The organism is Marinicauda salina (genome assembly GCF_003122085.1).
Taxonomy (GTDB): Bacteria; Pseudomonadota; Alphaproteobacteria; order Caulobacterales; family Maricaulaceae; genus Maricicauda_A; species Maricicauda_A salina.
The window spans coordinates 787,207-844,877 of sequence record NZ_QEXV01000001.1 but is presented as its reverse complement, the minus strand read 5'-3'; the positions used below and the strand labels follow the sequence as shown (position 1 = coordinate 844,877).

Annotated in this window: 46 protein-coding genes and 1 other RNA gene (2 of these 47 only partly in view); 14 read left to right on the top strand and 33 right to left on the bottom strand. The window is 65.7% G+C overall.

Annotated features, from left to right (window positions below; translation table 11 throughout):
* The 14 genes from DDZ18_RS03805 to DDZ18_RS03740 all read right to left on the bottom strand — a co-directional run.
* Positions 1 to 3,087, bottom strand: partial view of an FG-GAP-like repeat-containing protein gene (locus DDZ18_RS03805; RefSeq protein ID WP_109252001.1) — the 5' portion only. 21 nt of this gene lie to the left of the window's left edge; the window shows 3,087 of its 3,108 coding nt (coding positions 1-3,087); it begins with the start codon at positions 3,085 to 3,087; the stop codon falls past the left edge of the window.
* 71 nt (positions 3,088 to 3,158) lie between these two features.
* Entirely contained in the window at positions 3,159 to 3,974 is an 816-nt protein-coding gene (locus DDZ18_RS03800) for a type II secretion system minor pseudopilin (protein ID WP_109252000.1), read from the bottom strand.
* Positions 3,974 to 6,028: a type II secretion system secretin GspD gene (gene gspD / locus DDZ18_RS03795; RefSeq protein ID WP_109251999.1), complete on the bottom strand. Its 2,055-nt coding sequence runs from the start codon at positions 6,026 to 6,028 to the stop codon at positions 3,974 to 3,976. Before gspD ends, DDZ18_RS03800 begins: the two co-directional genes overlap by 1 nt.
* Before the next feature lie 68 nt (positions 6,029 to 6,096).
* A complete protein-coding gene (locus DDZ18_RS03790) occupies positions 6,097 to 6,519 on the bottom strand; it encodes a type II secretion system protein N (RefSeq protein ID WP_109251998.1) in 423 nt (140 codons plus the stop codon).
* Positions 6,509 to 7,072, bottom strand: coding sequence for a hypothetical protein (locus DDZ18_RS03785; RefSeq protein ID WP_109251997.1), 564 nt, complete (start codon positions 7,070 to 7,072; stop codon positions 6,509 to 6,511). The genes DDZ18_RS03790 and DDZ18_RS03785 overlap by 11 nt, the downstream gene beginning before the upstream one ends.
* Positions 7,069 to 7,989 carry a hypothetical protein gene (locus DDZ18_RS03780; protein ID WP_109251996.1) on the bottom strand — a complete coding sequence of 307 codons (921 nt, stop codon included), beginning with the start codon at positions 7,987 to 7,989 and terminating at the stop codon, positions 7,069 to 7,071. The genes DDZ18_RS03785 and DDZ18_RS03780 overlap by 4 nt, the downstream gene beginning before the upstream one ends.
* The gene (locus tag DDZ18_RS03775; protein ID WP_109251995.1) at positions 7,989 to 8,615 is read right to left on the bottom strand and encodes a prepilin-type N-terminal cleavage/methylation domain-containing protein; all 627 of its coding nucleotides are present in this window, start codon (positions 8,613 to 8,615) and stop codon (positions 7,989 to 7,991) included. Before DDZ18_RS03775 ends, DDZ18_RS03780 begins: the two co-directional genes overlap by 1 nt.
* The gene (locus tag DDZ18_RS03770) at positions 8,612 to 8,977 is read right to left on the bottom strand and encodes a pilus assembly FimT family protein (protein ID WP_146190597.1); all 366 of its coding nucleotides are present in this window, start codon (positions 8,975 to 8,977) and stop codon (positions 8,612 to 8,614) included. Before DDZ18_RS03770 ends, DDZ18_RS03775 begins: the two co-directional genes overlap by 4 nt.
* Positions 8,961 to 9,407 (bottom strand): prepilin-type N-terminal cleavage/methylation domain-containing protein, encoded by a 447-nt coding sequence (locus DDZ18_RS03765; RefSeq protein WP_158272055.1) that lies wholly within the window; start codon positions 9,405 to 9,407, stop codon positions 8,961 to 8,963. Before DDZ18_RS03765 ends, DDZ18_RS03770 begins: the two co-directional genes overlap by 17 nt.
* Positions 9,385 to 9,822 carry a type II secretion system major pseudopilin GspG gene (gene gspG, locus DDZ18_RS03760; RefSeq protein ID WP_109251992.1) on the bottom strand — a complete coding sequence of 146 codons (438 nt, stop codon included), beginning with the start codon at positions 9,820 to 9,822 and terminating at the stop codon, positions 9,385 to 9,387. The genes DDZ18_RS03765 and gspG overlap by 23 nt, the downstream gene beginning before the upstream one ends.
* The gene (locus tag DDZ18_RS03755) at positions 9,822 to 11,024 is read right to left on the bottom strand and encodes a type II secretion system F family protein (protein WP_109251991.1); all 1,203 of its coding nucleotides are present in this window, start codon (positions 11,022 to 11,024) and stop codon (positions 9,822 to 9,824) included. Before DDZ18_RS03755 ends, gspG begins: the two co-directional genes overlap by 1 nt.
* Positions 11,017 to 12,606 carry a GspE/PulE family protein gene (locus DDZ18_RS03750; protein ID WP_233245691.1) on the bottom strand — a complete coding sequence of 530 codons (1,590 nt, stop codon included), beginning with the start codon at positions 12,604 to 12,606 and terminating at the stop codon, positions 11,017 to 11,019. The genes DDZ18_RS03755 and DDZ18_RS03750 overlap by 8 nt, the downstream gene beginning before the upstream one ends.
* 79 nt (positions 12,607 to 12,685) lie before the next feature.
* Positions 12,686 to 13,501, bottom strand: coding sequence for a TIGR00282 family metallophosphoesterase (locus DDZ18_RS03745; RefSeq protein WP_109251989.1), 816 nt, complete (start codon positions 13,499 to 13,501; stop codon positions 12,686 to 12,688).
* A 44-nt stretch (positions 13,502 to 13,545) separates the two neighbouring features.
* Entirely contained in the window at positions 13,546 to 14,316 is a 771-nt protein-coding gene (locus tag DDZ18_RS03740; RefSeq protein ID WP_109251988.1) for a ferredoxin--NADP reductase, read from the bottom strand.
* Between the two features lie 274 nt (positions 14,317 to 14,590).
* Between DDZ18_RS03740 and DDZ18_RS03735 the strand changes: the two genes are divergently transcribed.
* Positions 14,591 to 16,066 (top strand): vanadium-dependent haloperoxidase, encoded by a 1,476-nt coding sequence (locus DDZ18_RS03735; protein WP_109251987.1) that lies wholly within the window; start codon positions 14,591 to 14,593, stop codon positions 16,064 to 16,066.
* A 27-nt stretch (positions 16,067 to 16,093) separates the two neighbouring features.
* Here DDZ18_RS03735 and DDZ18_RS03730 read toward each other — a convergent pair whose 3' ends face one another.
* The 4 genes from DDZ18_RS03730 to DDZ18_RS03715 form a co-directional block, all read right to left on the bottom strand.
* A complete protein-coding gene (locus DDZ18_RS03730; protein WP_109251986.1) occupies positions 16,094 to 16,669 on the bottom strand; it encodes a 5-formyltetrahydrofolate cyclo-ligase in 576 nt (191 codons plus the stop codon).
* Positions 16,670 to 16,683: 14 nt separating this feature from the next.
* Positions 16,684 to 16,843: non-coding RNA, 6S RNA (gene ssrS / locus DDZ18_RS03725), on the bottom strand.
* A 34-nt stretch (positions 16,844 to 16,877) separates the two neighbouring features.
* Positions 16,878 to 17,246, bottom strand: a complete 369-nt coding sequence (locus DDZ18_RS03720) for a cell division protein ZapA (RefSeq protein WP_109251985.1) — start codon at positions 17,244 to 17,246, stop codon at positions 16,878 to 16,880.
* Between the two features lies 1 nt (position 17,247).
* Positions 17,248 to 17,553 carry a DUF4164 family protein gene (locus tag DDZ18_RS03715; RefSeq protein WP_109251984.1) on the bottom strand — a complete coding sequence of 102 codons (306 nt, stop codon included), beginning with the start codon at positions 17,551 to 17,553 and terminating at the stop codon, positions 17,248 to 17,250.
* A 124-nt stretch (positions 17,554 to 17,677) separates the two neighbouring features.
* On the opposite strand from DDZ18_RS03715, the gene cysQ reads away from it, so the two are divergent.
* The gene (gene cysQ / locus DDZ18_RS03710) at positions 17,678 to 18,472 is read left to right on the top strand and encodes a 3'(2'),5'-bisphosphate nucleotidase CysQ (protein ID WP_109251983.1); all 795 of its coding nucleotides are present in this window, start codon (positions 17,678 to 17,680) and stop codon (positions 18,470 to 18,472) included.
* Positions 18,473 to 18,602: 130 nt separating this feature from the next.
* Positions 18,603 to 19,349, top strand: coding sequence for a phosphoadenylyl-sulfate reductase (locus DDZ18_RS03705; protein WP_109251982.1), 747 nt, complete (start codon positions 18,603 to 18,605; stop codon positions 19,347 to 19,349).
* A gap of 19 nt (positions 19,350 to 19,368) precedes the next feature.
* Here the strand turns inward: DDZ18_RS03705 and cysN are convergent, their stop codons facing one another.
* From cysN to rfbC, 7 genes are all read right to left on the bottom strand, one after another.
* Complete coding sequence (cysN, locus tag DDZ18_RS03700) at positions 19,369 to 21,264, bottom strand: sulfate adenylyltransferase subunit CysN (protein ID WP_109251981.1); 1,896 nt, start codon at positions 21,262 to 21,264, stop codon at positions 19,369 to 19,371.
* Positions 21,264 to 22,232 carry a sulfate adenylyltransferase subunit CysD gene (gene cysD / locus DDZ18_RS03695; protein ID WP_109251980.1) on the bottom strand — a complete coding sequence of 323 codons (969 nt, stop codon included), beginning with the start codon at positions 22,230 to 22,232 and terminating at the stop codon, positions 21,264 to 21,266. The genes cysN and cysD overlap by 1 nt, the downstream gene beginning before the upstream one ends.
* A 101-nt stretch (positions 22,233 to 22,333) precedes the next feature.
* Complete coding sequence (locus tag DDZ18_RS03690; protein WP_109251979.1) at positions 22,334 to 23,332, bottom strand: glycosyltransferase family 2 protein; 999 nt, start codon at positions 23,330 to 23,332, stop codon at positions 22,334 to 22,336.
* A gap of 4 nt (positions 23,333 to 23,336) precedes the next feature.
* The gene (locus DDZ18_RS03685) at positions 23,337 to 24,464 is read right to left on the bottom strand and encodes a DegT/DnrJ/EryC1/StrS family aminotransferase (protein WP_109251978.1); all 1,128 of its coding nucleotides are present in this window, start codon (positions 24,462 to 24,464) and stop codon (positions 23,337 to 23,339) included.
* Positions 24,465 to 24,552: 88 nt separating this feature from the next.
* Positions 24,553 to 24,690 carry a hypothetical protein gene (locus tag DDZ18_RS13860; RefSeq protein WP_158272054.1) on the bottom strand — a complete coding sequence of 46 codons (138 nt, stop codon included), beginning with the start codon at positions 24,688 to 24,690 and terminating at the stop codon, positions 24,553 to 24,555.
* 125 nt (positions 24,691 to 24,815) lie between these two features.
* Complete coding sequence (locus tag DDZ18_RS03680) at positions 24,816 to 25,592, bottom strand: sulfotransferase (RefSeq protein ID WP_158272053.1); 777 nt, start codon at positions 25,590 to 25,592, stop codon at positions 24,816 to 24,818.
* A 260-nt stretch (positions 25,593 to 25,852) separates the two neighbouring features.
* Entirely contained in the window at positions 25,853 to 26,458 is a 606-nt protein-coding gene (gene rfbC, locus DDZ18_RS03675) for a dTDP-4-dehydrorhamnose 3,5-epimerase (RefSeq protein ID WP_233245690.1), read from the bottom strand.
* A gap of 164 nt (positions 26,459 to 26,622) precedes the next feature.
* Here rfbC and rfbA point away from each other — a divergent pair, with 164 nt between their 5' ends.
* Complete coding sequence (rfbA, locus tag DDZ18_RS03670) at positions 26,623 to 27,492, top strand: glucose-1-phosphate thymidylyltransferase RfbA (protein ID WP_109251976.1); 870 nt, start codon at positions 26,623 to 26,625, stop codon at positions 27,490 to 27,492.
* 5 nt (positions 27,493 to 27,497) lie between these two features.
* Here rfbA and DDZ18_RS03665 read toward each other — a convergent pair whose 3' ends face one another.
* Both DDZ18_RS03665 and DDZ18_RS03660 read right to left on the bottom strand, forming a co-directional pair.
* Positions 27,498 to 28,067, bottom strand: a complete 570-nt coding sequence (locus DDZ18_RS03665; RefSeq protein ID WP_109251975.1) for an IS5 family transposase — start codon at positions 28,065 to 28,067, stop codon at positions 27,498 to 27,500.
* A gap of 170 nt (positions 28,068 to 28,237) precedes the next feature.
* A complete protein-coding gene (locus tag DDZ18_RS03660; protein ID WP_109251974.1) occupies positions 28,238 to 33,718 on the bottom strand; it encodes a glycosyltransferase in 5,481 nt (1,826 codons plus the stop codon).
* 276 nt (positions 33,719 to 33,994) lie between these two features.
* On the opposite strand from DDZ18_RS03660, the gene DDZ18_RS03655 reads away from it, so the two are divergent.
* From DDZ18_RS03655 to DDZ18_RS03635, 4 genes are read left to right on the top strand one after another with little or no spacing between them, the layout of a single operon-like run.
* Positions 33,995 to 36,982: an acyltransferase family protein gene (locus DDZ18_RS03655; RefSeq protein ID WP_109251973.1), complete on the top strand. Its 2,988-nt coding sequence runs from the start codon at positions 33,995 to 33,997 to the stop codon at positions 36,980 to 36,982.
* A gap of 40 nt (positions 36,983 to 37,022) precedes the next feature.
* The gene (locus DDZ18_RS13670; protein ID WP_146190596.1) at positions 37,023 to 38,021 is read left to right on the top strand and encodes a hypothetical protein; all 999 of its coding nucleotides are present in this window, start codon (positions 37,023 to 37,025) and stop codon (positions 38,019 to 38,021) included.
* A 35-nt stretch (positions 38,022 to 38,056) separates the two neighbouring features.
* The gene (locus tag DDZ18_RS03640; protein WP_109251970.1) at positions 38,057 to 38,956 is read left to right on the top strand and encodes an NAD-dependent epimerase/dehydratase family protein; all 900 of its coding nucleotides are present in this window, start codon (positions 38,057 to 38,059) and stop codon (positions 38,954 to 38,956) included.
* Positions 38,944 to 39,789: an ABC transporter permease gene (locus DDZ18_RS03635; protein ID WP_109251969.1), complete on the top strand. Its 846-nt coding sequence runs from the start codon at positions 38,944 to 38,946 to the stop codon at positions 39,787 to 39,789. Before DDZ18_RS03640 ends, DDZ18_RS03635 begins: the two co-directional genes overlap by 13 nt.
* Before the next feature lie 47 nt (positions 39,790 to 39,836).
* Here DDZ18_RS03635 and DDZ18_RS13665 read toward each other — a convergent pair whose 3' ends face one another.
* Positions 39,837 to 40,922, bottom strand: coding sequence for a hypothetical protein (locus DDZ18_RS13665; protein ID WP_146190595.1), 1,086 nt, complete (start codon positions 40,920 to 40,922; stop codon positions 39,837 to 39,839).
* A gap of 208 nt (positions 40,923 to 41,130) precedes the next feature.
* Here DDZ18_RS13665 and rfbB point away from each other — a divergent pair, with 208 nt between their 5' ends.
* A complete protein-coding gene (gene rfbB, locus DDZ18_RS03625) occupies positions 41,131 to 42,195 on the top strand; it encodes a dTDP-glucose 4,6-dehydratase (RefSeq protein WP_109251967.1) in 1,065 nt (354 codons plus the stop codon).
* On the top strand, positions 42,192 to 43,091 hold the full coding sequence (gene rfbD, locus DDZ18_RS03620) for a dTDP-4-dehydrorhamnose reductase (protein ID WP_109251966.1): 900 nt from the start codon (positions 42,192 to 42,194) through the stop codon (positions 43,089 to 43,091). Before rfbB ends, rfbD begins: the two co-directional genes overlap by 4 nt.
* Before the next feature lie 183 nt (positions 43,092 to 43,274).
* Here the strand turns inward: rfbD and DDZ18_RS03615 are convergent, their stop codons facing one another.
* Positions 43,275 to 43,940, bottom strand: a complete 666-nt coding sequence (locus DDZ18_RS03615) for an ABC transporter ATP-binding protein (protein WP_233245689.1) — start codon at positions 43,938 to 43,940, stop codon at positions 43,275 to 43,277.
* Positions 43,941 to 44,429: 489 nt separating this feature from the next.
* On the opposite strand from DDZ18_RS03615, the gene DDZ18_RS03610 reads away from it, so the two are divergent.
* From DDZ18_RS03610 to DDZ18_RS03600, 3 genes are all read left to right on the top strand, one after another.
* Positions 44,430 to 46,628 carry an AGE family epimerase/isomerase gene (locus tag DDZ18_RS03610; RefSeq protein ID WP_109251964.1) on the top strand — a complete coding sequence of 733 codons (2,199 nt, stop codon included), beginning with the start codon at positions 44,430 to 44,432 and terminating at the stop codon, positions 46,626 to 46,628.
* Positions 46,629 to 46,966: 338 nt separating this feature from the next.
* A complete protein-coding gene (locus DDZ18_RS03605) occupies positions 46,967 to 49,282 on the top strand; it encodes a YadA-like family protein (RefSeq protein WP_109251963.1) in 2,316 nt (771 codons plus the stop codon).
* A 211-nt stretch (positions 49,283 to 49,493) separates the two neighbouring features.
* Positions 49,494 to 51,524 (top strand): YadA-like family protein, encoded by a 2,031-nt coding sequence (locus DDZ18_RS03600; RefSeq protein ID WP_158272052.1) that lies wholly within the window; start codon positions 49,494 to 49,496, stop codon positions 51,522 to 51,524.
* A 109-nt stretch (positions 51,525 to 51,633) separates the two neighbouring features.
* Here DDZ18_RS03600 and glmS read toward each other — a convergent pair whose 3' ends face one another.
* From glmS to DDZ18_RS03580, 4 genes are all read right to left on the bottom strand, one after another.
* Positions 51,634 to 53,457 (bottom strand): glutamine--fructose-6-phosphate transaminase (isomerizing), encoded by a 1,824-nt coding sequence (gene glmS, locus DDZ18_RS03595; protein ID WP_109251961.1) that lies wholly within the window; start codon positions 53,455 to 53,457, stop codon positions 51,634 to 51,636.
* Positions 53,458 to 53,521: 64 nt separating this feature from the next.
* Complete coding sequence (locus DDZ18_RS03590; RefSeq protein ID WP_109251960.1) at positions 53,522 to 54,865, bottom strand: UDP-glucose dehydrogenase family protein; 1,344 nt, start codon at positions 54,863 to 54,865, stop codon at positions 53,522 to 53,524.
* A 73-nt stretch (positions 54,866 to 54,938) separates the two neighbouring features.
* Positions 54,939 to 55,814, bottom strand: a complete 876-nt coding sequence (galU, locus tag DDZ18_RS03585; protein WP_109251959.1) for a UTP--glucose-1-phosphate uridylyltransferase GalU — start codon at positions 55,812 to 55,814, stop codon at positions 54,939 to 54,941.
* 194 nt (positions 55,815 to 56,008) lie between these two features.
* Positions 56,009 to 56,431 carry a DoxX family protein gene (locus tag DDZ18_RS03580; RefSeq protein WP_109251958.1) on the bottom strand — a complete coding sequence of 141 codons (423 nt, stop codon included), beginning with the start codon at positions 56,429 to 56,431 and terminating at the stop codon, positions 56,009 to 56,011.
* Positions 56,432 to 56,751: 320 nt separating this feature from the next.
* On the opposite strand from DDZ18_RS03580, the gene DDZ18_RS03575 reads away from it, so the two are divergent.
* Positions 56,752 to 57,671 carry the 5' portion of a right-handed parallel beta-helix repeat-containing protein gene (locus tag DDZ18_RS03575; RefSeq protein WP_109251957.1) on the top strand. It continues 91 nt past the right edge of the window, so the window shows 920 of its 1,011 coding nt (coding positions 1-920); it begins with the start codon at positions 56,752 to 56,754; its stop codon lies off the right edge, out of view.

The window sequence follows — 57,671 nt, the reverse complement described above, 5'->3', positions numbered from 1 at the left end:
GGCGATCGTGTATGTGGCCCCCGCGTCGAGCGCTTCGTCGATCACGGTCGAGCCGCCGTCCGGCCAGTGGACGACAACCTCGTCGACGACCTCGTCCTCGCCCAGTCCGAAATGAGCGACGGGCGCATCGAAGCTCATGAAGCCTCCGCCCGACTGGATCTCGCGAACCTGGCGGCCGGACGCGGTCTCGATCTCGATGCGCGCGCCGACGCCGTAATGATTGCCGATCTCGTCCTCCAGCCGGAAGGCGATGGCGTGGCCGTCCTGGCTGTTATTGATGTAGGCGATGGTCGGCGCATTCACCGGCACGGTGACGAGGTCGAGATCGCCGTCATTGTCGAGATCGGCCGTAATCGCGGCGGCGGTCATCAGGAAATCGGTCAGGCCGAAGCGCTCCGTCTCCTCGGAGAAACGGCCCGTCCCATCATTGCTGAGAAAGATGTTCGACGGCGTGACCTCGTTGGGCACCCAGGTGCCGTTGACGATATAGATGTCCTGCCAGCCGTCATTGTCGAAATCGGCGATCTTCACGTCCCAGCTCCAGCCGCCGACCTCGACGCCGCGCGCCTCCGCCTCGTCGGAATAGGCGCCGTCCCGGCCTTCGACGAGCAGCACGTTGCGCCCGAGGATCTGCGAGATGGCGGCGTCTTCCTCCTCGTCCGTGACGGGACGCGGCGGCTGGAAATGGATGTCGCAGAGCTGGCGCACGCGCAGCTGGCCGGCGGGGATCATGCCGCAGATGGACGGGTCGCGGTTCTGGATGGCGAGGTCCTTGACCAGCATGGCGCGGCACTCGTCGCGATAGCGCCCCTCCATCTGCTGGCACCGGTCGGCGTAAGCCGGATCGAAGCTGTGCCCCGCGCGGTACCAGCGCTTGATGTCGATATTCCGCTGGCACGTCTCACGGTCGCTCTCGCGCTCGATGCCCTCGCAGTAGCGCGCGATGGGACGCATCCGCAGACGGTCCGACACGCCGCTCGACCGGCCGGCGATCTGGGCGGCGTAGATCTCGAAATCGAGATCGTTGTCGAGATCGGCGGTCTTCAACGCCATCGTCGTCGTCGTGGTGTGCTCGATCCGCCCGTCCTGGCGGGTGACCGGATCGAACCCGCCGTCGCCGTCGCCGAAATAGAAATAGTCGGGGACCTCGAAATCGTTTCCGACGAGAAGATCGACGGCGCCGTCCTGGTCCATGTCGGAGAACAGGATCGACAGCGTCTCCCCCGGAATGCCCGGGAGGTCGGCGTGGCGCGCGCCGGTGAGACGCCCGGACTCGTTCAGGAGAATGCGATTGCGCGACTCTTCGCCGGGGATGCGCCGGTACCAGCCCGCCGCCCAGTTGCCCAGCGCCGCGTCCAGATCGCCGTCGCCCTCTATATCGGCGAAGCTCAGCGACAGGGCGAGCAAGGCGTCGTCGCTGTTCTCGACGGGCCTGCGCGATGACGGATCCAGCTCGCCCTCGCGGTTCGGGATGACGAACATCCCCTCCCGGTAGGTCGCCACGAAAAGGTCGAGCCAGCCGTCATCGTCGAGATCGACGAGCGCCGCGTTGAAGACCGGCAGGTCGGCGACAGCGCCCAGGTCGAGCTCGATCGGCGTGAACCGCCCGTCGCCGTCATTGGCGTAGGCGTAGAGGCCGGCTTCGGTGGACGCGAAGACGAGATCGAGATCGCCGTCCCGGTCTATGTCCCCGCTCGTGACCGAGCGGCCTTCCCAGAACGGCGGCCACATGTCGGCGAAGGAGAATTCGACCGGCTTGTCGACGCCGAGGCGCCAGGCCTCGATGCGGGTGAAGGGCGCGTCGCCTTCCGGCGAACGCGGATTGAAGGGCGTCGCCGACACCGTGACCGTCGGCTCGCCCCCGCCCGACGCGCTCCGGCCAGCGGCCTCGTCGAGCGGGGTTGCGGGCATAGCGGCGGCCTCGGCGCGCGGGATCACCGCCTCCTCGGCCGCTGTCAGAATGTCGAGCGCGCGCTGGGTCTGGTAGCCGTGCCAGGCTTGCGCGCCCGCTCCGGCGACGAGACCGGTCAGCATGATCGTGCCGCCGAGCATGAACGCGGCGCGCATGCCGATCGAGGTCGCGACGATGAACAGGGAATAGATCGAGAAGGAGCCGAGCGTGAACACGAGCGTCATGATGTAGCCGTGGCCCATCCCGCCGTTCAGCAGCGCGCCCGAGACGACGACGTCGAATCCGATCGGCACCGGCAGGAAGGTTCCGACGAGCGCGGCGAAGACGAGCCCGAGCGGGCCGAAATTCTCCCCCGAGATCGAGTCCACCGGAAAGAAGGTCGCCACGACCGCGCCGAGAAATCCCGCCAACAGCATGAGCGGCACCGTCCGGCTCACGATGAACCAGAGGTTCCCGCCGAAATCCTTGCCGAATTCGAGGATCGAGCGGCCGAAGCTCTCCGTTGGCGGCGCTTCCTCCGGGAGCGGCGCCGCGGGCACGTCGTGCGGATCGGGCACCTCGGCGCTGAGACGTTCCGGCGGGATGAAGCGGCACAGTATGGGCACGGCGAGAAGGATGACGCCGAGGCTCAGAACGAGCTTGGTGACGGCGATGTAGAAGGGGAGAAGCGAAAACGCCATCGTCAGGACGACGATGTTCAGAGTCGGCGAGGCGACCATCGCCGCCAGCGTCGTCTCCGCCCGTGATCCGCCGGTGTAGAGACCCTTCGCGATCGGGGCCGCGCAATTGACGCACACGCCGAGCGGGGCGCCGAGCGCGAGACCATAGAAGGCGTTGGCGAACGGGCCCTGGAAGCTGCGTCGGCGGAGATAGCCGAGCATGGTCAGGAAGGCCGCCGCGAACAGCACGCCGAACGTCATGCCGTTGCGGTTCGTCTTCATCCAGTTGAGCGTGGTGATCACGATCCGCTCGACGACCGAATGGTCGGGCAAGAGCGGCAGCAAGGCCTCGAAGCTCAGCGGATCCTCGAGCTGGATCGCGCCGCTCATCATCGCCTTTTCGTCAAGCGAGGGATAACGCGACTGCGTCCAGAACAGCACGGCGATGATCCCGACGAGCACCGTCGCCCAGATCATGCGGCGCTGGTGCGGCCTGTGAATCAGCCTGTCGAACATATCGTCCCCCCCAAGAACGGGCGTTCGGCGATCACGCGAAGCGCTAAGTAATCATATGCGGCGGCATGCATCTAGGTAGCGGCTGCGCTCTCGAAGGCGCCCTCCGGGCAAGACGCCGCGATCCCGTCGTCCGCGCCGATATGGACCCATTCGAAGGGGCGCGTATCCGACGCGCCGAATTGCGCCAGACCGGTCAGCGCGCGCCCCGACCCGGCTTCACCCACGATTGCAGCACGCAGCGCCACGCGCATCCCGTCGCTGCGCGCGGGAAGCTCCAGCCCCTGGAGCGGCGCCCCCTGCACCGGGCCCGTACCGCCGAGCACGGTCAGATAGGGCGCCATGCAGGCCAGCCGCGCCGGAGTGATGTCCAGCACGTTCTCCAGCTCGCCGATATGGAAGAACGCCCTGTTGCCGATCTGCTTGGCGGAGCCGGAATAGGCGTTCGCCTCGGCGCCGTCAGGCCTCGGATCGGTATCGCTGTCGCGCCAGTCGAGCACCTGGTCGGTCAGGCGGCGCGCAAGCGCGTCTTCCGCGCCGAGCGATTGGAAAAGACGCATCCACGCCGTCTCGTCGGCGAGATTGACATCGAGCCGGCCATGGTTCGGCGCGCGCTCGACCAGGATCTCGTAGCCGCCGAACGCCACCGTGTCCGGAAGGCCTTCGAAATAGGCCCGCCCTGCGATGGCGCCGCGATAGGCGACGAGATCGAGCGCCGACCGCAGGGCGAGACGTTCGGAAAGGACGGTCTGTTCAACCCGCGCGGCGATGATCTGGGTGCGCGCGAACAGCGCCGCGCCCGCCATCAGGACCGAGAGGAGGAGCGTGATCCACAGGACATAGACGAGGGCCGAGCCCTCTTCGCGGCGGATCGGGCGATCGGGACGCATCACTCCTCGAACAGATCGGGATAGCGATCCTCGAGCGCGCCGAGTTCGCGGCGAATGCGCTGGAGCGCCTCGTCGACCTCGGCCTCGGTGGAGATGATGCGCGGCGTCAGGAAGATGACCACCTCGCGCCGCTCCGTGCGTTCGGTGCGAGAGCGGAACGCGTTGCCGATTCCCGGGATGCGGCCCAGCAGCGGCACGGCGTCGTCGAGTTCGGTCGCCTGCTCGCGAATGAGCCCGCCCAGCGCGATGGTGTTGCGGCTCCTCACCGCCACGGTGCTGGTGAAGCGCAGCTGCTGGATCGTCGGGGAGTCGATGCCCGACGTGGTGCTCGGACGCGCGCTGGACACTTCCTGCGTCACGTCGAGCACGACCATGCCGCTGGCGTTGATGCGCGGGCTCACCTCCAGGATCACCCCCGTCTCGCGGAGGGTGACGTTCTGGACCAGCGGCGCGTTGGGATCGCTGACGGCCTGGGCGGTCTGGGTGACGATGGGCACCTCGTCGCCGACCTGGAGATTGGCGGTCTGGTTGTTCTGGACCATGATGGAGGGCGCGGACAGGACGCTGACATCGGTCACCGAATCCAGGGCCGACAGGGCCGCGTTGATGTCCGACCCGACGAAGGCGTAGTTGAACCCCGGAAAGGCGGGACCGAACGACCCGGTGGGCGAGTCGGTGAAGTTCAGCTGGTGGTCGCCCTCGCCGACCTGCTCCTCGAAGAACCAGCGCACGCCGAAACTCAGCTCGTCGGTGAGGCGCACCTCGGCGATCGTCGCCTCGATGAGAACCTGCGGAGGCATCACGTCCATGCGCTCGAGCAGCTGGACGATCTCGCGGTACTCCTGGTCTGTCGCGCGGATGATCAGGCCGTTATTGAGCTCGTCGGGGATGATGGTGAGCCGCCCGCCGGGTTCGTCATCCTGTCCGGCCTCGTCGCTCGTCGCCGCGTCATCGCCGGAGAAGCGCGGCAGCTCGCCCGACTGACCCGTTCCGGCGCCGGAGCCGGCGAAAGCCGCGGAGATCTGCCTCGCCAGCGTTTCGGCGGGCGTGTTGCGCCCCACGTAATAGCGAAGGCGCCGCTCGTCGCCGCCGGAGGGCCGGTCGAATCGATCGATCCACCCCTCGATCTCATCGAAACGGGCGCGCTCGCGCGTCGCCACGAAAAGGAGATTGAGCCGCGGCAGGGCCAGGGTGCGAACCGTTTCCGGCGACAGCCCCATGCCCTGCAGCAGGGTGTCGATTTCGGACTTCGCCGTGCGCGCGTCGATGTAGTGAAGCTCGAACATGCCGAACACCCGATCGACCAGGTAAGGCCGGTCGAAAAGCTCGATCGCGCTTCTGGCGCTCTCCACGTCGGGACCGGGCCCGGTGAGGATGATGATCCCTTCGGCGTCGTCGAAGGCGATCTCGACCTGATCGGTGATGAAGGGATCGATGAGCGGCAGCAGTTCAGTCGGCGTGGTGTTCGTGACGGGCACGATCCGCGCGCCGAAGCCGAGACGCGGGGCTGCGACTCCGCCGGCGGAGCCTGCGCGATCCCGGGTCGTGAGAAGGAAGCCCTCCTCCAGCTCGACCAGGGCGAGGCCGGACTCGGCGAGCACGGCTTCCAGCGCCCGCAGCGCGCTGCGAACGGGGGCGGGCTCGGGAGCCGTCAGGGTGATGCGCCCGTCAACACCGCTCGCTACGGCGACCTGCTCGCCGAGCGCCTCGGAGACCACCGCCCGCGCTACGTCGGCGACCGGAGCGTCCACGAAATCGAGTCCCAGCGTCCCGGTGCGGAAATCACGCTCGGACAGACCGTCCGAATCCAGGGCGGACGCCCCGGCCATGTCGCGAAAATAGACAAGGCGCTCTTCATCGCGCTCGGCGGGTTCGGAAGAGGGAACGCTGAAGTCGAGCGCTTGCGGATCCGGGTCCGGGGCCGGCTCGGCGGCGGGCTCCGGCGACCGCGCCGGCTCATCGCCGCCGGCGTCGGGGGCGAACGTCTCGCAGGCCTGAAGGCATAACGCCGCCAAAGCCGCTGACGCGATCCGCGCCATAACCGAGCCCGTCATTCCATTCCCCTCAGCCGCAATCAGCCAAACTAGCCCACGTCCCGCACATTCGTCATGCCTCGCCCGATTTACGACTCGAGTTCCAGGCGCAGGCGCTCCCCCTCGCGTTCGAGCACGACCGAGCGCGCACCGACCTCCGTCAGGGAGTAGCCGCCGACGCTGCCGCCGGGTCGCACCGTCGTCGTTTCGCCGGCATGCGAAATCAGGGCCACCCAACCTGTGTCTGACTCCACCAGGCCGATCAACCGGACCTCGACGGCCGGAGTCGGCCGGGGGGACGCCGCCGGCTCGGGGGCGCTCGCAGGCTCGGGGCGGCGGAGCCGGGCGGCGACGGCCTGCAGCGCGGCGCCGTCGGGGACCGGCCCGGCCTCCAGGGCGGGACGCTGCGGCGATCTCGCGTCGGGCGGCGGGGCCAGGATCTGGCCCAACCCCCACGCCGACGCGGCGATGATCGCCGCGCCGGCCAGAAGGGTCGGGGCGTCAATCCGCATCTTCGTCGCCTCCGGATGTCGCGCGCACGAGGACGAGGCGGAGGCGGGCCTCGCCGTCGCCCAGCGGTTCGAGACGGAAGGAGAAAACGCGAAGATCGGGCGCGACTCCGCCCCCGAGCGCTTCCAGGATCGCGGCCGCATCTCCCCGAGCGGTCAGCCTCATGCGCACTTCCTCCACGCCGCCGAGCGTGACGCGTTCGACTTCCTGCGACAGCGCGGGCTGGAGCCCGGCGGCTTCCAGTCGCGCAGCCAGCGCGTCGCCCTGCTCGACGAGGCGGGCCTCGGCCGCGGAAGGCGAACGCAGACTGGCGCGCAGGTCCGGATCGGCGATCAGGGCGAGACGGGGGTTGGCGGTCGCTTCGGCCCGGGCTTCGACCACCCGCGTCTCGAGGGCGCGGAGCTCGGCAAGCCGCTGAGCGCGGCTTGCATGCTCTCCGGCCAGCGCCCACGCCCAGCCCGCGATCGCCAGCAGCGGCAAGACGAGCGCCAGGCCGGTCACCGTCCAGGCGACGGCCCGCCGGGCGCGGGGAGAGAGAGCGGCCAGCGGCTTCACTGGTCCGCTCCGATGCGTTCACGCAGCACTTCGCGCCGCGCCGGCGAGGCGTCATGGATGACGAGTTCGCGCTGGTTCGCGCCGATGCCGCCGACGGCCGCGCTCTCCGGCAGGGACGCCACGCCGGATTCCAGAGCGCGCAGCACGTCGTCGAGATCAGGATAGGCCCGCTGACGGGCGATCACGGGGCCGAGCGCGGCGGCGGTTTCGGTTTCGGCGCGCAGACCGCGCGCCTCGGCCAGAAGGGCCTCGCGCTCGGCCTCGAGCGCGGCCAGATCGCGATCAATCCGCCACCCCGTCGCCCAGGCTGCAAACACGAGCGCCAGCACGACGACGGCGGGCAGGAGCTTCGCCGGCCGCGCGCCGCCGGCCGCGCGCCGCGCGAGAATATGGACGGGACCAGCCTCCTCCAGCCCGGCTGCGACGATCGTCGTCCGACTCTCGGCGGAGTCCAGACAGGCCTCCGTCTCGCTCTGACGCGCGATGGCGAGTTCGACCTCGCATCCGCCGCCCTGCGACGGACCGACCACGCGCCATGACCAGGTCGCCTCGTCGACCGGCAGGGGGCAAAGCTCGGTGAAGCGATGCGCCACCGCCTGGCCGGCATGGTCCGCGGCTGCCGGACCGAGGACGAGCCTGCGCTTCAGGACCCGGTCCTCGGGAAGCAGCGCCAGCGTATCGAGCCCGCTCCCGTCCCGCCGATCCGGGATGCTCCGCCAGTGACCGAGCCAGGACTGTTCGGCGACTCCGGCCGCAACGAGGCGCCCGTCGGCGCCGGGGCGCACGACGCTCATGCGACGACGCACGCCCGCCCGACGAAGCGGCGCGGGGAACGGCCGGCTCGCCTCGCGAAACGCCCAGTCGAGGCTGGTGGCGAGCGCGCGGCCCCATGATTTCAGCGCGGCGAGAACGTTCATCATATGCCCTGACGGCAAGCCTGCAGGCCGGAATCGTAATCACAGGCGAGCTCCGCCCGCCCGCCCACGGCGACCTCGATGCGACGCAGGGCGTCGTCGCCGGGACGCCGCGCCATGTCGAGCACGACGAGGCGCGGCGGGCGTGAAGCGTCCCAGTTCCGGCGCCAGCGCGCCGGCTCGCCTTCCTCCGCCTCCCCGTAGAACAGGAACCGCAGCTCGCTGTAGGCGCCGCCGATCGTATCACCGGCGCTGGGCCCGCCGTCGAGCGGCGTCAGCGTAATGCGGACGCTCTGCGCATCCTCGCGCCCGGCGACCTCGATCCCGACGACCAAAGGCGAGCGGCTTCCCGGAGGGCGGGCGGCGAAGCGGATCGACCCGGGATTGCCCTCGAATGTCGGCGCATCCCCGCTGCCGGGAAGTTGCAGGGCCGCGGCGAGAAGGTCGCGCAGCGCATGCTCCAGATGGAGGTGGGCCGACGCGGCCTCGCTCGCCTCGCCGAGCGCCTTGTGGGCGACGAACGCGCTGCGGATCGCGGGCGCCAGCGCCACGGACACCGCGGCGAGAATGGCGACCGCGACGAGCGTCTCGGTCAGCGAAAACCCGGCGTCGTTCCTCGGTCCGCTCATCCCGCCCCCTCGTGAAGCACGATCAAGGCATAACCGGCGCTCGTGCGGCCCGGCGGGAGGATCCGCGCCTCGGACAGGGCCGCGCCGGTCCGCGGATCGGTCGGCTCGTCGATCGCGCTCATGTCGACGCGCCAGCCCTCATAGCCTTCGACGGCGAGATCGACGGGCAGCCCGGCCCTCAGGCGCGCGGCGATATTGGCGGCGACAAGCTGTTCGATCCGCGCCTCGTCGGCGGCGCGCGCGCCGCGCAGGCTCGCGGACAGACCCGTCATCGCGGCGATCAGCACGCCGGCCGCGATCGCAGCGGCGACCAGCACCTCGCTGAGCGCGTAGCCCGCGTCTCTCCTACCCCCGTCGGACATCGATCCGCCCGCTGACTGACCGAACAAGAATCTCCGCCTCCAGCCCGGAATAGTCGAGTTCCAGCCGGATCGGCTCCGCCGCGGCGGGACCGGGAATCAGCTCGAAACCCGTCTCCGCCGCCCGCGACCATCGCGCCTCCACGCCGGGTCTCCACGTCCGGACGACGGCGAGGGCGGGAATGGCGTAACCCTCGTCGTTCACCCGCACATCGACCGGGCGACCGGTGCGACGCGCTTCCAGACGCGCTCGGGCGAGATCGGCGGCCGTCCGGTCGATCATCGCCGTCATCGCCGGTCCGGGGGAGTTCATGCGCACGAAGGCAGCCGCCGTAGCGGCCACGCTCGACGCGATCGCGAGCGCGACCAGGGTCTCGAACAGGGTGAAGCCGGCTGCGTGCGCGAACCTGTCAGCGCTTGGTGATGTCGGCATCCTCGCCGTCTCCCCCCGCCTCGCCGTCGCGTCCGTAGGTGAGGATCTCGACCCTGTCCGCGTCCTCCAGGCGGGCATAGACATAGGGCCGCCCCCAAGGATCGATCAGGCCGGACTCGTCGTCGAGATAGGGGCCCTGCCAGCGCGCATTGGGAGTCTCGCCCTCGCCAGACATCTCCACCAGCGCCTGAAGGCCCTCCGACTCGGAGGGGTATCGGCCCATGTCGAGATAGTAGAGTTCCAGGGCCGTGACGATATTGGACATCTGCGTCTCGGCGACGTCGGACTTGGCGCGTCCGAGATAGCCGATCACGCGGGGCGCGACGATGGCGGCGAGCAACGCCAGGATCGCCAGCACGACGAGGAGTTCGAACAGGGTGAAGCCGTTCTGGGACCGGCCGCGGCGGGTCATCATCAATACACCACCTCGTTCAGGCTGAGCACGCCGGAGATCACGGACGCGATCACGGCAGCCACGAACAGGCCAAGTATGGCCGTCATCGCTGGGCCTAGCAATTCCACCGTCCGTTTAAGGGTTTGCCGCGCTTCGCTTTCGTAGATGTCCGCCGCGCGAGCAAGCAGCGCAGCCAGCCGGCCGGTCTTCTCGCCGAGTTCGACGAACCCGGCGATCTCTTCCGGCAAGGCGGCCTCGTCGCGCAGAGCGCTCGCGAAGGACTGGCCGCTCCGGAGCCGCTCGCCGGCCGCGACGAGCGCGGCGCGCCGGATCGGCGAGGCGACCGCGGAGCGCGCCACCGGCTCGGCGCGCGCGAGCGGTTGCCCGGCGGCCAGGAGAAGCGACAGGCTGCGGCAGTAGCGCGCCGTGTCGAGCTTGGCGCGCACGCCGCGCATGACCGGGATCGCTCCGGCGATTCGATCGCCGACCCCCGGCCGGGCCTCCAGCACGCGCCGTCCTCCGAGCAGCCCGAGCAGAACCGCGAGCGCGATCCACAGCCCGGCGGCGCGTATCGCCTTTCCGGCGGCGAGGATGGCGGCGGTCTCCGGCGGCGGCGGCGCGCCGGTGTTGGCGAACAGCGAATCGAACTGAGGCAGGACGAACCACGCAAGGAAGACCAGCGTGGCGAAGATCAGCGCCAGCAGCGCGGCGGGATAGACGAGCTGGCCGGTGATTTCGGCGCGCACCGCCTGGTCCGCCTCCATCTGCGAGGCGAGCTGGTCGAGCGAGGCGGCGAGTTCGCCGCTCGCCTCGCCGGCCGAACTGATCGCGGGCAGGAGGCGCGGCGGGTCGAGCGGGTCGGCGCGCAGCGCCGCGGTGAGGCTGTCGCCCGCCGAAACGCGGGCCTCGAGTCGCGAAAGCAGGGCCTTCGTCCGCCCGTCCTTCTCGCGCCGGACCAGCATGGCGAGCGCGTCGCGCAGGGGAATTCCCGAACCGAGCAGATCGGCGAGCGAGCGCACCACGCGCGCATACTGTTTGGGCGAAAGACGGGGCGGACCCGAACCGAAGAGCCGCCCGCGCGCCTGACGGATCAGGACCGGACGCAGTCCATCGGCGCGCAGGCGATCGGCGACCGCCTGCTCGCTCGCGCCGGGCAGGCGCCCCTTGACCGTGCGCCCGTCGCGGGCTTCGGCCACATAGCGCCAGCTCACGCCGTCAGTCATGGCGTCCCACCGCGCGTTCGACCTCTTCGTCTCGCGTCAGACCGGCGGCGATCTTGGCCCGCCCGTCGGCGGCCATCGGTGCAAACCCGTCGCGACGCAGCGCCTCGCGCAGGGCGCCTTCTCCGGCCTCGGCGCGGACGAGCTCGCTGAGCCCCTCATCCATTTCGAATCCCTCGGCGATCGCCATCCGGCCGGCGAGCCCGGTCCCGTCGCAGGCCTGGCATCCCGATCCGGCGCACTCTCGACAGATCGTGCGCACCAGTCGTTGCGCGAACGCGCCAATCAGGGTGGAGGCCACGAGATAGGGCTCGATCCCCATGTCGTTCAGTCGCGTCACGGCGCCGGGCGCGTCATTGGTGTGCAGCGTGGACAGCACGAGATGGCCGGTCAGCGCCGCCTGCACGGCGGTGCGCGCAGTCTCCTCGTCGCGGATCTCGCCCACCATGATCACGTCCGGGTCGTGACGGAGAAACGACCGCAGCGCGCCGGCGAAATCCAGCCCGATCGCCGGACTGACCTGAGACTGCGAGATGCCGGCGAGACGATACTCGATCGGATCCTCGATCGTGAGAATCTTGCGTTCGCCGTCGGCGAGATGCCGCAGGAACGCGTAGAGCGTGGTGGTCTTGCCGCTCCCCGTCGGGCCGGTCACGAGCAATATGCCGTTCGGCCGCGCCAGGCAGCGCCGCGAGATATCCGTCATCGTCTCGGAAAAGCCGAGGCTTTCCAGATCGCGCAGGCCGGCGTCCGGATCGAGCAATCGCACGACGAGGCTTTCGCCGTGATCGGTGGGAACGACCGACACCCGCAGATCGATGCTGCGCCCGGCCACCGGAAAGCTCATGCGACCGTCCTGCGGTCGGCGGTGCTCGGCGATGTCGAGATCGGCAAGCACCTTGATGCGGGAGATCGCGGCGAGCGCCTGGGTGACCGCGAGCCGGCCCGTCTCGCGCAGCACGCCGTCGATCCGCCGTCGCACGACCGCCTCCCGCGCGCCCGGCTCGATATGGATGTCGGACGCGCGCGTCTCGGCGGCTTCGGTGATGAGCCGGTCGACGAGACGGATGACGGGCGCCGCGCTCGCCATATCCCTCAAGCGTTCCGCATCGGCGGAGATGTCCTGGCCCGGCTCGTCGCGGGCGGGCTCTGCGGCGAAGCGGCGCGCGTAAAGCCGTTCGAACAGCGAAGCGGGCACGACAATGGGTCTGACCGGACGCGACAGGGCGAATGCAAGCGCGTCGGCCGCTTCCCCCTCCGCCGGATCGACCAGGGCGGCGAGGACGCTTCCATCGCTCTCGCCGACAGGGAGAATGCGTTGGGCGCGCAGGAAAGCCGGGTTCAGGCCGGCGTCGAGACCGTCATCATCGGGCGCGGGCAGATCAGCGACGCCTTGCGCCATCTCGAGCCCGGCGAGCTCGGCGAAATGCGCGGCGATCTCCAGCTCGGTCAACAGACCGAGCTTTGTGAGAACCTGGTCCAGCGGCTCGCCGGTCTCCGCGATCAGCGCCGCAGCGTGATCGGCGTCGGCCTCGCCAAGCCGGCCGGACCTCCTGAAAGCTTTGATACGCGGATCCTGCGGCACCAGCGCCCCCTCCGCCGGACAACTCCACCGCCCCCACTGTAGAGAGTCTTCCGACCGCTTCCGAGAGGCCGCGCTGAGATTAGCCGGGATGCGCCTCCGCCAGCGCGCCGCCGACCCGGATCGGCGCGCAGCGCGTGGCCAGCCCGGTCTTGTCGTCGGTCTCCACGAACAGCCCGCTCACCGTCCCCTCGCCCTCCGCGGGCTGGAAGCGGCCCGAGCGCATGTGGGTGACGAAGCGATTGACCGGCTCGGCCTTGTCCATGCCCAGCACCGAATCGTAGTCGCCGCACATGCCCGCATCCGTGAGATAGGCCGTGCCCCCTGGAAGAATGCGATGATCGGCGGTCGGGACGTGCGTGTGCGTGCCCACGCACACGCTCGCCCGGCCGTCGCAATAGACGCCCATCGCCTGCTTCTCGCTCGTCGCCTCGCCGTGCATGTCGACGAGGATCGCATCGGCGACCGCCCCGAGCGGGCAGGCCCTTAGCTGGGCGTCGACGGCGGCGAAGGGATCGTCGAGCGGCTGCATGAACACGCGCAGCAACACGTTCATCACCAGCACGCGCCGGCCGTCCGGCAGATCGTAGAGCGAGGCGCCGCGGCCGGGCGCGGCGCCCTCGGGATAGTTCACCGGGCGCAGCAAACGCGGTTCGCGCTCGATATAGCCGAGCGCCTCGGCCTGGTCCCAGGCGTGGTTGCCCAGGGTGAGCACGTCGGCGCCGGCGTCGAACAGCTCGTTCGCGGTCTTCTCGGTGATCCCGAACCCGCCGGCGGCGTTCTCCGCGTTGACGACGACGAAGTCGAGCGCCAGGCGGTCGCGCAGCCCAGGCAGGTGATCGGCCAGCGCGATGCGCCCGGACTTGCCCACGATGTCTCCGAAAAAGGCGATGCGCATGACTTCCCCGAACCGGCGTCAGCAACAGGATAAAGACTGTAGTCTCAGCCCACGAACGCCTTCTCGACGACGAACTCGGCGGGCCGCGAGTTCGAGCCTTCGGTCAGGCCCGCGGCCTCGACGCGCTTGCGGCAGTCCTCGAGCATCGCCTTCGAGCCGCAGATCATCACGCGGTCGCAGGCGGGATCGAAAGGCGGCGCGCCGATCTCCTCGAACAGCGTCCCCTCGTCGATCAGCTTCGTGATGCGCCCGGTGCGCTCGAAGGCCTCGCGCGTGACGCTGGGATAGTAGACGAGCTTCTCGCTCGCCAGCTCGCCGACCAGCGGATCGGCCTTCACCGCGGCGACCAGTTCGCGGCCGTATTCCAGCTCGGCGGCCTCGCGGCAGGTGTGGGTGAGGATCACCCGGCTGTAGCGCTCATAGGTCTCGGGGTCGCGCACGATGCTGGCGAAAGGCGCGATGCCGGTGCCCGTGGAGAGCAGGTAGAGCCGGTCGCCGGGCAGAAGCGCGTCGAGCACCAGCGTGCCGGTGGCCTTGGCGCCGAGCAGGATCTCGTCGCCGGGCTCGATATGCTGGAGCCGCGAGGTGAGCGGCCCGTCGGGCACCTTGATGGAGAAGAATTCGAGCTCGTCGTCCCAGGCCGGGCTCGCCATCGAATAGGCGCGCAGCAGCGGCTTTCCGTCGACCTCGAGGCCGAGCATCACGAACTCGCCCGAGCGGAAGCGGAAGCTCGCCGGCCGGGTGACGCGGAAGGCGAACAGCCGGTCGGTGTAGTGGCGAACGGAAATCACCGTCTGCTGGGTCACGGCCGCCATGCGGGGCTCCTGGGTCGGGAAGGTCGTCCGAAGGCGCGGGCTTTCTAGGCCGTCCGCGGACGAATTCCAATCCGCCCCGCTGCGGCCGGCCGGACATGCGTCGGCGCGGGCGCGGCTCCGAGACGGACGGCGTCAGCCCGGGGCCGGCGCCGCACAGGCTCGAAGCAGAGCTGATCCAGCGATCAGGCGCCTGATTCGATTGCGAGGACCCGACGACCAACGGGTTGCGCGCCCCTGTCGCGAAGTTAGGGTCGCGCTCAAGGGAGGGACGACCATGATCATTGAAAGCCTGATGCTTCTCGCCGCGAGCGCCGAGACGCGCACCTGCGCGACCGGACCGGAGGATTTCACGCCAAGCGCAGCCTACCACTGGCTGGATGTCTCCCTGGAGGCCGCGGCGTCCGATGTCCAAGTCTTCGGCGCCCGCCCGACCGTGTTGTCGCGACAGATGGCGATCGTGCAAACCGCTGCATTCGACGCGTGGGCAGCCTATGACGATGTCGCCGTCGGCACCGGCTACGGAGACGCGCTGCGCAGGCCGCCCGAGGAACGCACGCTGGAGAACAAGCGCGTCGCGATCGCCTATGCGAGCTTCATCGCGGCGCTCGATCAGTATCCCGAACAGGCCGACTTCCTGCGCCGGGAATTCGAGGCCTTCGGGCTGGACCCCGAACTGGTGACGCGCGATCCGTCCCGGCCGGAAGGGGTCGGGCGGCTGGCCGCCGAGGCCGTCCTCGAGGCGCGCCATCACGACGGCGCCAATCAGCTGGGCGATGAGCGGGGCTCCGACGGCTCCCCCTATTCCGACTACACCATGTACCGGCCGGTGAACGGCCCCTACCGGATCGTCGATCCCGATCGCTGGCAGCCCATTCCCGCCAGCGACGGAGAAGGCGGCGTGGCGGTGCAGGAATGGCTGACGCCGCACTGGTACCGGGTCGAACCGTTCGGCCTGGAAAGCGCTGACCAGTTCCGCGCGCCGCCGCCGCCGCTCGTCGGCGAGGACCAGCTGCGCGAGGAGATCGAGGAAGTCGCGCGCATGAACGCCGAGCTGACGGTCGAGCAGAAGGCGCTGGTCGAGTTCATGCGCGACGGCCCCCAATCGACGGGACAGTCCGGACACTGGCTGCAGATGTCCCAGGTCGTCAGCTGCCGCGACCAGAACGATCTCGACACGGACGTGAAGCTCTATTTCGCGGTGGCCAACACGGCGATGGACGCTTTCATCGCCTCGTGGGACAGCAAGATCTACTACGACACTTCCCGGCCCTGGACGCTGGTGCGCTATTATTTCGGCGACGACACGATCGAGGGCTGGGGCGGTCCCGGCGAAGGCACGGTGAGCCTGTCGGGCTCCGACTGGATGCCGTACTCCCCGTTCGAGTTCCCGACGCCGCCCTTCGCCGGCTATCCGTCCGGACATTCCACCGTGAGCGCGGCGTCTGCGGCGACGCTCGCGCGATTCACCGGATCGGACCATTTCGGCTACAGCGTCGAGCGCATGGCGGGCTCGCTCACCGAGCCGGGCCACGAAACGCCGGTGACGCTTCATTTCCCGACTTTCTCCGAGACCGCCGAGGCCGCGGGGATTTCACGCCTCTATGGCGGCTATCACATCGCCGCCGATAATATCGAGGGGCTGGAAATGGGCCGACGCGTTTCGGCGTATGTGTGGCCAACGATCCAGAGCTATTTCGACGGCACCGCCGAGGTGGACGGCTCCCAGGCGCCTCCGGCCGCGGCTCGCTGACGAAGCACGCCCCGCTGCGGCCGGCCGTCACGTCCCCGTGCGGTAGGCGCGCTGCTCGGTGACGATCCAGTCGACGGGCGCGTCGTGACGCGCGGCCGGCACGCGGTCGAGCTTCTGGGCCTCGTAGGCGATGCCCACCGCCGTGACCGGTCCCTGCCGGCGCAGCGCCTCCAGCGTGCGGTCGTAGAAGCCGGCCCCGTAACCGATCCGGCGGCCCGCCTCGTCGAAGCCCAATAGAGGCAGCAGGACCAGGCGCGGCCGCGCCTCCGGCGCCTCGGGAGCGGGCTCCTCGACGCCGAACGCGCCGCGCACCAGCGGATCGCCGGGCGACCACGCGCGAAACACCAGCGGCTGGTCGGGTCCGGCGACGCAGGGCAGGCAGAGCCGGGCCTGCTCGCAGAAGAAGGTCTCCATCAGCGGCTCGGGATCGATCTCGTCGTGGATCGCGCGATAGCCCGCCACCGTCGCGTGGATCGCCGGCCAGGCCTCGTCGGGGAAGTTCGCCGCCAGCCGATGGCCCGCCTCGGGATCCATCTCGTAGGCGATCCGGCGCGCCTTCGCCGCGGTCGCCCGCGCGCGCGTCTTTCGCCAGTTCAGAAACATGGAGGAAACGGAGCGGCGGCTCCGGATGCGCCGTCGACGAACATCGATCCCTGATGACCCGGATAACCAGGTGGGCGCCGCGTGACCGGGGCCACGGCCCCGGACAGAGGTAGCTCCCTCTCAGAGATGTAAGGTCGCCGGGATGCTGTCGTCTGACGCACGCTCCAGAAACCGCCTTGCATGAACATGGGCCCGGACCCGGTCCGCCTCAAGCGCTTTCCCCAGCGTCGCCGTCGGCGGCCAGGGCTTCAAGACGTTCGGCGGCCTGGACCAGCGCCTCGGCGGCCTGGGCGCGATCATTGCGGCGTTTCGAATCGGCGTCCGAGAGCCGCGACTTCAACGCGTCGAGCTCCTCCTCGACCGTCTGGACGCGGCCCTGCGCCTCGCGCAGCTCGTCGGCGACGATGAGCGAGGCCATCAGCAGCAGGCGCAGATCGCCGATCTGGCCGACCTTTTCGGAGATCTCGCGCACATGGCCGTCGAGATGCGAGGCCAGCTCGCGCAGATAGGCCTGCTGACCCTCTTCGCACCCGATCGTGAAGGCGCGGCCGTTGAGGGAGATGGTGACCTTCGACATGTCAGGGCCGCTCCGCTTCGTCGGCGAGCGTGGCGCGAAGCTCCGCAAGGGCCTCGTCCAGCGCCGCGCCGGCCTCGCGGGCGGCGTCGGCGAGCTCGGCCTCGCGGGCGCGGGCGGCGTCGAGCTCCTCGGCCAGGCGCGCGCGATCTTCGTCGGTTCCATGCGCGGCGCGCACATCGCCCTCGGCCATGTTCAGCCGGGCCTGCATGCCCTCCAGACGCGACTCGATGCGGGCGACCGCCTGGGACAGGCGCTCGGAGGCGGCGTCGAGCGGGTCGGGCGCAGCGGCGGAATCCTGATCGCTCATGATCGTAAAATCCGTCGTTACGCTGCAAAGTTCAAGTGATGGTCGAACAACCGCCGCGACTTGCCTTGTCCGGCGCGATCGGCATGGTGGGCGACCCTTCCCGACTGCGCCGAGATTTCCCGACATGACGACCGAACCAGACGCCCTCGCCCGGCTGTTCGCCGGCATCGCCGCTGACGCCGCCAGGCCGGTTATGGCGGTCTACGCCACCGAATTCACGCCCGAGCAGAAGGCCGACCGTTCCCCGGTGACCGAGGCCGATCGGCGGGCCGAGGACGTCATCCTGGCCGCGCTGGCGCGCGAACTGGCGGGCGTGCCCGTGCTCGCCGAGGAGCGCTTCGAGGCCGGCGAGCGCGCCGACACGCGCGGCGACTTCCTCCTCGTCGACCCGGTCGACGGCACCAAGGAGTTCATCAACAAGAACGGCGAGTTCACGATCAATATCGCGCTGGTCTCGGACCGCCGGCCGGTCGTGGGCTGCGTCTACGCCCCGGCCAAGGCGCGGATCTATCTCGGCGGCGAGGCCGCATCTGCGGCCGATCTGGCGCCGGGAGCGGCCTTCGATCCCGACATGCTCGCGCCGATCCGCACGCGCACGCGTCCCGCGGCGGGACTGACGGCGGTGATGAGCCGCTCGCACGCCGACGAGCAGACGCGGCGCTTCGCCGAGACGCACGGAGTCACGGAGTCGATCAGCGCCGGCTCGTCGCTCAAGTTCTGCCGCGTCGCCGAGGGCGGCGCCGATCTCTATCCCCGCTTCGGCCCGACGATGGAGTGGGACACCGCCGCCGGCCACGCCGTGCTCTCCGCCGCCGGCGGAACGGTCACCACGCCCGAGGGCGAAGCCTTTCTCTACGGCAAGGCCGAGGCCGGCTACCGCAACGGCCCGTTCGTCGCGTGGGGAGCCAAGCCGGCCTGAGCGCGTCCCGGCGCGGCCCGGGGGTGGGTTCGGCCGCCGATCCGGCTATGCTGGGTTGGACCCTGCGTCCCGGCGACGCATTGCGGACAGGCGCGAGGCGCGGCAGACGCGGACCGTTCGAGGGGCTTCAATGGCCGCACTGAAATCCGAATACCGCCTCGCGCTCGAGGCCGGCGCCCAGGCGCTCGACGCCGCGCTGGAGGATCTCGACGCGTCCGGCGCGATCGAGCGCACGCTCACGCGGATCTTTCCCGGCGAGGCGTGCGTGGTCTCCTCGTTCGGCACCGAGTCCGCCGTGATCCTGCATCAGCTGGCCAAGGTGGCGCCCGACGCGCCGGTGCTGTTCATCAATACGGGCAAGCTCTTCCCCGAGACGCTGGCGTACCGCGATCAACTTGTCGAACGCCTCGGGCTGACGAACGTGCAGACGCTCCAGCCGAGCGCCCACGATCTGGCCGCCGACGACCCCGGCGGCGATCTTCACAAGCGCAATCCCGACCTGTGCTGCCACGTCCGCAAGACGCTGCCGCTGGTCCGCGCGCTTCAGCCCTACAAGGTCTGGATCTCGGGCCGGAAGCGCCACCACGGCGGCGAGCGCAGCGAACTGCCGCGCGTCGAGATCCAGGACGGCAAGCTCAAGCTGAACCCGCTCTACGACTGGACGGCGGAGGATCTGCGCGCCTACGCCCGCGCGCACGACCTGCCCGATCACCCGCTCCTTGCGCGCGGATATCCCTCGGTGGGCTGCGCGCCGTGCACGTCGCCGGTCGCCGACGCGCAGGCCGACCCGCGCGCCGGGCGCTGGGCCGACCAGGACAAGACAGAGTGCGGCATTCATATCGGCGCCGACGGCAAGATCGTCCGCCAGGAGCGCTGACGCGTCCGCGACCGGCGCCTTACCCCAGCCGACCGGCTTCCTTCAGTTTCGCGATGACCTGATCGGCCGCCTCCTCGGCGGTGAGATCGGCGGTCTCGACGACGAGCTCGGCGTGCTCCGGCGCCTCGTAGGGGCTGTCGAAGCCGGTGAAGTTCTTGATCTCGCCCGCCTGCGCCTTGCGGTAGAGGCCCTTCGGGTCGCGCTGCATGCAGACTTCCAGCGGCGCGTCGACGAAGATCTCGATGAACTCGCCCTCCTCGACCAGCTCGCGGACCATCCGGCGTTCGGAACGGAACGGCGAGATGAAGGAGCACGTCACGATCAGGCCGGCGTCGACGAACAGCTTCGCCACCTCGCCAATGCGGCGGATATTCTCCACCCGGTCGGCGTCGGTGAAGCCGAGATCCTTGTTCAGCCCGTGGCGGATATTGTCGCCGTCGAGCGTGTAGGTGTGGTGGCCGGCCTCTGCGAGCTTCTGCTCGACCAGGTTGGCGATGGTCGACTTGCCCGCGCCCGACAGCCCGGTGAACCAGAGAATCGCCGGCTTCTGGCCCTTGATCGCCGCGCGGCGCTCCTTGCTCACGTCGAGCGCATGCAGGTGGATGTTGCTCGCCCGGCGCAGCCCGAACTCGATCATGCCCGCCGCCACCGTCTGGTTGGTGAAGCGGTCGATCAGGATGAAGGAGCCGGTCTCGCGGATCTCCTTGTACGGATCGAACGCGATCGGCCGGGCGGTGGAGAGATTGCACACGCCGATCTCGTTGAGCCCGAGATTCCGGCCGGGCTCCTTGTCGAACGTGTTGATGTCGAGCTTGTGCTTGAGCGTCGTCACCGTCGCCGGCGTCACCTGCGGGCCGGCCTTCAGGAGATAGGAGCGGCCGGGCAGCAGCTCCTCCTCGTTCATCCACAGCAGCTCGGCGGCGAACTGGCTGGACACCTCCGGGCGGTCGTCGGCGGCGACCAGCACGTCGCCGCGGGCCACGTCGATCTCGCGGTCGAGCACGATCGTGACCGCCTGCTCGGCGCCGGCGCGTTCGAGATCGCCGTCGGCGGTGACGATGCGGGAGACCGTCGCCTTCACGCCCGAGGCGGCGACCACGATCTCGTCGCCGACGGCGACCTCGCCGGCGGCGATGGTGCCGGAGAAACCGCGGAAGTCGTGATTCGGGCGATTGACCCACTGCACGGGCAGGCGGAAGGCGTGCGTCTTGGCGTCGACATGGGCTTCGACGTTCTCGAGATGCTCGATCAGCGTCGGCCCGTCATGCCAGTCCATGGCCTCCGAGCGGCGCGTGACGTTGTCGCCGAAGCGCGCCGAGATCGGGATCGGCGTGATGGTCTCGAAATCGAGCCCGTCGGCGGTCTCGAGGTATTCCGAGACGATCTGGTGGAAGCGCGAGCGCGAATGCTCGACGAGGTCCATCTTGTTGACCGCCAGCACGACGTGGCGGATGCCCATCATGTTGGCGATGTAGGTGTGGCGCAGGGTCTGGGCGAGCACGCCCTGACGGGCGTCGACGAGGATGACGGCGAGATCGGCCGTCGAGGCGCCGGTCGCCATGTTGCGGGTGTACTGCTCGTGGCCGGGCGTGTCGGCGACGACGAACTTGCGCTTCTCGGTGTTGAAGAAGCGGTAGGCCACGTCGATCGTGATGCCCTGCTCGCGCTCGGCCTCGAGGCCGTCGAGCAGCAGCGCGAAGTCGATCTCCTCGCCGGCCGTGCCGTGCTTGCGCGAATCGCGCTCGAGCACGGTAAGCTGGTCCTCGAACAGCAGCTTGGAGTCGTAGAGCAGCCGGCCGATCAGGGTGGACTTGCCGTCGTCGACCGAGCCGCAGGTGATGAAGCGCAGTACGCCGCGGTCGCCCGAACGGGCGAGGCGGGAGATGATCTCGGCGCGGGTTTCCTGGTGAGTCATCAGAAATACCCCTCGCGCTTCTTCTTCTCCATCGAGCCGGACTCGTCGAAATCGATCAGACGTCCCGAGCGCTCCGACGTGCGCGCGGTGAGCATCTCCATGACGATCTCTTCCAGCGTCGCGGCGCGCGACTCGATCGCGCCGGTGAGCGGATAACAGCCCAGCGTGCGGAAGCGGATCCAGCGATCGACCGGGGTCTCGCCGGGCTCGAGCGGCAGCCGGTCGTCATCGACCATCACGATGGTCCCGTCGCGCTCCACGGTCGGCCGCTCGGCGGCGAAGTAGAGCGGCACGATCGGGATGTCCTCCTCGAGGATGTACTGCCAGATGTCGAGCTCGGTCCAGTTGGACAGCGGGAAGACGCGGATCGACTCGCCCTTGCGGATGCGCGTGTTGAAGTTGCGCCAGAGTTCCGGGCGCTGATTGCGCGGCTCCCAGCCGTGATTGCCGTCCCGGAACGAGAAGATGCGCTCCTTGGCGCGGGATTTCTCCTCGTCGCGCCGCGCCCCGCCGAAGGCCGCGTCGTAGCCGTGGCGGGCCATGGCGTTCCTCAACGCCTCGGTCTTCATCACCTGGGTGTGCAGGTTCGAGCCCGAGTCGATCGGATTGATCCCCCGTTCGACGCCCTCCTCGTTTATCTCGACGCGCATCTCCAGGCCCAGCTCGCGGGCGATGGCGTCGCGGAAGGCGATCATGTCGCGGAACTTCCACGTCGTGTCGACGTGCTGCAGCGGAAAGGGCGGGCGCGAGGGCCAGAACGCCTTCATCGCGAGATGCAGCATCACCGCGGAGTCCTTGCCGATCGAGTAGAGCATCACCGGACGCTCGAACTCGGCGGCGACCTCGCGGATGATGTGGACGGATTCCGCCTCGAGCTCCCGCAGGTGCGCCGACAGCGGCTGGGCGCGTTCGGGGCGGTCTTTGAAGCGCGCTGCGTAGCGGCGCACGGCGTCGTCGATCTCGGGCATCGTCGCTCGCGTCTGTCGGACTTGGCTCCCTCGCCACGCTGATTAGCCCGTCGGGCGCACGGAATCAAAGGCGATCGGCGACGAAACGCATACCCCGGCGATCAGCCGCGATCGCCGCGCACATCGGGCGCGCGGGTCAGCAGGCGCATCGGATTCCAGGCCAGGGCACGGGCGATCTCGCCGACGGTCGCCGCGCGGCGCGATTGTACGGCGCGACGCTTCTCCATCAGGCGCGGCCAGCCCGCCAGCGCATCTCGCAGCGCCCGCCCGAACAACCCGAAATGGCCGAAACGCGCCGCCGACAGCCAGAACACGGCCGTCAGCGCCAGGTGGACCGGCGCGAGCGCCCAGACCAGCCAGCCCGGCGTATTCTTGAAAAAGCACCAGAAGCGATTGCGGACGCCGTGATAGGTGGCGAATTCGGAGCGCCGGCCGGTCGCGCCGTAGCCGACATGATCGACCTGGGCGGCGCTCACCTGGATCACGCGGCGGCCCGCAAGGCGGGCGCGATAGCCCAGGTCGACGTCCTCGACATAGCAGAAATAGTCCTCGTCGAAACCGCCGAGCGCGGCGAACACGTCGCGGCGAACCATCATCGCCGCGCCGCAGGGCGCGAACACCTCGCCTTCGGCCGGCGGGTCCATGCGCTTGCCGTAGCCGCCGCGATAGGGAACGCCGAAGGCGAGCATGACATCGCCGGCGCCGTCGAGCACGCCGGGCGCGTCGGCGGCCCACTGCGTGGAGCCGAACAGGTCGGCGTCGGAGTGGCGCTCGGCCGCCGCCAGAAGCTCGGCGAGCCAGTCCGGCCTGGGAAACGCGTCTGGGTTGAGCAGAACGAGCCACTCGGTCTCGGCCCGCTCGGCGAGCCGATTATTGCCCGCGGCGAAGCCGAGATTGTCCTCGCTGACGATCAGCTCGGCGCCCTCGGGCAGGTCCGCGGGATCGACGCGCTCGTCCTCGGGCGATCCGTTCTCAAGGATCAGGATCGCCGCGGGCTTCACCGTCAGCGCGTCGAGCGCAGCGGCCAGCCGCGGCGCCGTCTGCCGGGCGCGGTAGGCGACGATGAGGATCGTCGCATCGGCGACGCGCCCGCCGGTCATCGCGTCAGCCGAGCGCGGCGCGCACGGCCTCGATCACGCGCTGCTGGCGTTCGCCCTCGAGATAGCCGTCCATCGGCAGCGAGACGACGCGGTCTGCGGCGGCCTCGGTGACGGGCAGCCCGCCCGGGCCGAGGGGATAATCCGCATACGGCGGATGCATGTGCAGCGGCCGGGGATAATAGACCGCCGTCGGCACGCCGCGATCGGCGAGCGCGGCGCGGAACCCGTCGCGGTCATCGACCTCGATGGTGTACTGGGCCCAGACCGAGCGGCCGCCCTCGATCACCTTGTGGGGGCGGACGAGATCGCCGAAACCCTCGGCGTAGCGCGCGGCGGCCTCATTGCGCACCCGGATCTCGTCGTCGAAGACGTCCATCTTCACCAGCAGGACCGCGGCCTGAATGGTGTCCATGCGCGAGTTCATGCCGATGCGCGCGTATTCGTAGCGGTCGGCGCCCTCGCCGTGGACGTGGAGCGATTTCATCACTGCATGCAGATCGGCGTCCTTGCAAAGCACCGCGCCGCCGTCTCCGTAGCCGCCCAGCGGCTTGGCCGGATAGAAGCTGATGGTCGCGACATCGGCCCAGTGTATGGGATGCTCGCCGTCGAGCGTGCAGCCATAGCCCTGCGCGGAATCGGCGATGAGCTTCAGATCATTCTCCCGGCAGATCTCGGCGATGCGCGGATAATCGGCGGGCTGGCCGAACAGGTCGACGGCGATAACGACGGCGGGGTTCAGCCCGTCCTGGCCCTTCGCCCACTCGACGGCCTCGGCGAGCCGGTCGGGATCCATGCAATAGGTCTCGGGATCGATGTCGACGAAGACCACGGTCGCGCCCAGCCAGGCGACGACCTCGGCGGTCGCCGCGAAGGTGAAGCTCGGCGCGAAGACCGCGTCGCCGGGCTTGATTCCCCAGGCCATCAGCGGCAGCGCGAGCGCGTCGGTGCCGTTGGCGCAGGCCAGCGCGTGCGGCGCCTGTCCGTATGCGGAGAGCCGCTCTTCCAGCTCGGCGACCTCGGGGCCGAGAATGTAGCGCCCCTCCCCGATCACCTTGTCGATCGCGGCGTCGAGCCGGTCCTGGATGCGCGCGCGCTGGGCGGCGAGATCGATGAACGGGATCATCTCGGGCATGGATTGCAGGACCTCTCGGAGCGGCGGCGGATCGACGCCGGCGCGTCTAGGCGCATCCGGCGACGCCATAAAGTCACGAATGGTTTCGCTATTCCACCGTCACCGACTTCGCCAGGTTGCGCGGCTGGTCGACGTCGGTGCCCTTGTGGACGGCGATATGATAGGCGAGCAGCTGAACGGCGACGGCGGTGGTGAACGCCGCCGCCGGGCCTTCGGCGTCGGGCACGGCGAATCGCCACTGCTCCGAAACACCGGAATCGAGAAATGGCGCACGAGCGCCGACAGACCGCACGCTGACGCGGATGCTTCGAGCACGTCAACACGGGACCCAAGGCAGCCTTGCGGGTTTGCCTAGCCTGATTTGAAATATTGGTCAGACTCCGAATATCCGTAGACATCCATCATACCCCCGCAAATTTCGCGGAAGGATTGGATCTGGTCTTCTGACCAATCAGCGTTGTCGATTGAACACGGCACCGAGTTTAGCGACCCGCTCGATTGAGGTCGGTCGCTCTTGAAGAAGGAGAGCATTCTCTCCCGAGCGCCGTCCTCGATTTCAAGCAGCGCTCCCAACTTATCGACGACCTTCTCGGGGGCGTTGGCGATATCGAATTGGTCGATCTCGACATAGCCGCAGCGGAGCTTCGGCCGGCTGACCGCCCAGCTCGCCATGCAATCGCGCCAGATTTCGCAATGGGTTTTGAAATCGGCGTGCGGGAACTTGCGCATGGCCGACCGGACGACCTCGATCCCGCGGCGCTTTGCGAACACCACGCGCATATTCGGGAACGCGGCCTGCATTTGCGGGATCGCCTTGACCCCTTGCAGGCCGGGCGTCTTGTCGATAAAGCCCTCGGTTCCGTATTGGGCTTTATAGACGTCCCGAATGGTCGCGGCGAACTGCTTGCGGAAACCCTTCACGTCGACATGGTGGAGAAGGTGGCGTTCGTTTTCCGCTTGGGCCTTCCGCCGATCGAAGTACCCGTTGATCGTTCGATTGACTTCGCGAATGAGGGGAAAGAAGTGGCCTTCCCCATGCCCAGGAATCTCGAGGGACTTTCGTATCGTGTTGAGCAGGACGCTCGTGCCCGACCGCCCCGATCCAACGATGAATATTGGATCCTTCATGCTGTCTCGATCCCGACTCCGACAAAATAAACGGCTCTTGTGACCGATGTCCGCCCCCATAGCAAGGCGGCAGCGACAGCCCTTTCAGACGCCTGGCCTGGCCGCTCGTTCGCGCCTCGAACGCATTTGGGCCGCGAACCCGGCGCGACGCAGCGGTTTTCGAAATCTCCGGCCCCAGCGCAGCTTGCTCGCCACCCCTCAACCGTCGGGTGCATCGCTCACCGCCGCGCGAACCGAGCGTCGCTCAGCTCATCGAACGCTCACCGCTCATACTGAAAAGGCGATTCAAACTCCGCCCAGGATGGCGCGGCAGCGTCCTTCTTCGAAAGAACAGCCTCTTCAGCTGGCAGGGGCCAGTCGATCGCGAGGTCGGGATCATCAAAGCGGACCGACCCGTCATGTTCGCGTGAATAAAACGCATCAACCTTGTAAAGCACATGGGTGTCTGGCTCGAGCGTCATGAAGGCATGTAGAAATCCGGCTGGAATGAACAACTGATTGCCTGTGTCGGCGCTGAGCTCCACTGCAACCGAATGGCCGAAGGTCGGCGAACCGCGCCTAATGTCGACCGCAACGTCGAAGATGCGCCCGACAGCGACCCGCACGAGCTTGGCCTGGGCATAGGGCGGGCTCTGAAAATGAAGACCTCTTACCGTGCCGACGCTCGCCGAATAGGAGTGGTTGTCCTGAACAAATCGCGCATCAACTCCCGCCGCAGCGAAGCTGCGTTCATTGTACGCCTCTGAAAAGAAACCTCGCTCATCAGAAAAACGAGCAGGTGCAACAACTTTTACGTCCGGAATATCAAGACAGTCTACATTCATGACGCGCGCCATTTCGTGATTGAGCTTCAGAAAACCCTGCATACAATAGGAGCTTCCGCCCCGCCAGTGCGGAGCGCGCCGTGTCGCTCCAAAGGCGATTTGGAACCAAACCACCCATGTCGCCTAACGCACTTTCTTGTTAGCGGCATGCACGCTATACGCGCGCGCAGCGCCATCAATTTCACAAGCTGAAGAGGTCCCCATTTATGAAGGGCATCGTGCTAGCAGGCGGCAGTGGAACGCGGCTTAATCCGATTACTCTGGCAACTTCCAAGCAGTTGCTCCCCATTTATGACAAGCCGATGATATACTATCCTTTATCGGTGCTGATGCATGCGGGGATCCGCGAAATACTCATTATCACCACGCCGGAAGACCAGTCCGCCTTCAAGCGCCTCCTCGGCGACGGGTCACAATGGGGCATAAGCCTTTCTTATGTGATCCAGCCACGGCCAGAGGGGCTCGCCCAAGCGTTCATTCTCGGGCGGGATTTCGTCGGCGGCGACCGAGTCTGCCTCATCCTCGGCGACAATATTTTCTACGGACACGGCTTCGCCGACCTGCTTAAGACCGCTTCGGCCCGCGAGAAAGGCGCAACCGTCTTCGGCTATCACGTGACCGATCCGGAGCGCTACGGCGTGGTCCAGTTCGATGAGACAGGCCAAGTGCTCTCAATCGAGGAGAAACCTGAGAAACCGAAATCGAACTTCGCGGTCACCGGGCTATACTTCTACGACAATGACGTTCTGGACATCGCCGCCGACGTCAAACCCTCGGCGCGCGGCGAGCTTGAGATCACCAGCGTCAACCAAGCCTACCTCAAGCGCGGGGATCTGAAGGTCGAGCGGATGGGACGCGGCTTCGCCTGGCTCGACACCGGCACTGTGAGCTCGCTTGTGGACGCGGCCGATTTCGTGCGCACGCTGGAGCGCCGTCAAGGCCTGCAGATTGCGTGTTTGGAAGAGATCGCTTTCAAACAAGGCTGGATCACGATCGACGAACTCCGCGAACGCGCCGAAATGTTTAAGAAGTCCAATTATGGACGCTTCTTGATGCGGTTGGCGGATCTCAACTGAGCTTCCTAAGCCGCTAGAGCGTGGACACAATAGCGGCGGCATTGATCCATAGTCTGGAGGCGACGAGCGTAGCCGCGATCGGCGACCAGGCGCGCTGGCGGCAGGCTTTCCAGCAGAAGCGGCGCGGCGGTCTTGTCGGACGCCTGGCCCGGCGTGATGAGAAGCTTCACCGGCAGGCCGTCCTGATCAACGACGGCGTGGATCTTGGTGCTCAGTCCGCCACGAGAACGGCCGACGGCGTGATCCGGACCCCCTTTTTTTCCGCCCGCCGCGTGCTGGTGGGCGCGTACGATCGAGCTGTCGATCAGGTGGAGCGAATGTGGCGAGCGTCGCGCCAGTTCCTCGAAAATCCTCAGCCAGACCCCGCGTTTGGCCCATCGGTTGAACCGGTTATAGACCGTCGTATACGGCCCGTAGCGCTCGGGAAGGTCCCGCCACGGCGCGCCGGTCCGCAACACGTAGAAAATGCCGTTGACGACCTTGCGGTCATCCACACGCGGCTTGCCGCGGCCGGCACGAGGCAACAGCGGCTCGACGATCCGCCACTCCTCATCGCTCAGATCATAACGCGCCATGATAACCCTCCTGCCTGAGCAGAAGGAATCATGCGTCGCCCTCCCAGGAAATCCTCGAATTGAGTACAGGCCCTAGTCGGATTAGCGACAAAGTAGGCGAGGCCGGAACAGAGACCATTTCCAGGTTCGCCATATGAGCAAAGCGCCCGCGCGCGGATGCAACTTCGCTATCAGGCTGCTCGCGCAAACCGACTCGCGAGCACCGCGCGCAGCTTCTCCACGAAATCGTTCACCGGCTCGGCGGGCAGGAAGTCCAGCACGTCGGCGCGCGCCGCGCGACCGATCCCGGCCCATTCATCGCGGCGCCGGTAGGCGCGCTCCAAGGCCTCCTCGAGATCCTTCGCGTTTGGATTGGCCGCAATGAATCCGGACTCGTTGTCACGCACCACCTCTGCGTGGCCTCCGATATCGGTGAGAATCGGCACGCGCGCGGACAGCATGGCGCTGATAAGCATGATCGGCATGCCCTCCATGCGCGAGGGCATCAGAAGGGCGTGGTTGTCGCGCCAGATCACCGAGATATCCGACACGCGCCCGTGCAGGTGGAAATTCTCGATCCCCGCCTCCTGCGCCATCTCGCGAAGGCGCTCTTCATCCGGACCGACCCCATAGAAATTGAACGTGATAGGCCGCTCTTTCCATCGGTCCTTCGTGGCGACTTCGACGAGAATGTCTTGTCCCTTATGAATGAAGAGCAGCTTTGACGGGATCGCCACCTGCAACCGCTCGCTCTCCGGCCAAGGGAGCGCCTGATTGCGGTCGACATGGTACGGATTAAAGTGCAACTCAGCGTTCGCGACCTTCGCGCCGAGACGCTCCTCCATGACCCGGTGATTGTTCCAACATGTGAAAAAGACCTTCTCCGCGTTCTGGTAACCTGCTCGGACAGCCTCGATCCTGTCTTTGCGCACCGGCCAGAAGCGCGGCTCCTTGGTGAGCTGGTTAACGATCACGTAGGGCAGGTTTTCCGCGTCGAGCCGCTGATAGAATTCCGTTCCCTCATCCTGGTCGCCAATCGAGACCACGGTGAGGTCCGGCTTGCGCGCCACCAGCTGGTCAAAGCCGTCGTCTTCCTTGAAAAGAAGCTTGACGCCGGCGCGCTCAAGCTCGTCAAAGAAGTCCGGACGCGGCTCCCAAGCCTTGATCAGCACGAAGACATCGTGGCCGCGTTCGCACATTTCCATGGCGGTCTCGCGCCACAGCATCTCGCTGCCCCCATAATGGGAGCCGTTATTCGTCGTGATGAAGGCGATGCGCGCCCGCTCGCGCGTGTTGGCCTCGGCGCGCTTAAGAATGCCGCTGACCGCCTCGGCCCGGGAGTTTTGCTCCACGCCCTCTATCTTGTAATCGCGGTTCAGAAACCAGTCCATCCGCTCAATATGGCGCGGCAAGACAGGGAAGTTTTGGGTGAAATACTCGCGGATGCGAGCAAGCTCTTCAAGATAGGCGATCGACTTGCCTTGCGTGCTGGTCACCGTACTTGCGTGCCGACGGAAATGGTTCAACGAACGCGAGACGAACGCCACCTTTCCTCCACGCAGCAAGTGGCCGTAGAGCATCCAGTCGCCCGCATAGCGCATCTCAGCGAGCTTACTCTCGATGCCCGCAACGGCGGATTTACGCAATAGCGCCGCGCTCGCATTAGGAACGGTGTTCCGATAAATCAGCGCGTCGGAAACCTCGCGTACACCGACCTCCACATAGTCTGAGTTCCAGCGCGTCTGAGAGATGTCATCGGTATGCGCGCGGTTGTCTTCAGCTGTGACGATGCCTTCATCGTCGATCTTTTTCGACTGGGAGTAGATCAGATTGACGCTCTTTTCGGCTTTCGCCATCAGACTTTCCAGGAAGTCGGGTTCGCAGCGGTCGTCGGCCTCGGCGATCCAGACCCATGGCTGACCAGCCTCGGCGATGCCGGTCAGCCATTGGCGATAGACGCCCCGATTCGTCTCATTAGCGATGATTTTGAAGGGGATATCGCTGTCTTCCAGGATCCCACGGGCGACCGCAACGCTGTCGTCCGAAGAGTTGTCATCGAGGAAAATTATCTCCGCCGGCTTCCGAGTCTGCTCGAGGATCGAATTCAACCGTTCCGGCAGATAGCCCTCGTAATTGTAGTTCGGCACGATCACCGATACCGGCACCGCCTCCGTCGCGCGGCCGGGCTTCCGCGGTTGAGTCTTGTCGCCCGCGCGGCGGGCCTCCGAGCCCGCGTTGCGCGTCACGGTCTCCAAGAACTCGTTGACTTGTTCGCGCAGCGCCTGGCGCGAGAACATGGAGACGGCGCGTTCGCGTCCCGCTTCGCCCATGGCGGCGAAGAGTTCCGGGTCCTCGCTCAATCGCTTGAGGCATTCAAGGGCCTTCAGCGGTTCACGATAGGGAATGACGAACCCGGTCTCGTCCTGCGCGACGACCTCGGGCAACGCCCCGTGATCGTACACGATCACCGGTCGGCGCATGGCGGAAGCCTCGGCGATCGTCCGCCCGAAGGACTCCGCGAAATGGGAGAAATTGATGACGACGTCGAGGGACTCGATCGCTTCCTTCGCGTCTGACGCATAACCCGGAAACTCGACGTTCTTCGGTCCGGACGCGGCCATGGCCTTCTCAAGCCGCCTGGTCTCGTCGGTGTGCGGGCCGATCAACCGGAAGCGAACACTCAGCCCGGCTTTCTCCGAAGCGTCGGCCAGCTCGACCGCGTCGGCGATGCCCTTTTTCGGGATATTGCTGCTGAGCATGCCCACCACGAGGGGTCGCCCGGAGGGGTCCGGCGCGGGCCGATCGAAGGCGTCCACATCGACGGCGTTATAAATCCGGCAGGTCCGCCCCGGCTTCGAGAAGATCCGCTCGGTCAGTCTGGAGTTGGCGATGATGTAATCGGATCGATCGCGAACCGCCTCGATGATCTCTTCGGGCCGTTTCCCGATCATACTCTGCAGATCCGGATCCTCGGTGATCGCCTCTCGTATATGGCAGATGCCGGGGACCCCGCATTTTTTCGCCGCAAGAAGCGGCTCGCTGAGAACGATGGTGTTCGCGTAGACGACATCCACGCCTTCGTTCTCGATCAATTCCTGGTAGCGCGCGAGCACATCGGAGCGAGCACCGTTCCCATTCCTCCACCAAGCGCCCCGCACGAAGTGAATCTGGTCCGCGACTCCGCTCATCAGGTCTATGTAATTCTGATGCGGAACAGGCAGGACGACGATTACACGGAAACGCTCAGGGTCGAGAGAGCTTACCACGTCGTAGAAACTGCGTTCGCCGCCGAAGAGCTTCTCGCCCGCGGAGTGCGCGACCGCTAGGATTGTCTTTCGCTTGTTGCTCCAGTGATCGGCGCGCATTTGCTGGGTCGCCAATTGCTGCTTGCGCCCCTCGCTGAGAAAGTGGGCCAGCGGACTGAGCTCCGGCGACGCAGCGATATGCTGTTCGCGATACCATTCGGGATCAAAGCTGGGATGAGGCCTCCGGCCCTCGGCCTCGCCGCTCAAGACATAATGCACAAGCGGGCACAGGCCGGCGTTGCGAACGTCTTCGTTCTGTTCGAGATACCAGCTGGAATAAAACCATGCGTTGGGTTCGCGACCCTCCCGCCAGCCCTGCTTGAGATAGTGGCACAGGGACACCTTCCCGGCCCGGGAAGCGTCCATATTCTGACTGAAGTAGTAGTGTGGATCGAAAAGCGGATGCGGCGACCGGCCCTCCTTATCGCCGAACTCCAGATAGTGCGCGAGCGGATTCAGCCCCTGGCCGGCCACGTCCGGATTGCGCGCCAGGTACCAATCCACGCTGAACAGCGGATGTGGATCGATCCCGGCATGCGCCCCTACATTGACGAAATGAGCAATGGGATCGTCCGGGGACTCTAGGCCGATCCTGGCTAGCTGGCGCTCATAATGGCCACAGTCGAAGGCCGGCGACTCCTCCAAGCGTTTGCGCATCGAAGCCGGGACAGGCTTGCCCAGCTGGATGCGCTGGAGCTGCCTGATCATCTGCTTGCGCAACGCCTTGCGTCGCTCACGCTCCTGATTCAGGCCTGCGTTTGCAGAGTCGAGCTGCGCCTGCATCCGGGTCAGTTGAAGATCGGCATCTTCGCCGCATCCTCGCGCATTCTTCGCTTGCTCAACCCAGTAGTCACGCTCCTTCTTGAGGTGCTCGATCTGCCGCGCTACGCGCTCCGACGGCCCGCTTCCCGACGCCTCACCGGCCAGCGGCGTCAGAGAAAACAGGCGGCGATGCAGATCGCGCTCGCGTTCTTCTGCGTCGCGCAGCTGACCGCGCAAACCCTCGACGGCCTCGACGAGACGGGCGCGCTCCTCGCGAAGAGTGCGGACGACCTCAGAGCCGGCGGCGTCTGTCGCGCTGGCAGGCGTGGCGGCCGAACGCATCTTCCACCGTGCGAGTTCACGGCTCAGAGCCTCCCGCTTGAACTCGAGTTCTTCGGTCGAAACCTGAAGAGCGTCCAGATGGTTTCGCAGGCGTTCGCTGTCCGACCGCGCCTCGACGAGCTTCCGCTGGAGCGTGGCGCGCTCCGAGCGAATCACGTTGAGTTCGCGCTGCCGCGCCCCGGCCGCGCTCTCCATCTTGGCGAGCTCGCGCTTCAGAGAGTCGCGGTCCGCGCGCGTCTGCTCCAATTCCTCGTTTGCGTCGCGCGCCTGAGCACTGGCTGCGTCGAGGCGATCGCGATACGCAGCCATCTGCCTGTCCGCGCGCGCCACCAGCGGCGCGAAAACGGCGCTCGACTGATCGAAAGTCTCACGGATCTGGGTGAGGCGGCGCTTGGCCTGAGCGTCCATTTCCCCGGTCGAAGCCGCCCGGGCGAGCAGGTCGTAGACCTCGGCCACCCATGAAGGCACCGCGCTGCTTGACTCCAGCGCGTCCCGATCAACCTGCTGACGGCGCAAGGCGCCAGTGAGAAAATCATCAATCTCGAGATCGACGGCCGGGGAGCGGCGCGGCCAGGCGACCTGCAGCGCGTCGCCGACGCGGCTTATCTGCCTCCTCCAGTCTTCAACCAGGGCTTCATAGCGCGCGAAGACTCGCGGCTTGCTCCGGGTCGCCGCTTCGGCGTCGAGCACGTGACGCAGCCAGAGCAATAATCCGCGCAGAATCTCCATTCCATCGCGCGCTTGAAGCGACTGGGCGACCTCAAGCGGGTTGCGCAGCACATGGAGGACGCGCACATCGTAACCACCGCGTTCGACCTCCTCGATCCAGTACTTGGCAAAGCGGCAGATTCGAGGGTCCTTGACCGCAATGACATCCGAACCGCCGTATTCGGAATCGACCAGCGCTCTAATCTGCTCTCCATAGCTCTGGCCGGCTTGCGACTTCCCCCAGTCCGGATTGAAGGTCGACCAGTCGTCCCAGCTCGAACCGGATTCAGCGAGCATCCGCTCATGCAGCTGCATCAGCTGACGGGATTCGGCGTAGCCTTTGGGGTTGGCTTCGTTGGGAGGAAGGGGCGTCCTGGGGCCCGCCGCGCCAAGCCGCTCCAGCACTCCGGTCCAGGCCGAGGTGCCGGATCGGTGCATACCCAGAACAAGTAGCGCGACGGGTCGCGAAGCCCCGCCCGCGATGGTAGTCGCCGATTCCGCTTCCGGCGCGAATCGATCGCTCGCAGCATCCGACGTATCACGTCGCTTCGTCATTTCGCCCCGCTCGTTAACGCGTTCATATTCCTGTCCGCGACATGAAGGCGATCGCCATCCCGCCTCCTCACTCCACGGCCAATCGCGGCGAAACGAACATGGCGAGAAGAGTGGAAACTTTCACGTGAACGCCCCCTTGATCGAGAACTGCGCCATCTGGATTCGAAGGTCAAGGCGGCCACGGGGCGGCGCACCCCGAACCCGCGCGCGCGTCCCAAGGCTTGCGTCCGGCGCACATGACGATAGAACCGCGGCCTGCGCTCTGGGGAAGGACACATGAACGCGCATAAGACTGGACGAGCGGGTGACGCGTTTCGGCCGGACATTCAGGGACTGCGAGCAGTCGCGGTGTTGCTGGTGCTCGTATTTCACATTTTTCCCGAGCGCCTCAGCGGCGGCTACGTCGGCGTCGACGTCTTCTTCGTAATCTCCGGGTTCCTGATCACCGGCATCCTCCTGCGTAATGTCGAGCGTGACGGCCGGGTCAGGCTGATCAATTTCTATGAGCGCCGCATTCGGCGGCTCCTTCCCGCGGCCAGCGCAGCCCTCGCGATCTCCGCGCCGGCGACGATCCACTTTTTGCCGCCGACGCGCTGGGAGAACATTGGGTGGGAGATCATCGCAAGCGCATTTTATTTCGAGAATTTCTTCTTATACTTTCAGTCTATTGACTATCTTAATGGCGAATATGAACCCAGCCCGTTTCAGCATTACTGGTCTCTGTCGATCGAGGAACAGTTCTATATTTTCTGGCCGTTGTTCATTTGGCTGACCGCGGTGACGGCGCGCGCTTGCAGAGCGCCCGAGCGCATCCTGTTTTTCCTCGTCTTCTCCGCAGTTTTCGCCGCCTCGCTCGCAATCTCGATCATCAGCACGCCGCAGGACGACGGGACCTACTTTCTCACGCAAGCGCGCGCCTGGGAGTTGGCCCTCGGCGGCATGGTCGCGGTGGCGCACCCTTACGTGAAGCCGGGGCCGTTCACCTCCTCCGCCCTGCGCTGGGCTGGCGTCGCGTTTATTCTCGCCGCCGGCTTCATATACACAGAACAAACCGCGTTTCCTGGCTATGCCGCTCTGCTGCCGACGGTTGGCGCAGCCCTCCTCCTGATCACGCCCCACTCCCCGCTCTGGCGGGATCCCGGCGCGATGCTGTCCCTGCCGCCGATGCGTTATTTCGGGGACATCTCCTACTCCTTATACTTGTGGCATTGGCCCGTCATTATCTTCGCCGCCGCCGGGCTAAGCAGCCCTTTCAACCTCGCCGAGGGGCTAGGCCTCGCGGTGATTTCGGTCGCCCTCGCCCATGCATCAAAGTTTCATATCGAGGACCGCTTCCGGGACCGCCCGGCCGGAACGGGCGCAGCGCGCAGCTATGGCGTAGGCGCGCTCTACCTCGCCGGCTCCTGCATCGCCGCCGCGACCCTCATCGCCCCCAGCCTGATCGCTCAGCGCCAGGCGGTTCGCCTCTCGCTCGACTACGGCGACTACCCCGGAGCCATGGCGCTGGTCGACCCGTTGCTTGATCCGCCCGACGCGACGGCATTCATCCCGGCGCTCGAGGCGGCACTGCGCGACAACCCATCGGTTTACGCGGACGGATGTCATGTCGACCAATTCTCGGCAGATGCGAACCCATGCTCCTATGGAGAATCGCTTGACGGCGGGCAGGTTGTCGCGCTCGTTGGAGACTCTCACGCCGCTCAGTGGGCGCCGGCGCTACGCCTGATCGCGCAGGAGCGCGGCTACCAGCTAATCACGCACACCAAGTCTGCCTGCCCGTTCCTGCGAGGAGAGGTCGTGCGGGGCAGCGAGCGGTACGAAAGCTGCACGGAATGGAACGATAATGTCATGGACTCGCTCCTCGCCTTGCAGCCTGATCTCGTGGTCACCGCCAAAATCGCAAACACCAGATTGGCGGTCGCGGACCCCGCACAGAGCGACGAGGCGGTCGTCGCTGGCTTGAGCGAGGCCTATGCGCGTCTTCGGGAAGCCGGAATCAACGTTCTGGCGATCGAACACACGCCGCGGTTTGATTTCGAGATCCCCGATTGCGTGGCGACGCATCGCGAAGACCTCGAACCGTGCGTGCGCGCACGGGCTGCGGTGACGGGGACGGCGACGCATGTCGCGGAGGCGGCCGGTCGGGCCGGAGTCCCGAGCGTGAACATGAACGACGCGATCTGTCGCGAAGAAACCTGTCCGCCCGTGATCGGCAACGTGCTTGTCTACCGCGACGCTCATCATCTCACTGCGACGTACTCCCGCACGTTGGCGCCGGTGCTCGCACGTCATGTCGTTCCCCTGGTGGAACCCGGCACGCGTATTGACTCCACCGTCAGCATAGAGGCGACCGCCGGCGGCCAAGAGAGGCGGAGTGAGTTCATCGATCTCGGCCAGTCTTTGGGCGATCACCCAGGCGCCATGACGCTGGCGGATCCAGCCTTGCGAGCCCGAGGGGACGCCCCCGTCGCGCCAACGCCCGGTGAAGCGCGAAGAGATATCCCCGAGCTGTTCAGGGAAGGCTGCCACGCCAGGCGCGATGATGTCGCTCCTAACGGGTGCGCCTATGGAACGGAGACCCCGAAGGCGTTGATCGCATTGGTCGGCGACAGCCATGCCGCGCATTGGGTCCCAGCGCTGCGCACGATCGCCGAGTCCCGCGAATTTCGGCTTGTCACGTTCACCAAGTCGGGCTGCCCGCTGATTGGAACCCCGATCCTGTTGCGAGGGCAGGAGTATCCCGAGTGTGTGCAGTGGAACGATTCCGTCATGGAGAGACTTCTCGAGCTTCAGCCGGACCTCGTCGTGACTTCCATGCTGTCGAGCACCTTTGCGGCAGGGTATGACGATCCTGACGCGTCGAACGCAGCCGTCGTCGAAGGCCTCTCTAGTAGCTGGCGCCGCCTCGGCGAGGCAGGCATCCCGGTGCTCGCGATCCGCCAGACTCCACGGTTCTCGCACGACGTTCCCGAATGCGTGGCCGAACACCTCGAAGCGCCTTCTCATTGCGCAGAAACACGGGCTGTGGCTCTGCGCAGATATGACCCCATCCCGCCGGCAGGAGAGGCGGTAGGGTCAGCGCGCGTGGTGGATTTGAACGAGTTTATCTGCGAACTTAATGTTTGTTCGCCAATCGTCGGTAACGTCCTCGTTTATCGAGACCCTCATCACCTAAGCGCCACCTATTCACGGAGCCTCGCACCGCTTCTAGCCAACGAAGTCGAGCGTGCGCTTGAGGAAGCCGTCGCCTTACAAGAAGAATGACACGGGACGCCGGACGAACCGCGAGCGGAGCAACAAACTGATGGCAGGACTGAGACATCGGCTGCTCGGAGCCCACCGCATGCCCTCTAGAGCCGCGAGCGGTTTGAGACGACGTTTGGCAGGCCTTCGCCGTTCAGGCTCTCCGGCCGGGTCCATCCTTGATTTCAGCGTCTGGACTTTTCGCCATGGCCTGTCGCCGCGCACACGCTTGTTCTGGGTCTCGTTAATTGCTGCCGTCGCGGCCGGCTCGACAACGATCTTCACCGAGCACGTGCTCGCTGGGGCCGTCGCCCTCATCGTGATCAGCGCCCTGCTTACGCTCGCACTTCTCCTGAGCTATATGCGCACGATGATGAACGATAGATCGCGCGAAATTCTCGGAGTTCGCGAAGAGCTGGGGCGGGTCTTGCTGGACGTCTCGAAGCTTGGTGCGGAAATGGAGGAGCAGATCCGACAAGTGGAAGACCGCTTGGCGCAGAGCTACCAGTCGAAGAGTCAAGGCCACCGCCAGAAATTGGATGCGCTTCGGGAGACCCTTGAGCAAAGAGTAGGCGATCTGAATGCAAGGGTTTTGCGCCTGGACGCCGAAATGGAGGAGCGGATAGAAGCCAGCAAGAACGAAATTCTCGGGCGAACGCGTGAAGATGCGGCGCGGTACGGAGAGACGCTGCATGGCGAAATCGACTCGCTCAGCCGGCAGATCCAGCGGGTCTCGGACGACCACCAGCGGACAAGCGATCAGCTCCAGGGCGGCCTCAACCAGATCGCAGAGCGCCATGACGACCTGGCGGCAAAGCTCCGCTCAACCCACGAACGCCTAGATCGCTGCGAAAGCTCGCTTCTGAAAGACGTCGATCCGCTTCATGATCGAGTGTTCGCGATTCGGCGCGAACTCAACGAGCTGATGCGCCAGGCCGAGCGGGAAAGCGGCAATGAAGCCCGCGTGATCGAGCATCTTGAACGAACGGTCGGCGAGCTGGGAAATCGGATCGATAAGCTTGAGGGACACACCTCCGGCGCTCGATCGCAGACGCAATAGGAAAGAGCATCGTGGTCGCGCAGCCGAGAGTCGTTATGGTCGGCGGCACTGGCTTCATCGGCCGCCATTTTTGCGAAGCGATCCAGCGGGCCGGACTCGAAGGCCAGAGCATATCTCCGAATCCCGACCTGAAATTCCTGTCCACCAACGCACCGTCCGTCAGAGGCGTGCTCGCAGGCGCGCCCGAGATTTCCGAGGTGCTGCGATCGGCTGACTCGGTGGTATATTTCGCACATCGCTCGCGCCCGGCCAGCCAGATCGACGGCCCGAGAGGCGAGATCGAAACCAACCTCATCGACGCGTGCGCATTCGCCGAGCGCCTCTTCGCGCTTAATCCCGCCGCAAACCTGATCTATCTGTCGAGCGGCGGCCAGATCTATGGGCGTAATCATTCCGCTCCGATCTCGGAAGACGCGCCTACCATGCCCGTCACCCCGTACGGCCTCGGCAAGAAGCTGGTCGAGGATTTATTGTCTTACTTTCATACGACGTTCGGTGCGCGGATCGAGGTCTTGCGCCTAGGCAACCCGGTGGGGCGGTGGCAGCTGAACACATCGCACGGGCTTGTTTCCGCCGCTGTCGCTGCGGCGAAGACAGGCCGGCCGCTCACCATATTCGGCGAGGGGCGCAATAGGCGCGACTATTTCGACGCTGATGACTTGGCCAGCTTTCTCGTCGAGCAGATACGCGACGACCAGGTGTTCTCAGGCGTCTTCAACATCGGATCCGGTCACGGGTTGAGCGAGCTGGAAGTGGTGGACGCCGTCGAAGCCACGCTCGGAACGACGCTCGATGTGAGGCGGGAACCTGCCCGATCCTTCGATCTGCCCTACAGTGTCCTCAATGTCGACCGGGCGCGAGAAACGCTGGGCTGGCGCGCGACCACTCCGTTGGAGGTTACGATCCAGAAGGTTGCGGATGCATGCACGCCATGATCCAGAGCCAATCTCAGACCATCAGGAAGGGCCCGATGTTCGCAGCCCAGGACTATCTATCGGGATTGCGTGATCTGCGCGCTTCCGCCTACCTCGCTGCAAAGCAGATTCAGACGGAGCATCGGCGGAATCTGCTTGGAACGGCTTGGGTTTTGATCGGTTTCGCCATCACCGCGGGCGGTATCGCCTGGCTCATCGCGCAGCTTCAAGGCCGCCCGATCTCACTCCATATTCCGTACGTCGTCTTTGGATTCGCGGCATGGAACTTCATAAGCAGCAGCGTAACCGAAGGCTGCCACGCGCTCACGCGCAACCGTGGGCTCATGCTGCAGGCGCCGATGCCGCGCTCAATATTCGTGTTCTCGCTTGTGCTGAAGAAGCTCTACCTCCTGGCCCTGCATCTCATGGCCGCAGGCGTCATAGCCGCTGCGCTGGGCTGGCGGCCCAGCTTGGAAATGTTTTTGATTCTGCCCGCGCTCGCGATTTTCACCACCACCGCGATCGGCATCGTCAGCACCCTAGCCGTGGTGTGCGCCGTCTACCGCGACATCAGTGAGGTGGTGAACTCGGTGATGCGATTGTCCTTCTTCTTCACGCCGATCATCTGGACGATCGACACTCGTTTTGGAGAACGCGTCGATATCCAAAGCCTCAAGACCGTCGTGACGTACAATCCCTTCGCATACTTCCTCGAAATTCTCCGCGCGCCAATGCTCGGGGAGACGCCTGATGCGCTTGCATGGATCATCACGGGTCTGATCGGGCTCGCGATGCTCACCCTCGGCTTCCTGTTTGTTGAATGGCTGGGACGGCGCTTGGTCTATTGGCTGTGACCGAATGAATTCTAGCGGTTCCGACCGCCACGCTTTTCTGAACCCATCTAGACATCATCCTCCGAGACGCCGCGCGCGCCACGCCACAAACGTACCAGTTCCCGGCGGCGCGCCTCGTCGGGTAGATTTCCGTCTTGATCGATCATCACTCCGATCAGGTAACCAAGGGCACGACGCAGGTCCTCGACTTCATCCTCAAGTTCGGCCAACCGTTGCTGTTTCGGATCAGCGTTTGCGAAGCTGGCGCGCCCGTCGGCGTCAGGCGCGCTGAAGGCCCTCCAGAATTCCTCGCTTCGATCGGCGAAAAAGGTGCTGCACAGAAGTTCGTTATCCTCGCAATGCGCGTCCATGATGCGATGACTTTGACCCAGGGTCAGACCGCCACGTCGGCTTAAGGCCTCATCACTGACCCGTTCCTGAACCCAATTGAAGGGACGATTGTCGTGCTGATCCTCAAAAAGAAAAGGGGACGCGCGGAAAACATCCAGCAAAGCGCGATCGAAATTCGGATTCAGATAGCCCGGGATTGGATTGAAACCGGTTGCATCTATCTCGGCGTCAGAACAAAAGTCACCTAGCAAACCCCAGGCCCCCAAGAAGACACTGTCTAGAACCTTAAGCCTGTATTCCTCTACACCAATGCCGATATCTCTGTAAGACTGAAATGTTTTTGCATAGGAAGGGAGCAGCTTATCCACGCATCGGTCAACCCAATCATGCAGGCGCACACCTCGCTTGAGCTGCCACTGCTTCCAAGCTGAATAACACCAGTCGTCCTGACGTCTTATATAGTGTATTAATTTGACATCATAAGCATGAATAAATTTACTCACGAATTCTGCCTGACGTGGCTGGCCGAGTGCCTCCGCCGTCAGGACGAAACGTTCGCCAGGACCCGCCAGCGCAGCAGCATCCCGCACATGCTCGGCAGCTGCATCCCAGTTTGTTTTGTCGTCAATTATTGCGTTCGGCACTCCTTTTACTGGGCCTTCCTTTCCAACTCGCAGATCGGCCCCGAAAAGATAACAGCCCTGCGCGGCTAGCTTGTGTTGATTGCTGAGCAAGTATCGCTGAATCGCAGTGCTACCGCATTTTGAATGGCCGATATGAAGAACGAGCTTCGGCTTTGCCATGGAGCCAACACCATAAGGTCTTAAAAGCGCTTGCGCCTATGGCGGCGATGTCGTGAGCCATTGGCGATGGTTTATCCAAAACCGACAACAGCGCTTAATTGCAGCGCAGGGCGTCAGAGAGATGATTTCTAAGCCTTGATCGTTTAATGGCGAACGCTTAATCAGGCAACGCTCCGTGAGGGGCGCAGCATCAGTTAGGGATCATCGGATGCGAATCTTGGTGACGGGGGGGGCCGGCTTCATCGGCTCGGCCGTGGTCCGGCGCGCGATCGAAGACCGAGGCTATTCCGTGGTCAACGTGGATTCACTCACTTATGCGGCCAACCCGGACAATCTCGCCGACGTCGAGAACAGCCCGCTTTACGCCTTCGAGAAAGTCGACATTCGCGACGCCGGCGAGGTTGCGCGGATCTTCGAAACGTTTGCGCCGGATGCGGTTATGCATCTGGCCGCCGAGTCCCACGTCGACCGCTCCATCGACGGCCCGCTGAACTTTGTCGACACGAACGTGATGGGTACCGGCGTGCTGCTGACGGCGGCTCGAGACTACTGGTCCGAGCTCGACGAGGCGAGACGAGAGCGATTCCGCTTCCACCACATCTCCACCGACGAGGTCTACGGCACGCTTGGCGACGACGGCTATTTTACCGAGGAAACACGTTACCAACCGAATTCCCCCTATGCGGCGAGCAAGGCGGCCTCGGATCTGCTGGTCCGCGCTTGGGGCGAAACCTACGGCCTGCCGGTCGTCATCACCAACTGCTCCAATAATTACGGCCCCTACCAATTTCCTGAAAAGCTCATCCCGGTGGTGATCCTGAAGGCGATCTCCGGCCAGCCGATCCCGATCTATGGCGCGGGCACGAATGTGCGCGACTGGCTCTTCGTCGAGGATCACGCCGAAGCGCTGCTCACGGTGCTCGAGAAGGGCGAGCTAGGCGAAATCTATAATGTCGGCGGCGACAACGAGGCGCGCAACATCGATCTGGTCAAGACGATCTGCGCCATTCTCGATGAGGTCCGACCAGACGAGGCGGGACGATACGAGCGCCTCATCACCTTCGTCACCGACCGCCCTGGCCACGACAAGCGCTATGCGATCGATGCCGCGAAGATCAAGCGCGAACTCAACTGGTCGCCCTCGGTCACGCTGGAGGAGGGCCTGCGCCAGACGGTGCGCTGGTATCTGGAAAACGAGGCTTGGTGGCGCGCCATTCTCGATCGCGGATTCGATCAGCAGCGGCTTGGCCTGAAAGCCGCCAAGTCGGCATGAGGGGACGCCGGCTTCTGGTCCTCGGCCGGACCGGTCAGCTGGCCAGCGAACTGGCCCGCCGCGCCCCGGCGGCCGGCTGGACGATCGATCACATGGGGCGTGACCAGATCGACTTCGAGAACCCGGAGGCGGCCGAAGCGGCCTTCGCTGCGGCCGAACGTCCCGATCTCGTGATCAACGCCGCCGCTTTCACCGCGGTCGACCTCGCCGAGAGCGAGGAGCCAACGGCCAGGCGGATTAACGCCGAAACCCCGGCGCGGCTCGCCACGGCGTGCGCGGACCGCGCAATCCCCTTCATTCATATCTCAACCGACTATGTCTTCGACGGCGAGAAAGACGGCTACTACACCGAGATCGACACCCCGGCCCCGCGAAGCGCTTATGGGCGCACCAAGCTGGAGGGGGAACGCGCCGTCGCCGCGGCCGGGGGGCGCGCCCTGGTGGTGCGCACCTCCTGGGTCTATTCCCCGTTCGGGAAGAATTTCGTGAAGACCATGCTGCGCCTCGGCGAGGAGCGCGATACTCTGCGCATCGTCGACGACCAGTACGGGTGTCCGACCGCAGCCGGCGATCTCGCCGACGGTCTGATTGCGGCGAGCGAGCGTCTCGCCGCGGGCGACCATGAAGGCGGGCTCTATCACTTGGCTGGGACAGGCGATACGAGCTGGGCGGGCTTCGCCGACGCCATCTTCGAGCGGGCGCGAACCCGATGGGGACGCCGCCCGGAGGTGGAGCGAATCCCGTCCTCGGAATTTCCGACGCCGGCCCCACGCCCACGGAATTCACGCTTGGACAGCGGGCGCTTCGCACGTGATTTCGGCTATGCTGCATCGGCTTGGCGAGCATCGCTCGACGCCACGCTCGAAGAGCTGGGCATCTGCGAGGCGCACGCCTGATCCCGGCCCGCGCGCTCACGCCGAACACAGTCACCCGCAGCAGCACGCCAAAGCCCAAGCATCCTGACGTCGGCGACGGTCGAACGCCCGCCCCGCATCGATCGCTTCAAGCGCGACCGGGTGACGGGGTTTTTGGCCCCCTTCGGCCGCGCTTCGTGCAACGGGTGAGCCAGCGCCGCCCGTTCAATGCTGATCGCGCATTTCCCGATACATGCTCAGGCCCTCGCCGATGTCTCCATGATACAGGATTCGACCTCTGTCCATGATCATCACGGTGTCGCAGACGCTGCGCATCAGGCGAAGATTGTGGGTGGCCAGCACGAGAATGCTCGAGCGCGCGACCATCTCCTGCATGCGGCCGCGCGCCTTGTCGATGAAATCAGCGTCTCCCGCGCCCAGCCATTCATCCATCAACAGGATATCCGACTCGACTGCGGTGGTGATGGAAAATGCGAGGCGCAATGTCATCCCGCTCGAGTACTGGTAAATCGGCTGGTGGATCCAGTCGCCGATGCCGGCGAACTCGATGATGCTCGGAACGAGACGCTCGATCTCCCCGAACGAGAAGCCGAGGAGCACGCCCCGCAGGAAGATGTTCTCGTAGCCGGTCGCGTTCGGCATGAAGCCCGAGGTGGCGTTGAAAATAGCGGCCGTGTCGCCCTCGACGGAAATCGCGCCCTCCGTAGGCACATACACGCCCGCCAGAGTGCGCAAGAGCGTGCTCTTGCCCGAGCCGTTCTTGCCGATCAGGCCAAGCTTGGTCCCCGGCATCAGATCGAAGCTGACATCCGAGAGTGCCTTATAGCCACGGGACTTCCGTCCGAAAGGCAGGCCCGTCGGGTAGCGCACGCATAGATCACGGGCCCTAATATGGGGTTGGGGGCTATTCCTGTTCACTCTCGGCTCGCTCGTGTTTCGCCCTGCGGGGCGCAAAAGCCCTGCTCTCTCGCCAGCGGACTCGGCCTCGCCTAATAAGTAACGATTCCCTGATGTTGCGGAAATCAGCGATTGCAGGGCGCTCCAGAACAGAACGCGCTTTGCAGATCGAAGCGTCAGGGTCAACGCTGCCGCACGGGGCCGCCCGAAGAAACGCCCCAAGCTGTCGGGCGATCTTTCTCATTAATATCCAAAAATTGTATCGTAAACTGGAAGCGGGTCTTGGGCTTCGACCGTCGGCGAATGCTTCGGTGCGTTCAGGTGCGGCGTATCGGCGCCGTCGTGCGAGAGCCACGCTTGGTCCGATGGCCCGCCGACAGCGGAGATTCTGAGGAAGCCTTACGTGATCGAGTTCGGATCCGGGTCGATGTGTCGCCGCAGCGCTGAATTCGGGGATGACTAATGAAGCGCGACGGGATGCTCCAGCCAGTGATATTGTGCGGAGGACGCGGAACGCGGCTGTGGCCGATCTCGTCGGTTCAGCGGCCCAAGCCGTTCCTCGCCCTCAATTCTTCACACACAATGCTGCGCGAAACCGCGAATCGAGTGGCCGGGCCGACGCACTGCGGGTTGGATTTCGCTCCAGCATGCGTCATCGGGTCGGCGCGTAATAGGGCACTTGTCCGGCGGGAACTTCCTGACGCGCCCCTTATCCTCGAGCCCGCACCCCGCAATTCCGCCCCCGCTGTGGCGGCAGCCGCGCTCTCCTGGCCCGACGATACGCTGATCCTGATACTGCCCGCCGATCATTACATCCGCGACACCGCAGCGCTTCACCGAGCGATCAAGGCCGGCGCGGAGGCCGCTGCGCAGGGGAAGATCGTCACCCTGGGCCTGAAGCCGGACCATGCACAGGCGGGCTACGGGTACATCCGCACCCCGCGGGACACGCCGCTCGAGCGCGCTGCGCCGGCTGAAGCGTTCATCGAAAAGCCGAACCAGGACGTCGCGCAGAAATATCTAGAGAGCGGCGACCATCTCTGGAATTCCGGGATTCTCATATTCCGAGGCGACGCCATGCTCGAAGCCTTCGAGCGCCACGCTCCAGACATCGTCGCGTCAGTGCGGGCGGCCGGCGAGAACGCCCTTCCACCGCGCGCCGGCGCGGAGGCGCGCCTCGACCCGGTCGCTTTCTCGCGATGTCGGTCGGAGTCGGTCGACTACGCCCTGATGGAGAAGGCCGAATCCGCCGCCGTCGTCCCGGTAGACATGGGTTGGAGCGATATCGGGGATTTCGCCAAACTGCACGCCGTCAAGGCCGCATCGCCCGAAGCGAACGTCTGCGAGGGCCCCGTGTTTGCACGCGAATCATCGGGATGCTACCTGCGCAGCGACGGCCCAGTGATTGCAGTCCACGGCCTGAACGGCGTCGCTGTCGCGGCGACACCGCGCGGCGTCATCGTTACTCGACTGTCTGAAGCGGATACGACCAGATCCCTGACCAAAGATGCGGCCCGACGCGGGTTCGCCGCATCCATATCCAACGATACGATAGACCGGGTCCGCCGATGGCTGTTCTCTGCTTGCCTTCCGCATTGGGCGGATAACGCATGGGATCCCAAGCACGGCGGCTTTGTTGAAGCGCTGGACCTGAACGGTCGCCCACTAGCGAAGCTCGACCGCCGCGGGCGCGTTCTTCCGCGTCAAATTTACAGCTTCTCCCAAGCTCTTAACCTTGGATGGAGCGACGACCGCGCGCGGCGGCTGGTGGCGGACGGCCTTGACTATATTGACACGCGCGCGCGTTCGCCGGGCGGAGGGTGGGCGAGCTCGCTCGGGCCGGAAGGGGAGATCCTGTCCAGCACCCCCGCGCTCTACGATCATGCCTTCATCGTTCTCGCAGGCGCGGCTGCGTTCAAGGCGACGGGAGAATCGCAGGCCCGCGAGCTCGCTGAAGAGGCCCTTGACTTCATTGACGCGAAGCTCCGCGACCGGACGCATGGAGGCTTCTTTGATACGGCCGCCTCGCCCGACCGTCGCCGCTCCAATCCGCATATGCATCTGCTCGAAGCGTGTCTCGCGCTACACGAAGCGACCGGCGAAACTCGCGCGCGCGAATTGGCGCTGGAGGTTGTGGAGCTGTTCGAGACTCGCTTCTTCGACCCGCGCAGTAACGCGCTTGCAGAGAATTTCACCCGGGAATGGGCGCGCGAGCCCGGCGCTGAAGGCGACCTTGTCGAACCCGGCCATTGCTACGAATGGTCCGTTCTACTGGGATTCTTCGAAGAGGAGACAGGACGTGATCTCCTGAGCTGGCGCCGCCGCCTGATCAGTTTCGCCGACCGGGTCGGCCGGAACGATCAGGGATTCGCTGTCGACGCCGTCGACCGGCAGGCCCGGGTCATCCGCGGCGGACGGAGGCTCTGGCCGCAGCTGGAGATGTTCCGCGCCAAGCTGTTTCACCCTGAAACCGCGCCACCGGGAGAGGCCGGGCGCATCCTGGAGCGCGTCATGTCTAGCTACCTTGCTGACGGCCCGGACGGCGGCTGGATGGACTCGTACGACGACAAGGGCCGCCCCGACGCCTTCACAGTGCCGGCGAGCATGCTCTATCACATGCTCACCGCCTTCACTCCGCTGTTTGAGTCTGAAGCTAGATAGTCCGATGGGCTATGCTGATTAGCCGTTGGCGACAATCAACTCCGGTCGATTGGAATGCTCGCGGCATTGGTGACAAGACACACTAAACCCCTAGTGTTTGTTATAACGTATGACAATCTGTATAAACATGATCTTGATTGCACCAAAAACGCCTATGTTATGGACTTACAAAATCTAAGTATAATGTCAAATTTGTAACCAGGGAATAATTTATTCTTCCCGAATATATAACTATTCAATATTTTTGAAACAATTTATAAATTTTTTCTACCTAGTTGAATTCATTAAATGAAAATGCTGGTTTCCAAGCCGTTTATGCATAAGGACAGGAGGGGAAGATGCCCAGCAAACTCACGCGCGCATCCACAGTCGCACTCATTGCCGCCCTCGGCGGGTTTTTATTTACTGCACACGCGCAAGACGCTTGCGCGGACGGTCCAAACACTGACTCACTCGAATGCGGCGACGCGGCGGACGCCTCGGGCACGTTGGGCGCGACCGCCGTCGGCGACAATTCGACCGCCAGCGGCGCCCAGTCGACAGCCATCGGCGAGAATGCGACCGCCTCTGGCAACGCGGGCGTCGCCGTCGGCGAAGACTCGACCGCGTCAGCTGATTTCACGACAGCGCTCGGCAATAACGCGTCCGCCTCCGGCATCGAATCGGTTGGGCTTGGCATGCGCGCGGCGGCATCCGGCGAATCCGCGATCGCGCTTGGATACCGAGCGTCGGCGGCGGCTACAGATTCGATCATCATCGGCGAGGAAGCCGAGACTGTGCTGTCGGGCTCGACCGGCGCGATTGCGATCGGATCGGACGGCGACGCGAATGGCGTCGGCGCGACCGCGAATGAGAACTCCGTCGCGATCGGTCTTGACGCCTCAGTCGAAGGAACCGAATCCGTCGGCCTTGGCTTCCGCGCCGACGCCAGCGGCAGCTTCGCGGTCGCGGTGGGTCAGCGCGCGACCGCCTCGGCCATCCAGAGCACGGCGATCGGCGAAGACGCAGTCGCCAGCGGCAGCCAGGGCGTGGCACTCGGGGCTGAGGCCGATGCGCTTGCTGACGACTCCATCTCGATCGGCGGCCTTTCCAGCGTGTTCAGCAACGGCCACCGGTCGATCACCCTTGGTTATTTTGCGCAGACCGGCGGTGAGGACACGATCCTGATCGGCGACAGCGTGCGCACCAATGTCGATCGCGCAGTCGTAATCGGCGCGCAGGCCAACTCTTCGGGCCTCAACAGCGTCGTTGTCGGCCAGGAAGCCGACGCCGGCGCGGACGGCGCCGTCGCCATCGGAGGCGACGACGCCGATGGCGACACCGAAGGTGCGCAGGCCACTGGCGCGGGTTCGGTCGCGCTGGGGGCGGACACGCTGGCCAACGCCGAGGACTCACTTGCTGTCGGCATCGGCGCGGAAGCCACGGCCATCGACGCTTTCGCACTTGGCGGAGATGCGACCGCCAGCGCGGATCGCGCGACCTCTATCGGGACTTCGGCTGATGCGACCGGGACGAATGCGGCCGCGATCGGCGTCAACGCTGATTCGGCTGGCCAGAACGCGGTCGCGATCGGGGCGAACGCCAACGCCAGCATCCGTAACACGCTTGCGCTGGGCGCCTTTTCCAAAGCCAGCGGACGCGATGCGATCGCGCTCGGGCTTCAGGCCGAAGCGACCGCACTGCAAGCCGCGGCCATTGGCCGAGGAGCATCAGCATCCGGAGAACGCTCTTTCGCATTCGGGCCGAACGCCAGCGCCGCTTTCGACGACAGCGTAGCCATCGGCCCTGGAGCGACCACGACCTTCGCCGGCCAGATCCTGCTCGGCGCGGCGAGCTCGTTCTACACCCTGCCCGGCCTCGGCGATCCGGCCAACCTCATCTCGGTGGGCGACGCCGGCGCCGACTTCGTCGTCGTCTCCGACACCTCGGGCAATCTCAGCAGCATCGATATCGGCGAGTTCTCCACCAGCGCCGGCACGAGCTCGGCGAGCACGCAGACCGCCGCCGTGGAGAGTGCGGGCGGCTCGTCGAGCGGCGAGTCCGCGCGCATCGAGGCGCTGCAGTCGCAGATGGAGGCCATGCAGGCCCAGCTCGAGCAGATGCAGGCCCAGCTCGCCCAGGCCCAGGTCGGCGCAGGCGCCGGAACGACGGCGACCGCCGCGGCGGATGATCACCGCGGGACCGGCGCCGAACCGCGCGCGACCGAGGAGGTCGCCCCGACCTCGACGACCCGCGTGGCGGCGACGTCGACGGCCTCGTCGGGACGCTACACGCTGCAGAGCGCAGGCACGGCCAACATCACCACCCAGACGGTCGCCGAAAACGCCACCGCCATCGCCAGTCTCGAAAACGAGTTCGCCTCGTTCCGCACCGAGTTCGACGCGCTCGAAAACGTGGTCAACGCCAACTCAGAGACCGCCGAGATCAACAGCGACGGCGTCGCCGTGGCCATGGCCATGGCCGGCATGACAGGCCTGCAGAAGGACGAGAACTTCGCGCTGTCGGCCAACTGGGGCCTCTACAACGACGCCAACGGCGTCGCCTTCAACGGCGCGGCGCGCTTCTCCGAGCGCATCACCGTCAACGCCGGTCTCGGCTGGGGCGCCGAAACCGGCGAAATCGGCGCCCGCGCCGGAATCCGCATGGGCTGGTAAACCAACCACACGCGAAACGCGAAAACGGCCGCGAGGGGAAAAATCCATCCCTCGCGGCCGGGATTCTTTCCATGCCGCCCGGGTTCTCGGGCGGCGTCATTCTTCTCATTGACATTGACCGATATCACCCTTCACGCGAATAAGGCTTTGATTCGCCCAAAACGTGCTGGCTATGGTTGCTCCCTTCTTACGCGAAACGAGGGGGCATCCCATGAAGAAGCTATTGACAACCGCCGCCGCCGCTACGCTCGCCGCGGCCGTTCAATCGATCCCGTTCAACGCCGCCGCCGGGCAGGACGCCTGTGAGGACGGCGCGAACAGCGGCTCGCTTCAATGCGGCGACAACGCCGACGCTTCGGGCACAGGCGGCGCGACTGCGGTTGGCGACGACGCAGAAGCGAGCGGTAAGAGCTCGACGGCGGTGGGTCAACTTGCGCTAGCATCCGGCGACAACTCTACTGCGATAGGTTGGGATACGGAGGCTTCGTTCATTGGGACCACTGCCGTTGGTTCCCTTGCACAAGCCTTGGGGCAAGAAGGTACGGCAGTCGGGAGATTCGCCAACGCCTATGCAGAGGGGACGTCGCTTGGGTCATCAGCAAAGGCTCTTGAAGTTGGTGCCATTGCACTCGGATATCGCGCCTTCGCCGCAAATTCTCAGAGCATCTCCATCGGTTCCGATTCACAGGCAATCGGAGACGGAAGCATCGCCATCGGCGGCGATCTTGATGATAATGGATTTGGTGCTCAATCGCTAAACCATACAAATACGATCGCTATCGGCGGCGACTCCTATGTCACTGGACTTGGCGCAGTCGCCCTCGGTGCCGAAACCGTCGCCACTGGAAGGGAGTCCCTTGCACTGGGTGCCGGCGCGACCGCCGACCAGATCGACGCCATCGCCCTCGGCGCGGGCGGCGCGGCCACTGGCGCGGGTTCGGTCGCGCTGGGGGCGGACACGCTGGCCAACGCCGAGGACTCACTTGCTGTCGGCATCGGCGCGGAAGCCACGGCCATCGACGCTTTCGCACTTGGCGGAGATGCGACCGCCAGCGCGGATCGCGCGACCTCTATCGGGACTTCGGCTGATGCGACCGGGACGAATGCGGCCGCGATCGGCGTCAACGCTGATTCGGCTGGCCAGAACGCGGTCGCGATCGGGGCGAACGCCAACGCCAGCATCCGTAACACGCTTGCGCTGGGCGCCTTTTCCAAAGCCAGCGGACGCGATGCGATCGCGCTCGGGCTTCAGGCCGAAGCGACCGCACTGCAAGCCGCGGCCATTGGCCGAGGAGCATCAGCATCCGGAGAACGCTCTTTCGCATTCGGGCCGAACGCCAGCGCCGCTTTCGACGACAGCGTAGCCATCGGCCCTGGAGCGACCACGACCTTCGCCGGCCAGATCCTGCTCGGCGCGGCGAGCTCGTTCTACACCCTGCCCGGCCTCGGCGATCCGGCCAACCTCATCTCGGTGGGCGACGCCGGCGCCGACTTCGTCGTCGTCTCCGACACCTCGGGCAATCTCAGCAGCATCGATATCGGCGAGTTCTCCACCAGCGCCGGCACGAGCTCGGCGAGCACGCAGACCGCCGCCGTGGAGAGTGCGGGCGGCTCGTCGAGCGGCGAGTCCGCGCGCATCGAGGCGCTGCAGTCGCAGATGGAGGCCATGCAGGCCCAGCTCGAGCAGATGCAGGCCCAGCTCGCCCAGGCCCAGGTCGGCGCAGGCGCCGGAACGACGGCGACCGCCGCGGCGGATGATCACCGCGGGACCGGCGCCGAACCGCGCGCGACCGAGGAGGTCGCCCCGACCTCGACGACCCGCGTGGCGGCGACGTCGACGGCCTCGTCGGGACGCTACACGCTGCAGAGCGCAGGCACGGCCAACATCACCACCCAGACGGTCGCCGAAAACGCCACCGCCATCGCCAGTCTCGAAAACGAGTTCGCCTCGTTCCGCACCGAGTTCGACGCGCTCGAAAACGTGGTCAACGCCAACTCAGAGACCGCCGAGATCAACAGCGACGGCGTCGCCGTGGCCATGGCCATGGCCGGCATGACAGGCCTGCAGAAGGACGAGAACTTCGCGCTGTCGGCCAACTGGGGCCTCTACAACGACGCCAACGGCGTCGCCTTCAACGGCGCGGCGCGCTTCTCCGAGCGCATCACCGTCAACGCCGGTCTCGGCTGGGGCGCCGAAACCGGCGAAATCGGCGCCCGCGCCGGAATCCGCATGGGCTGGTAAACCAACCACACGCGAAACGCGAAAACGGCCGCGAGGGGAAAAATCCATCCCTCGCGGCCGGGACCTTCTCGCGTCATCGCACGCGGCCACGCAGTGGAGGTCGACCGCGCTACTCTACCGTAACGGACTTGGCCAGATTGCGTGGTTGGTCGATATCGGTGCCTTTTAGCGCAGCAGTATGATAAGCGATCATCTGTAGCGGCGCCGCCGCCACGATCGGTTGGATCAGGCGAGGACAGTCGGGCAGAACCAAGACCTCATCGGCAAGTTCCCCGGCGCGCTGCGCGCCTTTTGGATCCGTAATAAGAATCACATGCGCACCGCGCGCGCGCACTTCCTGCATGTTCGAGCAAGTCTTCTCGAATAATGGATCAGACGGGGCCACTACAACTACAGGCGTCCCATCCTCGATCAGAGCAATTGGGCCGTGCTTCAACTCGCCGGCCGCGTAGCCTCCAGCGTGGATGTAGCTGATTTCTTTTAACTTTAGCGCCCCCTCCAACGCCAGCGGGAAGAACACTCCGCGGCCGAGATAAAGTACATTAGACGCTCGGGCGAGCGTATGCGCGATCTGCTGGATCTTGGGTTCAAGCCGGAACGCCTCGTTGATTTGGCGCGGCGCCTGGACAAGCGCGTCAACGAGCGCTGCACCTCCTTCGGCGTCGAGCTGACCGCGTGCTTCTGCTGCGCTGCCGGCGAGGCATGCGAGCGCGGTGAGCTGAGCCGTGAACGCCTTTGTGGAAGCCACCCCGATCTCCGGACCGGCCTCGGTTAGGATCACGTCTTTCGCCTCGCGCGCGATAGTCGACTCCGGCACGTTTACGACAGCCACAGTGTCGGCCCCCGAAGCTTTAACGTAGCGCAACGCAGCCAACGTATCTGCAGTTTCGCCAGACTGGGAAATGAAGACAGCGGCGTCATGCTCGCGTACAACTGGTTCGCGATAGCGGAATTCGGACGCGACATCTGCTTCAACTGGAAGTTGTGCAAGCGATTCGAACCAGTATTTCGCTATCGCTCCAGCATAAAGTGCAGTACCGCAAGCCGTCAGAAAGAGTCGTTCGGTGGTCCTCCAGTCAACACCAGTTTCGACTGTGAAGCGCCCATAGCCTGCATCAACGTAGCGTGAGAGCGTCCTCGCAATGGCGTCAGGCTGCTCGTGGATCTCCTTTTCCATGAAATGGCGGTACTCGCCCTTATCCGCGTAACCCGCCACGGCCTCCGAGAGCTTGACATCCCGGCTAACTTCGCGACCGCTACTGTCACGGACAGTTATGGCCGCGCGCGAGATTTCGGCACAATCTCCGTCCTCGAGGTAGATTAGGCGACGCGACAGCCCGGCGAGGGCGAACGCATCAGAGCCGACAAAGGCTTCCTGCTCGCCGAGACCGATCACAAGCGGGCTACCCTCTCGCGCCGCCCAAATCCGCCCGGGCTCGTCAGCGCACATTGCTGCGATCGCATAGGCGCCGCGCAACCGCCGGACAGTCTCGTCGAATGCCGACGTCATATCGAGGCCGCCCTCCAAGCGCGACCTGATCAGGTGCGCAATCACCTCGCTATCCGTGTCACTCTCGAAATTGTAGCCAGCTTCTTTCAGCTCACCTTCCAGCTCTCTGTAATTCTCAATTATGCCGTTATGAACAATTGCGACCGGACCTGCAGCGTGGGGGTGAGCATTGCGCTCCGTTGGCGCGCCGTGCGTCGCCCACCGCGTGTGGGCGATCCCATCAAACCCTTCCAACGGATCGTCGCGGACCACCGCCTCAAGATTCGAGAGCTTACCTTCCGCCCGGCGTCTCTGGAGTTCACCATTACGGTCTAGAACGGCAATTCCGGCTGAATCATAGCCGCGATATTCGAGCCGTTTCAGGCCGCTCAAGAGACGTTCAGTGACGGGCGCAGTCCCGACGATGCCGATGATCCCGCACATTAATCCATCCGGTCTAGAACGCCCGGCCCGTGTTTGGGCGCTTCAAGGTTCAATGACTACAAGACTAGGTTTTGGTCGTTGACGATTTGTATTTTTGGGGCTGGCTGCAGCGGCCGATACTCACGTATTGAAAGTCCGCAGAGGACACTTCTTCCGGATCGTAGATATTGCGCAGATCGACCAGCACCGGCTCGCGCAGCGCGGTCCGGATGCGCTCGAGATCGAGCGCGCGGAACTCGTTCCATTCCGTCACGATCACCAGCGCGTCGGCCCCTTCCGCGCAGAGATACGGACCGGTCATGAACTCGACGTCGTCGAGGAGCGCCTCGGCCTCGGCGGTCGCGGCCGGGTCGAAGGCCTGGATGCGGGCGCCCGCTTTCTGCAGGGCCGGGATGATGTCGAGGCTCGGCGCCTCGCGCATGTCGTCGGTGTTCGGCTTGAAGGCCAGGCCGAGCACGGCGATCGTCTTGCCATCGACGGAGCCGCCGCAGGCTTCGATCACCTTGCCGGCCATCGTCTGCTTCCGGCGGGCGTTCGACTCCACCACGGTCTCGACCAGGCTCAGCGGCGAGCCGGCGTCCTGGGCGGTGCGGACCAGCGCCAGCGTGTCCTTGGGGAAGCACGAGCCGCCATAGCCGGGGCCGGCGTGCAGGAATTTCGACCCGATCCGGTTGTCGAGCCCGATGCCGCGCGCGACTTCCTGAACGTTGGCGCCGACGGATTCGCACAGGTCGGCGATCTCGTTGATGAAGGTGATCTTCATCGCCAGGAAGGCGTTGGAGGCGTACTTGATCAGCTCGGAGGTGCGCCGGCTCGTGAACAGGATCGGCGTCTCGTTGAGGAAGAGCGGGCGATACAGCTCGCGCATGACCTCGCGCGATCGCTCGTCCTCGGCGCCGACGACGACGCGGTCGGGGCGTTTGAAGTCGTCGATCGCCGCGCCCTCGCGCAGGAATTCCGGGTTCGACACCACCGAAAAATCGGCGTTCGACCGCGTCTCGTTGATGATTCGCTCGACCTCGTCGCCGGTGCCCACGGGCACCGTCGACTTGTTCACCACGACGGTGAAGCCCTCCATCGCCGCGGCGATCTCGCGCGCGGCGGCGTAGACATAGCTGAGATCGGCGTAGCCGTCCCCGCGCCGCGAGGGCGTGCCCACCGCGATGAACACGACATCGGCCTCGCGCACCGCGTCGGTGAGATCGGTCGAGAAATCCAGCCGCCCTTCGCGGACATTGCGCTCGACGAGCAGATCGAGGCCCGGTTCGTAGATCGGGATAACGCCCTTCTCGAGCGCGGCGATCTTCTCGGCGTTCTTGTCGACGCAGGTCACGGTGTGACCGAAATCGGCGAAGCACGCCCCCGAGACGAGGCCCACATATCCGGTCCCGATCATGGCTACGTGCATCAGCTTACCCTCGTGTCGCCTGCCTTCGCGAACGCCCGCACGCTCGACCGCGGACGCATCTTCGCGTGCTGCTTTAGCGTCCTTTCAGGAGTCGGTCGAGGATCGCCGCACAGTCTTCGCCGTCGGCGGCGTCGGCGAGCGCGAACGCGGCGAACGCCTCCAGATATCCCGTCTTCGAGCCGGTATCGAACGTCTCGCCGGTGAAAGGCAGGGCGTGGAAGGGCCGCGTCGCCATCAGCTTGAGCATGGAGTCGGTGAGCTGGATCTCGCCGCCGGCGCCGGCCTCCTGCTCGGCGAGCAGGTCCATGATATCCGGCTCGAGGATATAGCGCCCGGAGATCATCAGGTTGGACGGCGCGTCGGCGACCGCGGGCTTCTCGACCATGCCGCGCATCTCGACCAGCGCGCCGCGGCGCTCGCCGGGCTCGATCACGCCGTACTTGGAGACGTCCTCGCGCGGCACCTCCTCGACCGAGATGATGTTGCCGCCGACCCCGGCGCGGGCGTCGACCATCTGCTTCAGGCAGGGCGGATCGGAACGCATGATCATGTCGGGCAGGAGCACGGCGAAGGGCTCGTCGCCGACGATGTCGCGCGCGCACCAGACCGCGTGGCCCAGGCCGAGCGGCGCCTGCTGGCGCACGAAGCTGCACTGGCCGGCGGCGGGCAGGTCGGCGCGCAGCCGGTCGAGCAGGTCGGTCTTGCCCTTGGCCGCCAGCGTCGCCTCGAGCTCGTAGGCCGAGTCGAAGTAGTCCTCGATCGCGGCCTTGTTGCGGCCGGTGACGAAGATGAAGTGCTCGATCCCGGCCGCGCGCGCCTCGTCGACGACGTATTGCAGCGCCGGGCGGTCATAGACCGGCAGCAATTCCTTGGGGATGACCTTGGTCGCGGGGAGCACCCGCGTGCCGAGACCGGCGACGGGCAGGACGGCTTTACGGACGGGTTTCATGAGGATTCCCCGGGAGCGGACAGCGGCGGCGTGACGCCGAATGCGCCGCTTTTTCAATCAGCGCGAGCGAACAATCAAGCGCTGACCCGCGACGCCCCGCCGCGGACGCGCGGTCGGAAGCGCCGCCCGGACGGCATGACGCCCCCGTCCGGCGCGGACGGGGGCGTCTCTGGCGTCGACCCGGCGAACCGGGCTCACGCCCGATTGCCGCGCACGGCGAAAAACAGCCCGATCAACAAGAGCACGACCTGGAACTCCATGCCGCCCATCGGGTGGCTGTCGGACGGCGTGAAGCTCCAGCGGCCCCAGTGGACCATGGCGATGGCGCCGAGCATGACGGGGATGATCGCCAGTCCGCCGAGACGGGTGGCGAGATCGCCGAGCCGCCCGGCGACCAACCCGCCGGCGAGAACGCCGAGACCGCCGGCCAGCTCAGCCAGCCCGACCAGCGCCCAGACGAGCATCGGCAGGCCCATCATCGCGGCGCCGCCTTCAAGGTCGGCGAATTTCTGTGCGCCGTGAAAGACGAACACGCTCGCCAGCGCGACCCGGAGCAGCCAGTGCGCCCGCCCGGCGAATGGCGAAGGCGTCGAGGTGGGATTCGAAGCATCGGCCATGGGTGCGTCTCCTCTGTTTCAGCCGTACGCGCCCGATGTCTGCACGCACGGTTGCGATTTCCATGGACGCTGACGCGCGTGTGACGGTCGATCACCGAAGCGGGATCGCGCGTGAAGACGCGTGCGCGGGCGGCGCGATCGACACGAGCCTGGATAAGCCGATCATTTCGGCGAACCAGCAATTGTGTTAACTTCCCGCGCCTTCTGATCGCAATGCAGGAGGCCGGGTTCGGCGTGCGCGGACCGGTCGGGCTCAAGGGACGGACCGGCGGCCGCGGGCCGAAGCCGATCGGGTGGACAGGACCCAGGGGAGGCTCTTCATGAAAGGCCAGATCGTCGCGGCGGCCGCCGTCGCGTTCGGCGCCGCCGCGCTCTTCACCGGCGCCGGCGAAGCCAGCAATACGTGCAACTTCACCATGAGCGGCTCGACCATGCTGCTCAACGGCGATTGCACGACCACCGAGACCATCTACGTGCCCGACGGCGTGACGCTCGACGGACAGGGCCATTCCATCACGGCCCTCGACCCCTTCGAGGGGGCGGTCGTCGAGAACGAGGCCGGCGCCGTCGAGATGCACGTGACGCGCCTGGTCGTCGCCGCCGACCTGCCGCAGGGCTGCCGCGCCGACCTCGAGGGCGTCCGCTTCCTGGGCGCGTCGGGAAGCGTCAGCCACTCGACGGTGGCCGACATCACGCAGGACAGCGGATGCCAGACCGGCGTCGGAATCGTCGCGCGCAATGAGGGCACGACGGTCGAGGAATCGGTATCGATCAGCCACAGCGTGATCGAGAATTACGGCAAGGGCGGCATCGCCTGCATCGGCAGCGGATCGTGCACGATCGAGCACAACGTGATCACCGAGTCCGCCGACCAGGACCGGCTCGGCGCGAACAGCGTCCAGTTCAGCCTGGGCGCGGGCGGGTCCCTGCGCTTCAACCATATCGGCGGCAATCAGTGGCTCGGCGACAGCGCGTACGCCGCGACCGCCGTGCTGGCGTTCGAAAGCGACGACGTGCTGATCGCCAACAACAATATCGGCGGCAATTCCGACGTCGCCGTCTACGTCTATGGCGACGACGCCGCGACCGTCGACAACAACCGCATCTTCGAACGCTCCCCGGACGACGGCTACTATCCCGTCAACTACGGCGTCGAGTGGGGCCTGCTCGACGTGGGAAGCGGCAACGTGATGACCAACAACAAGGTGCGCGGCTACGAGATCCCGGCGGCGAGCTCTCC

Coding starts and splice junctions, on each gene's coding strand:
- DDZ18_RS03800 (WP_109252000.1), bottom strand. CDS start 3,974: ATGCGTCCCGATCGCCCGATCCGCCGCGAAGAGGGCTCGGCCCTCGTC.
- gspD (WP_109251999.1), bottom strand. CDS start 6,028: ATGACGGGCTCGGTTATGGCGCGGATCGCGTCAGCGGCTTTGGCGGCG.
- DDZ18_RS03790 (WP_109251998.1), bottom strand. CDS start 6,519: ATGCGGATTGACGCCCCGACCCTTCTGGCCGGCGCGGCGATCATCGCC.
- DDZ18_RS03780 (WP_109251996.1), bottom strand. CDS start 7,989: ATGAACGTTCTCGCCGCGCTGAAATCATGGGGCCGCGCGCTCGCCACC.
- DDZ18_RS03775 (WP_109251995.1), bottom strand. CDS start 8,615: ATGAGCGGACCGAGGAACGACGCCGGGTTTTCGCTGACCGAGACGCTC.
- DDZ18_RS03770 (WP_146190597.1), bottom strand. CDS start 8,977: ATGTCCGACGGGGGTAGGAGAGACGCGGGCTACGCGCTCAGCGAGGTG.
- DDZ18_RS03765 (WP_158272055.1), bottom strand. CDS start 9,407: ATGCCGACATCACCAAGCGCTGACAGGTTCGCGCACGCAGCCGGCTTC.
- gspG (WP_109251992.1), bottom strand. CDS start 9,822: ATGATGACCCGCCGCGGCCGGTCCCAGAACGGCTTCACCCTGTTCGAA.
- DDZ18_RS03755 (WP_109251991.1), bottom strand. CDS start 11,024: ATGACTGACGGCGTGAGCTGGCGCTATGTGGCCGAAGCCCGCGACGGG.
- DDZ18_RS03745 (WP_109251989.1), bottom strand. CDS start 13,501: ATGCGCATCGCCTTTTTCGGAGACATCGTGGGCAAGTCCGGGCGCATC.
- DDZ18_RS03740 (WP_109251988.1), bottom strand. CDS start 14,316: ATGGCGGCCGTGACCCAGCAGACGGTGATTTCCGTTCGCCACTACACC.
- DDZ18_RS03735 (WP_109251987.1), top strand. CDS start 14,591: ATGATCATTGAAAGCCTGATGCTTCTCGCCGCGAGCGCCGAGACGCGC.
- DDZ18_RS03730 (WP_109251986.1), bottom strand. CDS start 16,669: ATGTTTCTGAACTGGCGAAAGACGCGCGCGCGGGCGACCGCGGCGAAG.
- DDZ18_RS03720 (WP_109251985.1), bottom strand. CDS start 17,246: ATGTCGAAGGTCACCATCTCCCTCAACGGCCGCGCCTTCACGATCGGG.
- DDZ18_RS03715 (WP_109251984.1), bottom strand. CDS start 17,553: ATGAGCGATCAGGATTCCGCCGCTGCGCCCGACCCGCTCGACGCCGCC.
- cysQ (WP_109251983.1), top strand. CDS start 17,678: ATGACGACCGAACCAGACGCCCTCGCCCGGCTGTTCGCCGGCATCGCC.
- DDZ18_RS03705 (WP_109251982.1), top strand. CDS start 18,603: ATGGCCGCACTGAAATCCGAATACCGCCTCGCGCTCGAGGCCGGCGCC.
- cysN (WP_109251981.1), bottom strand. CDS start 21,264: ATGACTCACCAGGAAACCCGCGCCGAGATCATCTCCCGCCTCGCCCGT.
- cysD (WP_109251980.1), bottom strand. CDS start 22,232: ATGCCCGAGATCGACGACGCCGTGCGCCGCTACGCAGCGCGCTTCAAA.
- DDZ18_RS03690 (WP_109251979.1), bottom strand. CDS start 23,332: ATGACCGGCGGGCGCGTCGCCGATGCGACGATCCTCATCGTCGCCTAC.
- DDZ18_RS03685 (WP_109251978.1), bottom strand. CDS start 24,464: ATGCCCGAGATGATCCCGTTCATCGATCTCGCCGCCCAGCGCGCGCGC.
- DDZ18_RS03680 (WP_158272053.1), bottom strand. CDS start 25,592: ATGAAGGATCCAATATTCATCGTTGGATCGGGGCGGTCGGGCACGAGC.
- rfbC (WP_233245690.1), bottom strand. CDS start 26,458: ATGCAGGGTTTTCTGAAGCTCAATCACGAAATGGCGCGCGTCATGAAT.
- rfbA (WP_109251976.1), top strand. CDS start 26,623: ATGAAGGGCATCGTGCTAGCAGGCGGCAGTGGAACGCGGCTTAATCCG.
- DDZ18_RS03665 (WP_109251975.1), bottom strand. CDS start 28,067: ATGGCGCGTTATGATCTGAGCGATGAGGAGTGGCGGATCGTCGAGCCG.
- DDZ18_RS03660 (WP_109251974.1), bottom strand. CDS start 33,718: ATGACGAAGCGACGTGATACGTCGGATGCTGCGAGCGATCGATTCGCG.
- DDZ18_RS03655 (WP_109251973.1), top strand. CDS start 33,995: ATGAACGCGCATAAGACTGGACGAGCGGGTGACGCGTTTCGGCCGGAC.
- DDZ18_RS13670 (WP_146190596.1), top strand. CDS start 37,023: ATGGCAGGACTGAGACATCGGCTGCTCGGAGCCCACCGCATGCCCTCT.
- DDZ18_RS03640 (WP_109251970.1), top strand. CDS start 38,057: ATGGTCGGCGGCACTGGCTTCATCGGCCGCCATTTTTGCGAAGCGATC.
- DDZ18_RS03635 (WP_109251969.1), top strand. CDS start 38,944: ATGCACGCCATGATCCAGAGCCAATCTCAGACCATCAGGAAGGGCCCG.
- DDZ18_RS13665 (WP_146190595.1), bottom strand. CDS start 40,922: ATGGCAAAGCCGAAGCTCGTTCTTCATATCGGCCATTCAAAATGCGGT.
- rfbB (WP_109251967.1), top strand. CDS start 41,131: ATGCGAATCTTGGTGACGGGGGGGGCCGGCTTCATCGGCTCGGCCGTG.
- rfbD (WP_109251966.1), top strand. CDS start 42,192: ATGAGGGGACGCCGGCTTCTGGTCCTCGGCCGGACCGGTCAGCTGGCC.
- DDZ18_RS03610 (WP_109251964.1), top strand. CDS start 44,430: ATGAAGCGCGACGGGATGCTCCAGCCAGTGATATTGTGCGGAGGACGC.
- DDZ18_RS03605 (WP_109251963.1), top strand. CDS start 46,967: ATGCCCAGCAAACTCACGCGCGCATCCACAGTCGCACTCATTGCCGCC.
- DDZ18_RS03600 (WP_158272052.1), top strand. CDS start 49,494: ATGAAGAAGCTATTGACAACCGCCGCCGCCGCTACGCTCGCCGCGGCC.
- glmS (WP_109251961.1), bottom strand. CDS start 53,457: ATGTGCGGGATCATCGGCATCGTCGGGACTGCGCCCGTCACTGAACGT.
- DDZ18_RS03590 (WP_109251960.1), bottom strand. CDS start 54,865: ATGCACGTAGCCATGATCGGGACCGGATATGTGGGCCTCGTCTCGGGG.
- galU (WP_109251959.1), bottom strand. CDS start 55,814: ATGAAACCCGTCCGTAAAGCCGTCCTGCCCGTCGCCGGTCTCGGCACG.
- DDZ18_RS03580 (WP_109251958.1), bottom strand. CDS start 56,431: ATGGCCGATGCTTCGAATCCCACCTCGACGCCTTCGCCATTCGCCGGG.